Source organism: Aestuariimicrobium kwangyangense DSM 21549 (genome assembly GCF_000421525.1).
GTDB lineage: Bacteria > Actinomycetota > Actinomycetes > Propionibacteriales > Propionibacteriaceae > Aestuariimicrobium > Aestuariimicrobium kwangyangense.
Genome location: NZ_ATXE01000002.1, coordinates 229,320 through 286,109, shown reverse-complemented (window position 1 = coordinate 286,109; position 56,790 = coordinate 229,320). Strand labels below are relative to the sequence as shown.

Sequence of the window (56,790 nt, the reverse complement as noted above, 5' to 3'; positions counted from 1 at the left end):
AGACGATCACACTCCTCGACGGTCGGGGCGAGCAACTTCTCGGTGAAGATGTGCTTGCCCGCGGCGATCGCATCGCCGATCACCTCGCTGTGCGCCGTGGTCGCGGTGGTCACCGTGACCCCGTCGAGGTCATCTCGCGCCAGCAGGTCGTCGAGGGAGGGGACGAACTCGACCCCGAGCTTGTCGGCCATCTCCTGGCCGCGGGTGGCATCGTCGTCCCAGAGCGCCACCAACTCGCTGTCGGGGTGCTCCTGGGCTGCTCGTCCGTACTCCTCTGCGTGCACGTGCCACGCGCTGAGAACGGCGATTCGATGGGGGGACGTCATGGGAAAGACACTCCTGTGTGTGTGGGGATGTCATCGAACCTAGCGGGTTCTGGAGCACGATTCGCCAGACCCTAGAGTTTGAACGTGTCCGTTGCCGAGAGCTCACCGAATCGAGCCGTCGACCGGATCCCGGCGACCTGGTTGGTGGTGACCAGCATCCTCTCGGTGCAGGTGGGCGCGGCGATCGCCAAACATCTGTTCGGCACCATCCCGGCGACCTCGATGGTGTGGTTGCGCCTGGTCTCGTCGGCGGTCGTCCTCCTCGCCCTGGCCCGGCCGCGGCTCACCACCCGCAGTGGCCGTGACTGGGTCGTCGCCCTGCTGTTCGGGGTGATGTTGCTGGGTATGAACTGGAGCATCTACCAGTCCTTCGCACGCATTCCCCTGGGCATGGCGGTGACCCTTGAGTTCCTCGGCCCGCTCACGTTGAGCGTGGTGTTGTCGCGGCGCAGCAGTGACCTGGTGTGGGTGGGGCTCGCCGCCGTGGGCGTGGGCCTGCTCGGATTCACCCCGCACGGCCTGACCTGGGTCGGCGTGGGTTTCGCCCTGGCAGCGGGGGCCTTCTGGGCGGGCTACATCGTGCTGGCCGAACGCACCGGCCGTACCTGGCCCGGTCTGACGGGGCTGGCGGTCGCCAGCCTGGTGGGGGCGGTCGTGCTGGCGGGGCCAGCAATCGCCGAGGGGGGATCCGCCCTGCTCGACCCCGCGGTGATCGGCATCGGGCTGGCCGTGGGACTGCTGAGCTCGGTGATCCCGTACAGCCTGGAACTGATGGCCCTGAGGCGCATGAACCGCCGCGTCTTCAGCGTGCTGATGAGTCTGGAACCAGCCGCCGCCGCCCTGGCCGCCATGGTGCTGCTGAGGGAGTGGCTGGCGCCCCTGCAATGGCTGGCGATCGCCTGCGTCATCGGCGCGAGTGTCGGCGCGACCCGCGCGGCCCGTCCGGCAGCGGTGCCCACGGAGGCCCAACGGCTGACCGACTAGGTTTGATCCATGACCGACAAGATCGCCCTGCTCACCGGTGTGGGACGACGCCGCGGCATCGCCGCAGCCATCGCCCGTGGCCTCGCCGAGGACGGGTGGGACCTGGGCCTGAGCTACTTCTCCGACTACGACCAGCGGGTCAACCAGGAGACGAGTGACGTGGACGCCCTGGCCGAGGAACTGCGCCAACTGGGACGACGGGTGCTGCTGCTCCCCGGTGACCTGTCCGACCCCGCCGCGCCTCACCGGCTCGTCGAGGAACTGAGCGCCGGCATCGGCCCCGTCACCGGGTTGGTGATGAGCCACTGCGAGTCGGTGGACTCGTCGCTGCTGACCACGACGGTCGAGAGCTTCGACCGCCACTACGCCGTCAACGTCCGCGCCACCTGGCTGGTGCTCAAGGCCTTCGCCGAGCAGCAGCCCTGCCCCGGTGGCCCGGTGGTCGCCCTCACCAGCGACCACACGGTGCACAACCTGCCCTACGGGGCGACCAAGGGTGCGCTCGACCGTCTGGTGCTGGCGGCCACCCACGAACTCGCGGACCGGGGCATCTGGTCGAACGTGATCAACCCCGGCCCGATCGACACGGGTTGGATGGACGATGCCATCCGCGAATCAGGGGCCCGACAGACCCCCGCCGGCAGGCTGGGGGAGCCCAGCACCGTCGCCGACCTCGTGCGGTTCCTGTTCTCGGAACGTGGCAGCTGGATCCGCGGACAGTTGCTGCTGTCCAACGGGGGCTTCGCCACCCCTGCGCTCTGAACGAAGATCAGAGCGCTCCGAACGAATGTCCGGGTGCCCTGAACGAATGTCAGGGCGCAGGGGCAGCGACGGCGTGAAGCGCGGTCAGACCCGGCCGAACCTGGCCCTCACCACGCAGTAGGCGGCGAAACAGACGAAGCCGACGGCCATCGCCATCACCAGCACACGGCCGAAGCTGACGGCCAACACCGCCTTGAAGGCCCCGTCAAGACCTCGCGCCTGCCCGGTGTCACCGGTCAACCCGGCCCAGCCGAGCAGGCCTCCGGCGACCACCAGGGCGACACCCTTGGCGACGTAGCCGACCATGCCGAGTCGTTCGGCCGGACGGCCCGGGTTCTCGACCAGGTCCTGCAGGAACTTCCGCTTCCAGCCCTTGTAGACGTGGTAGACACCGACGCCGAGCACGAGCAGGCCGGCGGCGACGACCAGAAGCTTGCCCCCGGGCATCGAGAGCACGGTGCGGGTGGTCTGCTGGGTCTGGCTGCCGGAGTTGGTCTGGTGCGAGGTCAACAGCGACAGGGCCGGCGCGGCCAGGATCAGGTAGGCGACGAACTTGCCCAGCGGCTTGGCCTTCTGCTTCCACTCGGGGGCACGCACCGCCTCGGTGATCTGCCACACGGCGAGCAGGACCAGCCCCACCACCATGGCCACCATCAGCACCTTGCCGGCGGGGTGACTCGCCAGGGCCCGGAAGGCACCCGACTGGTCGGCCTCACCCGAGCGTTTGCCGAGCGCGAGGCTGAAGGCGATCCAGGCAATCAGCAGGTGCACGATGCCGGAGGCGACGTAGCCAGCCCTCGCGCCCCACTCGACGACACGCGACTCGCCCACGTTGGTGGCGTGGCCCTTCACCTCAGCGGAGACGCGCTCACTCTTCCCCGATCCCATCGTCACTCCTTGATCCGGCCCCAGCGAGGGTCGCTGTCTGCCTGCGCAGACAATATGCCTTGTGACGCCACGTCGGGAGGTCTCGTCGCCGAGTGCTTCTGCGTGCATACTTCTGGGGTGACTGTTGCTACCAGGGGCACGACCCCCACCCGTTCCCCGCTCACGTGGCTGGTGGGGCTGCCGCTGTTGGTGGTCTCCTTCCTGCTGGGCCTGATGGCCCCCCGGATCAACCCCCACGACGACGGTGAGTGGCAGGCGCTTGACACGATCAAGACCACCCGGGAGTCGTGGCTCAACCCGGTCAGCAAGGCCGTCGAGGTGTACGTCGGCCCGGCCTGGTCGCCGTGGGTGATCCTGGCCGCCGCAGTGGTGATCTTCCTGTTCCGCCGACGGTTCATCGCCGTGACCTTCGCGCTCGTCACTGGGCTGGCCTGGCTGCCCGGTCACTTCGTGAAGGACCTGGCCCACCGGCCTCGTCCCGACCACCTCGACGCGATGACCAGTTACGCCGACAACATGAGCATGCCCAGCGGGCACACCGGGATCGTCGCGGCCATCACCATCGGGGCCTGCTTGGTGGCCGCCAATGAACACCGCCGGTACCGCTGGATCGTGGTGGTCGGCGTGCTGGCCACCTTGTTCGTCGGGTACTTCCGCATGTACGCCGCCGCGCACTACCCCCTCGACGTCCTCGTCGGTGGTGCGCTCGCCGCTGGCACGGGACTGGCCCTCTGGCGACCGGCCTTGGCCCTGAACCGCCGCGTCAACCGCGGCGGTGGCTTCTGGGCCCTCCCGCCCGGTGTGAACCCCGAGACCGCGCCCGCGTTGCCCAGTCGCGCCGCAGAGCCCGCAGAGTGACCTGAGTCCGAACGAGAGGCAGCCGATGGCGATCCACCCCGCAGACCACCACGACGTGATCCGCGTGGTCGGAGCGCGAGAGAACAATCTCAAGAACGTCTCCGTCGACCTGCCCAAGCGCAGGTTGACGGTGTTCACCGGGGTCTCGGGATCGGGCAAGAGTTCGCTGGTCTTCGAGACCATCGCCGCGGAGTCCCAGCGGATGATCAACGAGACCTACTCCGCGTTCGTCCAGGGCTTCATGCCGACCGTCGATCGTCCCGAGGTCGACTCACTGGAGGGACTGACCACCGCGATCATCGTCGACCAGGAACGCCTCGGCGCCAATGTCCGCTCGACGGTGGGCACCGTCACCGACGCCAACGCCCTGCTGCGCCTGCTCTACAGCCGCATCGCGGAGCCCCACCTGGGCTCGACCACCGCGTACTCGTTCAACACCCCCACCGTGACCGCCCAAGGCGGGGTGACCGTCGAACGCGGCAACCGGACGAAGCGCGAGGTGGCGACCTTCCACCAACTCGGCGGCATGTGCCCGCGCTGCGAAGGGATCGGGAAGGTCTCGGACATCGACCTGGACGAGCTGTACGACTCGTCCAAGTCGCTCAACGAGAACCCCTTCAAGGTGCCCGGCTACTCGATGGACGGCTGGTACGGCCGCATCTTCAAGGGGTCGGGCTACTTCGACCCCGACAAACCGATCTCCCGCTACACCAAGAAGGAGATGCACGACCTGCTCCACCGCGACGCCACCCGCATCAAGGTCGAGGGCATCAACGTCACCTACGAGGGACTGGTGCCCAAGCTGCAGAAGTCGATGCTCTCGAAGGACCCCGAGCAGATGCAGGCGCACGTGCGCGCCTTCGTCGAGCGGGCCGTCACCTTCCAGACCTGCCCCGAGTGCGGCGGTACGCGGTTGGCCGAGCACGCCCGCACCTCACTGATCAAGGGCAAGTCGATCGCCGACCTGTGCGACATGCAGATCACCGACCTGGCTGTCTGGATCGGAGCGGTGGACGACCCCTCCGTGGCGCCGTTGGTGAAGGGATTGCAGGCCCACCTCGACGCGTTCGTGCAGATCGGCCTGGGCTACCTCTCGCTCAACCGGCCGTCGAGCACCTTGTCGGGTGGTGAGGCCCAGCGCACCAAGATGATCCGCCACCTCGGATCGTCGTTGACCGACGTCACCTACGTCTTCGATGAGCCCACCATCGGTCTGCACCCCCACGACATCGAGCACATGAACCAGTTGCTGCTCGACCTGCGCGACAAGGGCAACACCGTGCTGGTGGTCGAGCACAAGCCCGAGACCATCGCGATCGCCGACCATGTCGTCGACCTGGGCCCGCGTGCCGGGCAGGGTGGGGGAGAGGTCGTCTACGAGGGTGACCTCGACGGGTTGAGGTCCGCCGACACCCTGACGGGTCGTCACCTGGCCGACCGGGTCGCGCTCAAGCCCCAGGTGCGTACCCCCAGCGGTCTGATCGAGGTGCGCGGTGCACACGAGAACAACCTGCGCGATGTCGACGTCGACATCCCGACCGGGGTGCTCGTGGTCGTCACCGGCGTCGCCGGATCGGGCAAGAGTTCGCTGGTGCACGGGTCACTGGGCGGTCTGCCGGGGGTGGTCTCGATCGACCAGGGCGCCATCCGGGGCTCCCGGCGTTCGAACCCCGCCACCTACACCGACCTGCTCGAGCCGATCCGCAAGACCTTCGCCAAGCTCAACGGCGTCAAGCCGGCCCTGTTCAGCCCGAACTCCGAGGGTGCCTGCCAGGCCTGCAACGGGGTGGGGCTGATCTTCACCGAGTTGGGCTTCATGGAGACGGTCTCCACCACGTGCGAGGTGTGTGGCGGCCGTCGCTTCCACGCCGACGTGCTGGAGCACACCGTGGCCGGCAAGAACATCGCCGACGTCTTCGAGATGAGCGTCGACGAGGCAGAGTCGTTCTTCGGCCAGGGCGAGGCGAGGACGCCCGCCGCCCACACCATCCTGCTCAGGCTCAAGGACGTCGGGCTGGGGTACCTGACCCTCGGTCAGCCGCTGTCGACGCTGTCGGGAGGCGAACGCCAACGGGTGAAGCTGGCCGTGAACATGGGGTCCGACGCCGCCACGTACATCCTCGACGAGCCCACCAGCGGCTTGCACCTGGCCGACGTCGAGCAATTGCTGACCCTGCTCGACCGGTTGGTCGATGCAGGCCGCACGGTGATCGTGATCGAGCACCACCAGGCCGTGATGGCGCACGCCGACTGGATCATCGACCTGGGCCCGGGGGCGGGCCACGAAGGTGGGCGGGTGGTGTTCGAGGGCACCCCCGCTGACCTGGTCCGCGGGGCGGCCACGCTCACCGGTCGTCACCTGCGCGACTACGTCCGGGACTGACCCCAGCGTCGGCCGACACCCGCCTGTCAGGCCAGGTCGGGGGGCACCCCTTCGGGTGATTGACATCTCGATACCCATGGTATTGAATACCTTGGGTATCGAGGAGTTGAGATGACGACCACCACTGAGACCACGACCACCACCGCCACGGCCACCACTGGCGCGGCCGGCGCCACGACAACCACCGCTGGCACCCCCCGGGTCCGCCCCGAGCGTGTCCAGGTGCGCGAGGCGCTGCTCGACGCGGCGGGTGAGGAGTTCCTGGCGCACGGCTACCAGGGCACCACCGTCAGCCGCATCGCCCAGCGTGCCGGCTTCACCAAGGGAGCCGCCTACTCCAACTTCGGCGGCAAGGCCGAATTGTTGGCGGCCGCCTGCCTGCGCCGGTGGTCGGCCACCACCGAAGGGGTCGTGGGAGACGTCGCCATGCTGGGGGACGACCGCAGTCCCGACGCGATCGGCAGGCGGCTGACACGCGCCGTGATCGAGTCGAGCCAATGGAGCCAGACCCTCGCCGAGGTCGCATCGGTGGCCCGGCACGACCCGGAGACCGCCAGTGCCTACCGCCAGATTCGCGAGGCACAGCTGGAGCAGATGGTCGCCGAGATCGGCCGCCTCGACCTCGGCCTCAGCGGCTCGGTCGAGTCGACCGCACGGCTGCTGCAGGCCACCATGTCGCACCTGGGCTTCGAGCGGGCTGTGGTGCCCGACCGCTGGCCGGACTCAGTGATCGCCAGCACCCTGACGGCGTTGATGCGCGGACTGCTGGCGTGAGCCCGCGGGAGACCGTGCTGCGTGCCCGCGGGGTTCGCGTCAAGGCTCCCGGAGGTACGGTCGTCCCAGCCACCGACCTCGATGCTGCGGCGGGCGAGGTCACCCTCGTCGTGGCACCCAAGGGCAGCGGACGGACGAGCCTCCTGCTGGCCCTGGCGGGTCGCATGTCGGGGACCGAGGGCGACCTACGGATCGGTGAGGTCTCACTGGCCCACGACCGTCGCCACTACCGCCAGCTCGCCTCGGTGGCCCGAGCCGGTGTCTTCGTCGACCTCGAACCGCAGCTGTTGGTGCGCGAGGCGGTCGTCGAGCGAACCCTGACCGACAACCTCAAGACCGTCGCCGGTGAGTGGCGTTTCGCCCAACTGGCGCTCGAGGTGCGCGACGACCCCCTCATCTCGATGCCTGGCGATGCCCTCGTCGACAGCCTCGACGAGGCCTCGACGACCGTGCTCACCGCGATCCTGGCCATGCTGCGCCCCGCCCGGCTCGTCGTCCTCGACGACGTCGACGCTCGGCTCACCGTCGACCAGTGGAGATCGGTGCACGCCGCCCTCACCCGACTCGCCCGGCACGAGAACTGCGCCATCGTGTGCACCTCGTCGACCCCCGCTCCCCAGGAGACCTGATGCCGTTCCCGTTGTCGAGGTTGGCGCGCTTCGAGTTGCGCCGCTTCCGCGGACCGCTGCCCACCATCGCCCTGGTGTTCGTGCTGTGCGTCCCGCTGCTGTACGCCGCCATCTACCTCAGCGCCAACTGGGACCCCTACGGACGCCTCGGCAACCTGCCGGTCGCCGTGGTCAACGAGGACGTACCCACCCAGGTCGAGGTCACCACCGCCTCGGGCGGCCACACCACCACCCACACCGAGACCATCCACGCCGGTGCCGACTTCGTGAAGGAGTTGCAGGCCAAGCGCACCTTCCGATTCATCACCACCGACGCCGCCGAGGCAGAGGACGGGCTGCGCGAGGGGCGCTACTACCTGACCATCCAGGTGCCAGCCGACTTCTCCACCAACCTCGTCAGCGGCCAGACCGACAGCCCCGAACGGGCCCACCTCACCATGCACCGCAACGATGCCAACGGATTCGTCCATCGGCTCGATCACCGACAAGGCCAAGGACTCCGTGACCGAGGCCGTCAACGCCTCGGCCATCGAGAGCTACTTCCGTGCGGTGTTCACCAATCTGCAGACCCTGCGCAGTGGCATGGTCGACGCTCAGCAGGGTGCCGACCGACTCGCCAGCGGTCTTGACCAGGCCAGAACCGGGTCGATGGCGCTGGCCAGTGGTTCCGCCGACGCCCAGTCGGGGGCCGGTCGACTGGCGACGGGCGCCGACTCCCTCAGCTCTGGTCTCGTCCGAGCACACCAGGGGTCGTCCGATCTGGTGACGGGGCTCGACCAACTCCAGACCGGCGCCTCCGAGCTCAGCACGGGCGCCGACCAGGTGGCCGCCGGTACCCAGACGCTGCGCGACACCGTGGTGCCACCGCTGACAACGGTGCGCGACACGTGGCCGCAGGTGCAGGGCGATGTGACCACCCTCGCCTCCGACGCGGCGACGCTCACCTCATCCGTCTCGGGGACCACCTCGTCGGTGGCCTCCGACGTCAACCAGGCGGCATCCCTGCTCACCCAGATCGAGGCGTCCAACCCCGACCTCTCCCAGGACCCGCGCTGGCAGCAATTGCGATCGACCACCTCCAGCGCCCAGACCCGAACGGGCCAGGCGGCCGCGCGCGCGGGACAGATCAACGCCCGCGCCCAGCAGGTGCAGCAGGCCGTCGCCAACTCCGGCACCCTCACCGCGAAGGTCGACCGGGCCATCGCCGACGTGAACGCGCTCAACGACGGCGCCCATCAGGTCGCCTCCGGGGCCGACCAACTGCAGACGGGGATCGGCCGCGCCGATGCAGGCGCCCGCAGCCTCGACCAGGGGTTGTCGACCGCATCCCGGGGTGCCACGGAGCTCGCCACCGGGGCACACAGCCTCCAGACCGGGCTCGCCCAGCTGTCGACCGGAGCGAGCCAGCTCGACACCGGCATCGGTCAGCTCGCCACCGGCGCCCACCAACTCGCCGCCGGCCTCAAGGCGGGCGTCGACCGCATCCCCGTGCTCACCGCCGACCAGGAGAACAAGGCCGTCCAGGTGCTCTCGGCACCCGCGCAGGTCGACATGACCGTCGAGAACCCGGCCCTCTACTACGGACGAGGCCTGGCACCCATGTTCTTCTCGATCGCCATGTGGGTGTTCGGCATCTCGGTCTTCCTGGTGGTGAGGGCGATCACGGGCCGCGCCCTGGCCGGGCGTGCCTCGTCGCTGCGGGTGGCCCTCACCGCCTGGTTGCCGATCGGGGCCATCGCCGTCGCCGGTTCGCTGCTGATGCTCGGGGTGGTCTGGACGACCCTCGACCTGGCACCCGTGCACCCGGTGCTGACGCTTACGGTCACCGTGCTCGGAGCTCTGGCGTGGTCACTGGTGGCTCACCTGATGCGCACCGCGCTGGGCACGCCGGGGTCGAGCCTGCTGCTGGTGCTGCTGATCCTGCAACTGGTGGGGGCACAGGGGCTCTACCCGTCGCAGATCCTGCCGCCCTTCTTCGCGCACCTGAGCCCATTCCTGCCGATGACCTACCTGATCGACGCGTTCCGGGTGGTGATCTCGGGGGGCTGATCTCGCACCTCGCGCGGGACCTCGCGATCCTGACGCTGTTCTCGGTGGTCAACCTCGGCCTGCTCTGGTTGGTGGTCAGTCGCCGCCGCACCCTGCGCATGAAAGACCTGCACCCGCCGCTGATCACTCCCTGAGCGATCCGTAACGCTGCTCCCACAGGTCGCCCGCATGGCTGAGGTCGTGGCCGGCGAAGTCGGGGACGCCCTGCCCCGCCGAGGGGTTGTTGCCGGGGGCGTCGCCCAAGGGGTACGGACGACCGATCGCGTCGGGGAGTGCCGCCGCCGCGCTGTCACCGTTGCCTTCCTGGAAGGCGGTCAGCGGGTCGTCGCTGGCGTAGTAGCGGCGGATCTGGTCGTCGTTCGCCCGGCTGATCAGGGCCGCCGGGTCGTCCCCGTTGCGCTCTGCGACGTAGTTGACGGTGGCCTGGCTGACACCGGCCGCGTCGTAGGTGACGGCCGGCTGGCCCGAGTTGATGGCGGCGATGGCGGCCTGCCGCCCACCCAGGGAGTGGCCGGTGTAGACCACCTGGTCGCCCTGACTGCTGCGTTCGATCGCGTCAGAGATGGCGAGCACCTGCTGGGTCTGGGGTGAGACCGTGGCGCCCCCGATCCCGTCCTCGACCGCATCGGGCTGGAACTGCCCACCAGCAGCGCCCGTGCCGGCGAAGGCCACCACGTAGCCGCCCTCCGGTGTCCTGAACACCTCGGCCTGGAAGCCGTTCGGATCGGTCAGTTGGGCGCGGGTCAGACCGAGCGCCGCCAGATCGGCGTCCGTGGCGCGGGAGTATCCCGGCGGAAGGGGAGCATCGGGTGAACCCATCGCCTGGTTGAGGGCGATCAGGTCACCGTCCATGGCCTGCGGGTCGGCACCTCGTGCCCGGTCACCGTAGCTGCCGCGGGACGGCCCGTCGGAGGCGCTGCCCGGGTCGCTCTGGCCGCGCAGCAGGGCCGCTGCGCGCTGGGAGCGCATGCCGGTGTCGGCGATCTGGCCCAAGGTGGCGGTCATCACGTCGATGTTCTGGCGGACGAACACGGCGATCCTCTGCAGGGCCTGGCCGACCCTGCCCATGGCCCACTGCACGAACCGGTCGAAGGCCACCTTGAGCACCGCTTCGACGCTCTCCTTCGCACCGCTGACCGCACCGTGGAAACCACCGCTGATCATGCCGCCGAAGCCACCCTTGGTGAAACCGTTCACCGCACCCTTGAAACCACCCGAGATGCCTCCGCCGAGCGCGGCGGCGCCGAGCACCCACACCCCGGCGGCCACCACCAGACCCAACGACCGGACGATGGTGAACGCGGTGTTGCACAGTTCCCTGACCAGTTCGGCCGTGAGTTCGATCAGGCCCCGCTTGGCGGAGGCCAACTGTCCGGCCAGCACCAGGTGACGTTCGGCCGCGCTGGTGAGCACGCCCGACACGGCACCGGTGGCTCGTCCGAGGGCGCGGATCCTGGTCGAGAACGAGTCGTAGGCCTGTCCCTGCCAGATCTGGCCGACGGCCGATCCACAGCCACTGGCCTGGGCCTGTTGGGAGGCCACCTGCTGGGAGGCCCTCATCAGGGCACCGACATGGGCCCCGATCTGCGAGGTGTCACCGGTGAGCTGCTCGAAGGTCTCGTGCACCTTGGCCACGGCATCGACGATCCACCCGAAGATGTCGTGGGGCAGTTGGTCGGCGACCCATTGCGCGGTGTCGATCGTCTGGTCGATCACCACGTCGACCACCACGGCCCCGGCACCCTTGAGGTCACCGAAGGGGCTGGCCCCGTGGTTGTCGCCCAGCAGCGCGACGGCGGAGTTGAGCTGCGCGGTGGTGGCCCCGGTCCTCATGGCGGCAGTCCTCGACATGGTGGCGGTGGGCGCGGCGACCGACATCAGTTCAGTCCCCGCACGATGGCGTCTGCGATCAGCTCGACGTGGCCGCTCTCGACCTGTTGGTAGCAGCTGCCGGTGGCCGCCAGGCCATCGGACGTGGAACCGAAGACCTCCGAGAGGGCGAGCACCACGTCGTTGTGCTGGTCGGTGGTGCGCGGTTCGGTGGTCGCGCCGGCGCTGCCGACCAGTTGGCCGTACATGGCCGGGTCGGGGGCAGGGATGCTCAACCCTGCCAGGACAGACTCGGCGTCCTGCAGGGGAGCGTTGGCGCGCACGACGGCGAAGGCGTCGATGCGGAAGTCGGTCGGCATGCGTGAACTCCTCGATCGGGTCGGGTCAGGCAATGGGTCGGGTCAGGGAAGGGGGCGGGTCAGGGGACCGGGGGCGCAAGCCGGGCGCAGGCCTCGGTGTAGGCGGCCATCACGTGCTCACCCAGGTCGGTGAAGCTCTGGTGGTCACGCAGTGCCTCGGTTGAGACGATCGCGTCGATGATCACCTCGACGGCATTCACCGTGAGGGTCACCCCCCGCACGGTGGCCGTCGACGTGACCGGCCCCTCGTCCGGGTCTGCCAGGTGGGAGAGCGCCCGATCCTGGTCGGCTCGGATCTGTGCGGCGACCAGGTCCTGCTCCGGGGCGCGCGGGCCCTCGGGGGCCGGCCCGCCGGGGGTGCCCGGCACCAGGCGCGGGACCTGCACCTCGGGTCGCTCGAACAGGGCCTGGGTGTAGGCCTCACCGAACTGTCGATTCCACCGGTCGGGCGTGGTCGGGGTCGCCGGGAACTCGACAGCCACCAGCTGACCACGCGCGTTCACGGTGACACTGGCACCGTCGTTGGTGATGGTGACGACGGCCGAGGCCGCCTCGTCGAGCCGGGCAGCCTCGTCGAGGAACGCCTGCGCATTCCGCTCGAGCCTGTCGAGCACCTCGTCATCCAGCGGACTCATGGGACGAGCCTAGGTGTGACGTGGTTCACGACCGTGCGAGAGTGGGTCACATGAATGCACCTCAGCGAACCATCGGCCAGTTCCAGGTCTCGGCGATCGGGCTGGGGGCCATGCCCCTGTCGTTCAAGGACCCCCTGCCCAGTGACGAGCAGTCCGACGCCACCATCCACGCCGCCCTCGATGCCAACATCACCCTGATCGACACCGCCGACATCTACGCCCCTTCGTGGGACACGATGGGCCACAACGAGCAACGGGTCGCCCACGCCCTGAAGTCGTGGTCCGGGGACCGGGACTCGATCGTGGTGGCCACCAAGGGCGGCATCACCAGGAGCCAGGGCAATGTGTGGGGACGCAACGGTTCACCGGAGTACCTGCGCCAGGCCGTCGAGAAGTCCCTGCGGAACCTGCAGGTCGACGTCATCGACCTCTACTACTGGCACCGCCCCGACCGTCACCGCCTCTACGCCGACTGCGTGCAGGTCTTCGCCGACCTCAAGGCCGAGGGGAAGATCAAGGAGATCGGCATCTCGAACGCCAACGTCGAAGAGATCGAGATCGCCCTCGAGGTGCTGGGCGAGGGCGGTCTGGCCGCTGTGCAGAACGAGTTCTCACTGCGCTTCAACCACACCTCCCTGAGCGAGTTGCAGTTCTGTTCCGATCACGACATCGCCTTCCTGCCCTGGTCGCCGTTGGGTGGCTCGGGGGGCGCCAAGGAGGTGGGCGGCAAGTACCCGGCCGTGCAGCGGATCGCGCAGGCTCGCGGTGTCAGCCCCCAGCAGGTCGTGCTCGCGTGGCAGTTGTCGCTGAGCGATCGGGTCATCCCGATCCCCGGCGCCTCTCGTCCCGAGTCGATCCTCGACTCCGCGCAGGCGATGACACTCGAACTGTCGGCCGACGAGATCGAGTCGCTGCACCTCTGACCTCGAACCCGCCCGTCGGACGACGTTCGCGCCGTCCGACGGACCCCACCCCTCACTCACGTCACGGGAGCGACCATGAACGTCACTGGACAACTCGGTGCTGTGACTCGCGGCTGGCGCCGCGAGGAGCGCGACGGTGAACTGGTGCTCGTCCAGACCCTCAGCCAGACCTTCCCCAGCCTTCTGGACGAAGTATGGGACGCCGTCACCTCCCCCGACCGGATCGCACGCTGGTTCATGCCGGTCTCCGGAGAGCTGCGGGTGGGTGGTCGCTACCAGTTCGAGGGCAACGCCGGGGGAGAGGTACTGGAGTGCGAGCCTCCCAGCGAGGGCTCGGCCCGGTACCGGGTCACGTGGGAGATGGGCGGGGTCTCGTGGGTCACGGTGCGCCTCGAGTCCGCGGGGGAACAGACCCGCTTCGACCTGGAGCACGTCGCCCGCGAGGACGACGTGCCCGCCGAGATGGCGGCGACCTTCGGGCCGGGTGCCACCGGTGTCGGATGGGAGGGCGGCCTGCTGGGGCTCGCGCTGCACCTGTCGGGCCGGGGCGGGTCGATGACGCCAGCCGAACTGATGGCGTGGGTCGCCACCGATGAGGGCCGCGCGTTCCACCGCGGCGCGGCCGACGCCTGGGGCCGAGCCGCCGTCGCGGCAGGCACCGAGCCCGACCTCGCCCAGCGACAGGCCGACGCGACGTACGCCTTCTACACCGGCACCGGGGGCTGAGCGCGAGCGGCGTCAGCCGATTCCCACCGCGGACGAGGCCCGGGCCACGTGGCTGCGGGCGTGCGCGACGGCCTCGTCCATCGTCGTGTACAGGTGTTCGTGGTGCCGCAGCGAGGCCAGCACGCCGACGCTCTGGAACAACTGCTCGTGGCCTTCCTGCACCCCCTTGATCAGCACCGTGATGCCCCGGCGCTCCAGGGCGCGCACGATCTCGGTCAGCACGCGGGCACCACTGGCATCGATCAGTTCGAGTTGCGACATCCGCAGGATCACGACGCTGACGTGCTCGATGCTCGTCACCGTCTCGAAGACCCGGTCGGACGAGGCGAAGATGAGTGGGCCGTCCAGGCGCAGGGTCGCGATCCGCTCGTCCCCCGGGCGAGGTTGACCGGGCAGGTCCTCGCGACTCACACCGGTGGCCCGGGCCATGTTCCTGATCGCCACGATGCCGATCACGACCACCCCGACCGCGACCGCCACGATCAGGTCGAACGACACGGTGACCACAGCCGTGACGATGAAGCTGATGGCGTCGCCCCTGGTCGATCCCAGGATGGAGCGCACCGTCGCGGCGTGCACCATGCGCACCGCCGTGACCATCAGGATGCCCCCGAGTGCGGCCAGCGGGATCCGGCCCACAGGACCGGCGGCGACGAGCACGATCAGCAGCAGCACGGAGGCGTGGATGATGGCGGCCAGGCGCGATCGTCCGCCCGACCGGACGTTGACGGCGGTGCGTGCGATGGCGCCCGTCGAGGGCATGCCGCCGAACAGTCCGGCGCCGATGGAGGCCACGCCCTGACCGACCAGTTCGCGGTCCGGGTCGTAGGGACCGGTGTCGTCGAGGGACGCAGCGACCCGCGCCGACAACAACGACTCGATCGCGGCCAGCGCGGCCACGGTGAGCGCCGGCGCGACGAGGTGACCCAGGGTCGACGGGTCGATCGTGGGCAGCCCGGGCACCGGCAGCGAGTGCGGCAGGGTGCCGATCACGGCCAGCGGGTTGGGCACGACGGCGGCCAGCCCCGCGACCACCACGATGCCGACCAACGATCCGGGCACGGCCCGGTAGACCCGCGGTGCCACCAGCATGCAGAGCGCGACCACCGCCGCAGCCCCGGCCGCCCACAGCAGGTACGACCAGTCCGCCTGCGCCAAGGACTGGCCGGCGGCGATCAGGGCATTGGAACTGTGTGCGCCGGCAGCGACCCGATGCCCCGAGGTCAGCAGGGGCACCTGCTGCAGGAAGATGATCAGCGCGATGCCGAGGGTGAAGCCCTCGATGACGGGCCACGGGATGAACGAGACGGCCCGGCCCAGCCGCAGCGCGCCCGCGATCAGGGTGAACAGGCCGGCAATGATGCTGACGGTGGCGACGGTACCGGCGCCGTACTGAGCCACGATCGGCAGCAGCACCACGACCATGGCCCCGGTGGGGCCCGACACCTGCACGTTCGAGCCGCCGAAGACGGCGGCCAGCAGCCCCGCCACGATGGCGGTGACCAGACCAGCCTCGGCGCTGACTCCGGAGCTGACCCCGAACCCCAGCGCCAGCGGCAGCGCGACCACGCCGACGGTGATGCCACCGAGAACGTCCCCCCGCCACGTGGTGCGCAGGTCGCGATAATCCGACACGGCGGGCAGGAGTCCGACCACCTGCCTGGCCCAGGCCAGAGGCGACCCGGGGGACGAGTCCGTCGTCGTCATCGGCTGGGGATCTCGGGCAGCGATGCGACCTCGTCCCACTGCAGGCTGGCATCGGCGGCCAGGTCCTTCAGCAGTCTGCGGGCGACGGTGAGCAGTTCGGCGACGGCGGGGGAGAACTGTCGGTAGAACACGTGGCTGCCACGCCGTTCGGAGACGACGAGGCGGTTCTTGCGCAGCACGGCCAGGTGCTGGCTCAGGTGGGAGGCCTCGAGCTGGGTGTGGAGACCGAGTTCGGAGACGGTGTGTTCCTCGTCGTCGGCGAGCAGTTCGAGGATGAGGATGCGGTACGGGTGCGTGAGGCCTTGGAACAGGCCGGCCTTCACCTCGTACAGGGGTCGGGCGGTCCAGGATTGCGGCATGATGAACTCATCATATCGTCAGATGGCGGCGGACCCTCACCTGCCGTCGGTGCGCACGGCCCGGCGTCAGTACCCGATGCTCCAGTCGGCCACGATCCCGCGGACGTACTGGGCCTGCGCCACATGGGCCACCGCATCGTCGATCACGCTGACCAGACGCACCCCTCGGGTCACGGGAGGGTCCCAGCGAGTGTCGACGACGTCGTCCAAGGCGGATTCGTCGATTTCGTCCAGATGGTGCAGCAGGCTGGCGACCGCGTCCGACAGGTAGGCGGGCAGCACCGAGGGGTCGCTCACTCGCAGCGATTCCACGTCGCCGTCGTCGTCACCGAAGCCGGACTCCTGGTCGTCGCGGTGGATGCCCGTGCGCCTCGCCCAGTCGCCGGTGTGCCACACCTGCTCGCGTCCGGTCAGCTCAGCCACCTGGGAGTCGAGTTGTCTGCCGGCATGCCAGATCAACCAGGCGATGCTGTTGCCCTTGCCGTCGGGACGGGCGTGCAGCGCGTCCAGGTCGAGCCCGCGCACGAGGGCGTTGGCGGAGTCGACGGGACGATGGGCGGCGTCGGCCAGAACTGCGAAAGCATCCATGCTCGGAGGCTACCGGGCATCTGGCCGACGCCCACCGATCTCAGTAGAGCTTGCCCCAGTCACGCTGCGGCCACGCGAGCACGGCCATGATCTGCACCATGGCGGCGTTCTCGATCAGCTCGGCCCTGGTCGGGTCGTCGTTGGGGAAGTAGAACAGGCCGGTCTCGGGGTCGCGGCGCTGCTGCCACGCCCACGTCGCGTACTCACCCATCCGAACCGCCGCATCGACGCGCCCGGTGACGGAGGCCAGCAGCAGCAGGTTCTTGAAGTAGATGGAGTTGAAGAACGGCGGTTGCTTCTCCAGCGCACCGCCGGCGTAGAAGGCTTCCGCCGCGTCGGCGATCCGCTGGGCCTCGTCCACGTACTTGCGCTCACCGGTGGCCAGGTACAGCAGCGTGTTGACGCCGATCGGGACGCCCTGGTTGTAACTCCAGATGGTGCGGTCGATGTCGCCCGACAGCTTGATGTTGTCGTGGTAGAGGCCGTCGGCACGCTGCAGGGTGGAGTTCGTCCACTCGTACATGCGCAGCGACCAGTCGAGGTACGACTGCTCGCCGGTCAGCAGGTGCAGGCGAAGACCCAGTTCTGCCCCGGGCATGTTCGAGACGGTGTTGCGGTCGGAGCTCCAGTTCGCCTGGGTCCAGAAGACACCTCCGGGGGAGGGGTGGGTCGGGTCGTCGTCCCACCCGCTGACCACCAGGTCGAAGATGGCCTTCGCCTCGTCGAGATCGGACGAGGCCCCACCCTGCATGAGGTGGCGCTGCACGTCGATCAGGCCGACCCATTCGTTGTCGTCGTAGAAGAAGTCACCGCCCCACCCCCACGGTGGCATCGGGTACGAGGCGTGGCCCGGCAGGCCCGTCGATCCGGACTGGCTCCAGTACCGGGACTGACCGGTGCGGCAGTCGGCCAATGCCTGGTCGAACCGGTGACCGGCACCGGTCATGCCGGTGAGGTCGAGGGCGGCCCCGTGCGCCTGCGAGAAGGGCCACTCGTAGGAGTAGGGGTTGTCGTGCGAGCCCTCGAAGGGGAATCGCTCCCGGAAGAGCTGGCTGCCGTCGTGGGTGGCGAAGTACTTCTGGACGAGGTCCCAGGTCTGCGCTGCCCGCAGCCCCCACACGGGGGAGGGGGTGGTGGCCGGAGGGGCGGGCTTGGCGTGGGCGGTCATGGGTGCGGACAGGCCCATCGCTGCGAGACCGGCGATGCCGGCGGCGCGGCCGAGCGTTCGACGACTGGTGAGCATGGAAGGGCTGGCGGGATTGGAGGGGTTGGGGGGCTTCTGCACGTGAATCTCCCTTGATCGTTCGTGACAGTGAGTTAATCCAAAGCTTGGATTAACGCTCGCGTCAAGCGATTGGGAGGATTTGGTCGGACGAAGTCAGGCCTCGGCGTTGGCGGGGGCACGGGCCAGGACGATGCAACCGCCGATGCAGGCGGCAAGCCCGAGCAGCGCCGGGGCCCACCACCCGGCGCGCACCTGGTCGTGCAACCACAGCAACCCCACGGCCGCGGGCACGACGACCTCCGCGACCCACAACACGGCGGTCACGGTGCCCACCGCGCCGCGCTCAAGGGCGCGGGCGTACATCAGCGCCCCCGCGACACCGGCGACCACGACGAGCCAGGTCAGCCCGTGGCGCAGCGCATCGAGCACACCGTGCTCTCCCAGGTGCTCCGCTCGGGCACCCAGTGCCGAGACAGAGAACAGCAGTCCGGCCACCAGCCCCAACAGCGCTGGGTGGCCCCGGCCATAGGAGACCGCTGCAGCGGCCAGGAGCAGCACGGTCGCCCCCAGCAGGGCCCACGTGAACGCTGGGGGAGGGGAGGCGGGCGCTTCGTCACCGGCGGACGCGGACACCACGACCAGGCCCAGGGTGACCACCGCTATGGCGGCGAGCTGGCCCCGGCTCGGCCGGATGCGCAGGACGGGCACGGCGAGCAGCACCGTGACGGCGAGCGAGGCAGCGAGGACGGCCTGGACGACGAAGAGGGGGAGCCAGGCGAGCGCCACCAGTGACGCCAGCCAGGCCAGCCCGTCACAGGCAAGGCCGACGAGGTACAGGGGTTGCGCCATCACGGACGGCCCGGAGGCTCGTCGGGCCCCGGCGGCTTGGAGCACGCTCGCCACGCCGTAGAGAACCATCCCTGCGATCGCCATCAGGTGTCCGAGAGTCATGCACGCATCCTTGCAGCCGACACCAGCGGCAGGCGCACTCGCGCACCGTTGGGGTGATGCACCCCAGCGATGAAAGCATGGGCGTGGCCTCATGACGACGAGCGAAGTGCCCCCGGCCGGAACTGATGGCCAACCGAAGGCGCTTGGAAGGGAATTGACGTGCACCTCGTCGCCCAGTTCGTGCAGATTCTGCTCGAGCTGCCGATGGACGGTCTGCCTGGCCCGAGACCGACCGCACCACCAGGCTCCGACCGGATCGCCGCCGTGCTCGGCTGGTTGATGTGGTCGGTGGGCGCTCTCTGTGTTCTGATGGCTGTCGCCGGGAGCGCCCGGCTGGCCGCCGCCCATCGCCGCGGTGAGCGCGTGGGATACGGCGCCGTAGGGATCCCGATCATCGGCCTGATCCTCGCGACCCTTGCGGCCTGCATCCTCACCCTTTTCCCCGGCGCCTGAGCGGGTCCGGACGGCTGTTCGAGATGAAGGAGCGAGAGGATCATGCGACGAGGAGTGGACGAGAGATGATCACAAGGGCTGGCTTCGTCGCTGGCGCGTGGCGACTCCTGCGGTGGGCTGCAGTGGCGTGCGCCGCGGGCTGGGCCGGGGCCTTCCTCCTCTGGCTGCCTTGGATGCTCACTGACAGCAAAGCGGCTGCAGACATGGTCCAGCCTGTCCGCAACCGCAACCCGAATGAGTCCATGACCCCCATGGAATACTGGGGTTGGATCCGAGGCTTGTACGCACCCAGTGCGACTGCCTTGGCGATCGCGGGCTTCGTGGTCATCGTCATGATTGGTTGGATACTTCCAAGCACGTGGCGAGCTTGGCGCCGGCCGAAGAGACTAGGTTCGACTGCGCGCGCCGGAGCGCTCTAGGCAGTTGCTCTGTAGGGAGGACTTCGACGGGATGGTGACGCGACCAGTCAGCCGAAGGATGGCCGGCGAGGCAGTCATTGCCCTCGTGATGATCACGGCCCTCGTCCTCGCAGCGAGGCTCGTGATGGAGTGGAGACAGGAGATCCCGAACAGTTTCTTCCCGGTGTTCTGCGGCACAGTAGCGTGCAGCACGTTGACGGCTCTGCTGTCACGCCACGCTTCCAAGTGGAAGCGCCTGACCGCCTCCATCACTGTCGTGGGAGCCTTGGCGGCCCTGCTGATCTATCCGGTTTCTTCCTCCAACTATGAGATCGCCCTCATGGACGATGGTGTCTACGCGCTGGAAGTGAGTGGCTTCATGGACTCCCATCTCGTCCTGGCACAGCGCAACTCCCTCCGGATGACACCGTGCAGTGATCAAGAGAGTCTGGGTACGAGCATCACCACCATCAGACTGCGTCGGATGGGCGGGTCGGCTTACTCCGTCGACTTGTCAACCCCCTTGGGCCCTCGGCACCTCACCATGCACTGCTGATGCCCGCCGCCCAGACCCGCCCTCAAGGCTTCCGGCGAACAGGACCCTGCGCACAAGCCTCGCCTCGACGCCGCACGGATGGTTCTCGCACGCACTCGGTCGGACGGACCAGTTGTCGGAGCAGGCATCGCGCGTGGTGACGTGCGCTTCCGGGTCCTCGGGCTGGGGGTCGGCCGCGCACGACTCCCGGAGGGAGCACGGTCGATAGTCTGGCGTTCCAACTCAGGAGGAGGACCGGATGCAGATCTGGCCAGGATCGCCCTACCCGCTCGGTGCGACCTACGACGGGAGGGGGACGAACTTCGCCCTGTTCAGTGAGGTCGCCGAACGGGTCGAGTTGTGCCTGTTCGATGCGGATCGCAACGAGACCAGGGTGGAGTTGACCGAGGTCGACGCCTACGTCTGGCACGGTTACCTTCCGCAGGTGGGCCCGGGGCAGAGGTACGGCTATCGGGTGCATGGGCCCTTCAACCCCGCCGCTGGGCTGCGCTGCAACCCGAACAAGCTGCTGCTCGACCCGTACGCGAAGGCCACCGAAGGGCAGATCGCCTGGGACCAGTCCCTGTTCGGCTACACCTTCGGCGACGAGAACTCCCGCAACGACGAGGACTCCGCCGCCCGGATGATGCTGGGCGTGGTGGTGAACCCGTTCTTCGACTGGACCGGTGACCGCGTCCTCAACATTCCCTACAACGAGTCGTTGATCTATGAGGCGCATGTCAAGGGCATCACCTGGCTGCATCCCGAGGTTCCGGAGGAACTGCGCGGCACGTACGCGGGGATCGGGCACCCGGCGGTGGTCAAGCACCTGCAGGACCTCGGGGTGACGGCGATCGAGTTGATGCCGGTTCACCAGTTCGTCCACGACGCGCACCTGGTGGAGCGTGGTCTGAAGAACTACTGGGGCTACAACACCTTGGCCTTCTTCGCCCCCCACGCCGAGTACTCCTCGATCAAGGACCCGGGCTCGCAGGTGCAGGAGTTCAAGGGCATGGTCAAGACCCTGCACGCCGCCGGTATCGAGGTGATCCTCGACGTGGTCTACAACCACACGGCGGAGGGCAACCACATGGGCCCAACTCTGAGCTTCAGGGGCATCGACAATCCGGCGTACTACCGCCTGGTCGATGACCAGAAGCAGTACTACATGGACTACACGGGAACCGGGAACTCCCTCAACGTCGGGCACCCCCACTCCTTGCAGCTGATCATGGACTCCCTGCGGTACTGGGTGGTGGACATGCACGTGGACGGGTTCCGCTTCGACCTCGCCTCGGCGCTGGCCCGGGAGTTCTATGACGTGGACCGGCTGGCGGTGTTCTTCGAACTCGTGCAGCAGGACCCGGTGATCAGCCAGGTGAAGCTGATCGCCGAGCCGTGGGACGTGGGCCCTGGTGGGTACCAGGTCGGCAACTTCCCGCCGCAGTGGTCGGAGTGGAACGGCAAGTTCCGCGACGCGATCCGCGACTTCTGGCGCGGCGAGCCGAATCTGGGTGAGTTCGCCGCACGGATCGCGGGCTCGGCCGACCTGTACGAGCACTCCGGACGGCGCCCGGTGGCCAGCGTCAACTTCGTCACCGCCCACGACGGCTTCACCCTTCGCGACCTCGTCTCGTACAACGAGAAGCACAACTACGCCAACGGCGAGGACAACCGTGACGGGGAGAGCCACAACAGGTCCTGGAACCACGGCGTGGAGGGGCCGACCACCGACCCCGACATCCTCGCCGCGCGGGCCCGGCAGCAGCGGAACCTGATCGCGACGCTGCTGCTCAGTCAGGGAGTGCCGATGATCCTCTACGGCGATGAGGTGGGACGCACCAAGGGTGGGAACAACAACACCTACGCGCAGGACTCCGAGATCTCGTGGGTGCACTGGGACGAGGCCGACGCGCCACTGACGCAGTTCACCGCCACCGTCGCGCGACTCCGCGCGGAGCACCCCACCTTCCGGCGCAAGCGCTTCTTCACCGGCGCCGCAGTCGCCAGGGTCGGGAATGAGCAGCGGCTCAACGACATCGTCTGGCTGCACCCGCAGGGTCGTCCGATGGAGGACAGCGACTGGGGAGCCCCGGGCGCCCGGGTGATCGGCATGTACCTCAACGGTCATGGCATCGCCGGCAAGGACGCCATCGGCAACCCGATCATCGACGACCACGCGTTGCTCTACTTCAACGGCCGGCCCGACCCGGTGGCGGTGACACTGCCGCCGGCGGAGTTCGCCGAGGCTTGGGACGTGGCGGCCGACACCGCAGCGGACGACTCACCGGCAGCGCCGCTCAAGGCAGGTTCAAGCCGGGTGCTCGACGGTCACAGCGTGTTGGTCCTGATCCAGCACACGGGTGTGGAGCCGGAACTGCAGGTGTCAGCAGCGGCGTCCGTGGCGATGATGGCAGAGCAGGCGGCGTCTCCGGTCGTGCCTGAGGAAGCACTGGGAGAGTATGTGGGAGTCAGGTAATCCATGGTCATACGAGCAGCCTCCTTCTGGCGTGCGCCGCCGGATCGCTACTCCACCGATGTGCTGCGCACGGACGTGGATACGTGGTCAGGGGCGCCAGCGCGTGCTCATCGCCCCGGGCGGCACTCGGAGACACATCCGGTGGGCAGTGCTCGCTCTGTATCAGTGGCATCGTCGGTTTCCGCCCGGGAACCACAGCGGTAGGGGAGTGGCGTGCTTTTCCGGGTGGGGTCACTTCGTTGGCTGGTGAGCGAGTCGGCGATCATCGTCTGTGCGGTCTTCGCGCCAGGAGGGCTGATTGTTGCAGCTCAGTGGTTCCAGTACATACCCATGCTGGTCAGAGAAAGATCTGTGGACAACATCTTCCTCGTGGCTTCGAATGGTGCTCTGACGCTTCTCATCCTTGCCATCGCCTCGTATCAGGTCGCCAACAGGACCCTCTTCATCCGAGACCAGCACTGGAAGCTACCCCTGGGAAGATGGCGACCGACTCGTGGTGAGCAAGGGCAGTTGACCGTTGATCTTCGACCCGGGATTGAGAGCAGGACGATCCGCCTGGTTCTCCCGGGGGAGTCCGATCGTCGAGTCGGTCGCGTCGAGACGGAATCCTTGGCCATGGCTCGCCGGTGGCAGGACTGCATCCACTCGGCGTGACCGGGCAGTACGCACGTCGGGCACTACTGCCGGCACGCTCTGCGATGTCGCCGATCGACGGATCAGCGAAGACTGTCGGTTACACCAAGACCACGGTCCCCCCAGCTGGAACAATCGTCCACGTGAAGGACAAGCGCGCATGACCGCCTACCGCGATCGCCGACGCGCTCCTGACGACAACGAGACCGGTGAGGAGCCCCGTGCCAAAGGTTGACAGACGCAAGTATTACCGAGCACTGGACAAGTTCATGGCTGACGCGGGACTGGAGAAGATCAAGGAACGCATATGGGCGGTCCCTGGGGCTCGTTGGGTTCTGCGTGGAGTGGCCTTCGAGAGCAAGAGCTCTTGGTTGGGAAGTTTTTCGACTCTCGTCTTTCCGCTGATGACCACAAGCTCCCTCATTGGCCTCAACGTCAGCATGCCCGCCGTGGGCATGGACTCACAGAGCTTCTATGACGTGGACAGGTTGTTGGCAGCAGCAGAAGAGATGTTGCCTCGCATACCCAGCACGGAGGAAGAAGCACTGGACCATGTCACGAGATGGGCTGACTCCACGTTCTTCCCGCAGGGGATGATGTCGGCGGTTCTCCTGAACCGGATGGAGGATGCCACACAGAGGGCGTCGGCTTTTCTCGCGTTGCGGCACCGGTGGCCTTCCGACTGCGCCACGGGGGCAGGGCCCTACCCGACGTTGTCAACCGAGGAATCCACACTGGTTCGTCTGATTGAGACCCGTGACGTGAGCGGTCTGTACCGCTTCATGGACGAGATGGCTGATGCATGGGCAGCAAGCCGAGGCTACGCCCGAGCCGAGTCGGATCCCTTCCCGGTGCCTGGGGCTCCCTAGCGTCCGCGTCGTCCCCTGCGGCGAGAAGCGCTCAATCGACAGCAGCCGTACCGCCTACCGGCAGATAGAAGGGGCAAGGTTCAGCGAAAGCGAAACTCGCCAAGAGACCGTCTACCCTAGCGCGAATGGGAGGACGACCTACCAGACCGAAGGTGGAGCAAGCACCTTCTCATCTACGGGTAACATCCGGGCCGCAGGTGCGGGTGGGATTTCGATCCGTGCCGGAGGAGGTACTCTCGGCGCGACAGTGCGGTAGGGCCATTGCCGGTGACGACCAAAGGATTGCTGTGGGCATGTCATGGATGGGTGCGTCGTTCAAGACGCGCGACGAGTTGGAGGAGTTCGTCAACCTCACGCTTGAGACAGAGGAGTGGCTGGATGACGTCTGGGACGAAATGCTGTGGGAGGACGACTACTATGAGCCGACCGCCGCTGAGGCGGGTTCCCCCGGCGATTCCGACGAGCCCCTGTGCGGCCGAGCCATCGACATCACAGGGTTCGCGTTGTTCGAGCGACTGATTCCTGCCAGCGGCTCGTTGCCACTTGCCCTGTCCGGAGGGGCGGAGATCACCGGCGACGTGCTTGGCCTGGGTGGGTGGAGGCTCCTGGAACCTGACCAAGTGGCGTCGATCGCTCGCGATCTCGAGGAAATGGATCCACAGGTCTTGGTTGACCGAGCAGATCCCAAGGAACTGGCACGGTTGGGCCTGCCTCCCCACGGTGGTCGATGGACCCGACGGCGGGTGGTGGAGATCTTCAACGAGGAATGGTTCACCTTCGTGGACTTCTACCGAGTCGCGGCGGAGCACCGCGCCCATGTGGCTCATCTGCTGGCATGAAGCGACACATCGTTACCGCCGAGGCCGTTTGGACGGCCTTGGACAAGTCCCCGGGACTCACGGGTCAGATCTACCACGACACCACCTTGGTCGCCTCTGGTGTGGCGAGACTCTCAGACCTCATCGTTGAACGCCAGGGTGACCACACGATCACCCTCGCAGCGCCCGGATCACCGACACAAGCAGTCCTTTGCACCAAGCCGGGAATTCGGGCACCGGAGGACGAAGGGGCGGAGGCCGCCGAACACCTCATCCTGGGAATCACCGACCGCGTCCTGGACAGGAACCGGTGGAGCTACTGCCACCTCGAACTTGCCATCTCGGACGCCCACCCCGCACCGAGGGCCGCACTCGACCTGCTCGGCTGGGAGAGATCCAGCCTGCCTTCCTACAGATTGGACGTCCCCTTGTATCGGTTCCCCGATCGTACGGACCTGCACTCTCCCGAACTCGTTGGCAACCGGTGGACGCTGACCACCGATGTCCTCGCCACCGTCAGCGATGCCCTGCTGCTGTCCACCACCGTTCTGGGCTGTCACGCACTGGCCCGCGCCCGCGACCTTGTGAAGCTCCGAGGAGCAGTCGAAAGATGGCGCTGGGCCGCAGTAGGACTCGCGATGCAGCATCCCTCCCCCACGCTCACCCCCGAGTTCCTCGCTCGGTACTTTCCTGACAGCACCACCGACAAGGTGCCGATCAACCGCCAACGGGCCGAGGCCAGGGACACCCTCGTGGCACTCCTGGAACGGCTCGGCCAAAGCCACCAGATAGCGCTGGTCGAACAGGTGTTCGCAGGACCATTCATCCGCTACTAGGACTCCTCGGTGCGAACCGGTCCGCCCACGAGGCGGGTTGGTGCCAGGCGCTGGGGAGAGAGAAGGATGGTTCCATCCCCCCGGGGGTGGAGAGAGGGAGCTTCTGGCGCACTCTGTCATGGCGCTCATCGCGACGGCAGCAGTGAACCTTCACGCGCGCCGCGAACCGTCGTGTGCCAAACCGTTACTTTTGAGGCGTTGACTGGCTTGGGCCTGATGGAGGACTGTCTTCCCATGACGTCACGCAGTCGCGCAGGGCTGGTTGGAGCCACACTGCTGCTCGCCTCCCTCACTGTCGCAGGGGCACTGTCGCTGCCCGCCACGGCCGATCCGACCTCGACTCCGAGCACGGCCGAGGAGAAGAAGATGCTGGAGGCCAACGGTGGGAAGCCGGAGGAGAGCGTCCCACCTCCTGCCGCAAACATCAGGAACGGCGCCGTCAACAAGGTCTTGGAGCTGATCCCGGTCGATCAACAGGCAGGCATTCAACTGCCGGACACGGGACCGGCGCGGATCTTCGTCACCACACCCGGTGCGGACAAGGACCCGATCCTGGCCCGAGCCATTGAGGCCAGCGGCTACGAGATGACCGTTGTCGTTGTGCCGCGCAGTGAGCAGGAAGTCATGAAGGTGAGCGACACGGCTCAGTGGATCGCAAAGGCGCCGGCTGACTGGGCCGACCACATCTCTGCTGTCGGCTTCACCCCGGAGATCAACGGGGTGACCCTTGAGGTCACCGAAGGGTGGAAGGGGACTCAGGAGCAAGCGGAGCAGCTGATTGGCGTGCCGGTCAGGGTCAAGGTCGTCAAGGATTTCGCCCAGGCCGTTAGCGAAAGCTCGGAAGATGGTGCTCATCGGTGACATAGGGGACACGCTCGTCCGGTTGCCTGGCTCACCAGTGAACGTGCTGGACGTATGAGACGGCCGCTTCAAGCTCGAGCCTTTTGATCGGTCAAGGTCTTCTTCACCCTCTATGTCGGGCCGCCACCAACGCCCTCGGCTCCTTGTCGAGCTACTCGGAGCGCTCGTTGAGCCGCGCGCCAACCCTGCCCAACCGGCTAGGGGAGTGGAAGCAGACTCATTCAGAGCGACGGAGTCGTTGTCGGGGCCCTTCAATGTTAACTTTGGCCGTGATCTCTGCCACGCTTCAGGTTTTGTCCCGCGTCCAGAGTGGCCTGGAGAGGCTAGGCCGTGGCGCGACCTTGGAGGCGTTGCAGCCTGGGTTGAGCCCGACTCAGACCAGACAATTTCTCCAAGCGGCGGGGCTGCCCGCTGATGCGCAGACCGAAGCGATTTACTCTTGGCGCGATGGCACCCGAACTTCTGGACTCAGACTGGATGGCCTTCAGATCTTCCCGGGCTTCTACTTCCTCTCGATTGAGGACGCGATTCACAATTACCGTGCGTTTGACAGCGACCCCCGGTGGAGACCGAGCTGGCTTCCCCTGTTCGCCAACGGCGGTGGGGACTTCTACCTAGTTGACTTTGGAGATCCGTCCCGGCCGATGCGTCACTTCCGCATTGAAGAGACCGAACACCCAATTGAGTTCGGCTCACTGTCGGACATGATGATGACTCTGGCAGGAGGCTTCGAGCGAAGCGTCTTCTTCGTTGATGGTCAGGGATTCGAAATGGACGACCTGAAATTCGCAACCCTCGCTGCGGAACTGAATCCCCGAGTTACCTGGTGGACTGACCCGACCCTCGGTGGCTTGGACTAGGCGGCAGATTTGGTCCCGCCAGAGTGCGCACTCGCTGTAGCCGCGAATGTGGGCTCGTTCCTCGTGCTCACGTCGGCCGAGGGACTTCGAAGCCGACGCACAGACGGAGATCCCGCGGCCCACTGGGAGCTGGTGCCCACGAATCGCATACCTGCCCTCTCATCGTAACCACGGCACGGGCGTCACAATCCTGAGGCGGCTCTGCTCTCGTCAGCCCTCCGGCGACAAGGAACTGTGCTCACCAGCGCTCTAGGGAAGGGGACACGCTCGGGGAGCCCCTCTGCGCCGCCCTCTCCCTACCCACAGTCGCGAACGCCTACTAGGCTGGGTTCCGCCCACGAACGTGCCGGCCCACTTGGGCGGTCCGTTGTTTGCGCCGCCAGCCGGGCCGGTGGTGTTGGTGAGGATGGAGCCATATGAAGTTGATCATGCCCGGAGCAACTGTGTTGGCTATGTTCATCTGCACAGGCTGCCTCGCGTATTGGATCGGAATAGTCGCCTACTATCGAGATGTTCCATCGGTAGTGGGGCTCGTGTTTTCTGCAGTCATCTTGACGCCGATCTACATCTCCCTTGTTCGCAAGAGCTTCCTCATTGTTGGTTCGCGGATTCGTACGCCCAGTGGCCCGTGGATCGAGGTGGATTCAGTCCTGAAGGTGGTTCCGTACGGAGACGACCACTTCAAACTCGCTCTTATGGATGGATCAACGGTCTTCTTTACCGTTTATGCTGGCACTCCATGGGGGTATGCAAGCGTCCTCAGGTGCGTGTCAAAGCACTGTCGTGCTCCCATCGAAGACGACATGCGGGAGCCCGTGGATCCAGACAATCCACCCCCTCCTCGACACGCACGATGACTGTGGCCGCTACCGGAACCGGTATTCTCAGGCGATGCTGAGAAGTCGCCCGATTGCAGTGATGCCGGGCCATGGGATCCAAGCCCCAGGCTGTGGCTTCGCTCCACCTGAGATCGACACCCTCCTAGTGTTTGTCGCCGACAGCGGGCCGCGCGGGGATCGTTCTCGATGAAGGCGGATGCCCAGCGCCCTGGGCCATGGCAGCTCTACAGCGGCAACGCCGAGATGGCCATGCCCCGCTCCGAGCGTCACACGCCCGCCATCGCCGAGCAAGCGGTGGACGCCCTCCTCAGCGAGGTTGAGAAGACTGGGCATCTCAAGTCGACCTCACGCCTGTGGGTGACTCCGCGGCATCTCCTGCTCACGATCGAACTCCGCAGCGGCCATGTGGTTCAGGCAGGATCCGCCGCAGGCGGCTTCCTGGTCTGGATGGACACCCTAGGTCCATCCAGAGGAGACCTGGCGGCGGTCGTTGACGCCATCCACGGCATCTGCGGCAACAGATTCTCCGTCGAGCACTCATTCTTCCGGACTGTGATGAGCATCAGCCGTGCGCACGGAGGCGCACCACACAGGCTGGTGGCGTGGGGACACCGCGGACGCGCGTCTTCAGGGGTGGTCCCTCTCGGCGAGGACCGACACAGGGCAGGTTGGTTCACCGGACTGCTGGTTGCGGGTTACGCGGCAAGTTGTGTCGTGATGTTGGTGGCGGGCTTCACCAATCCGCTGCTGCTCACGGCCGGAGCACTGGCCTACGTCTTCCTTGTCGCACTCTCCACGGACACCTGCTCTGACAGGATCACGCCCCTCACGCCCAACGGGGCGTGGCCAAGCACAGTGGTCTCCGAGGCAATGAGGCCGCGAACCCGGCTTGGGCGTGTGGTGGGCTGGCTGTGGTTGTTCGGGCCCCTAGGTTGGCTCGTCTTCGCAGCCCATTCCTTCACCCAGTTCTGAACCGTCCAACGGGATCTACCAAGCGAACCTCGCGGGTCAGGACCACTCCCGACGAACTGCTGTGACGATGGTCCGGATCGGCAGAGTGACCGGCCCTGGATCCTCCGGTCCCGCGTGTGTACGTAACCCCCTCAGTACCTAGCCTGTGCATAGGCAAAACCGGTGACCTCAGATTCCGGTGCGGGGGAGTGGGGAGAGAACGCGATGGCGACGTGGCTTACGTGATCTCAGCGACGATCTGGTGAGAGGACTTCGGATGTTCCAACGTTTCCGCGCCGCCTATGCCCCGCTGCGGGACGACGTGCTGGCGGGCTCGATGTGGCAACACGAACGTCTCGCCACCGTCGCCGGCTACCTGGAGTTCGCTGCGGAGTTCGCCGGCGCGACCTTGGGAGGGGGCCTTTACCGCATCCACGACGAGGCCTCGGGCGCACAGGCGTTGACTCTGATCGCCGAGGCGTTTCCCGAATACGCCACTCGTATCTGCCCATTCGGCTACGACTGGCTTGGGCGACAGTTCGCCGTCGACTCAGACCGGGCCGCGGGTGGGCAGCCCCAAGTCCTCCTGCTCGAGCCGGGAACAGCCGAGGCGCTGGAGATCCCATTGTCGTTCGTCGCGTTCCACGACGAAGAACTCATCGAATACGCAGACGCCGCGTTGGCAACGGGATTCTTTGATTCATGGTCATCGACCAACGGCGACGCCCTGCCCTTGCGCCGCGACCAGTGCGTGGGCTACCGAGTCCCATTGTTCGTCGGCGGCCAAGACGTGGTCGAGAACCTCGAGGTCAGTGACCTGGAGGTCTACTGGGCCATCTGTGGCCAGCTCCGACGTGGGGCCCTGAGGTTGCCGCAGGGGACGGCGATCAACGAGGTCGCGAAGCGTTAGCCGGCGTTGGTGGGCCTGATCGGTAGAATGCTGGTCAAGGAGGATCGTGCTCGTGGGTGACGTAGGGGACACGCACGTCCAGTGGACTGGCTCACTAGATGAGCCCGGCGCATGAGCAGGCTTCTTCGGTGCGTCCTATCGCTGCTGTTGGGGTGCCTGTTGAGCACGACGGCGCTGCACGTGTTCTTGTCGTGGATGGGGGCGGGAGACTCGCCGCTCTACCGCGCAGATCCGTTTCTGTGGCCTCAATGGCGAGGGGTGTTCCACCCGGCGACCTGGCTGCTGTGGCTAGTGGCGCTCGCGCTCAGTGTCTGGTTCTTGGCAAGGGTGAGGTGGCGTCGGAAGCTGCTTGTGCCCGTCACCCTGGTGTGGCTGCTCGCGTTCGTGCCGATGGTTCGAACGGAGCCGTCACCGGGGGCCATGTACTACCAGAACGCAACGGCATACGAGCAAGCAGTCGCACTCACGCGGCAGTCCGGCGAGACCGAAGGCCTCCACGTGCCAATTCCCCCTGGCCTGTCCCACCTGTCCGGCGACGGCACTTTGGACGTCGACAAGGTGGGGTATTTCTTTCCCACACTGACTGACTGGCGCGACGAGGACGCTCAAGGAGTGTGGTACTCGCGAAATGGGTCAGCGCCGCTGGGGGGCGGCATGCGGACTGTGGCATGCAGGTACCCGGTCCATCTTCGAGGGCCATGGTGGTACTGCTCGTGGTGACACCTCACGCGCCCACGGAGGCCTGCATGGTCCCCAGCAAGACCACGACTGGTGTACCAGCCGTCGCCTGCAAGCTCTGTATCACCGCCGTTCTTGGACTCGCACTCGCCACATCGACCATTCACGCGTTGGCTTGGCTCATGAGTCTCCGCGGGGAGTCGCCGCTGTGGTGGGTCGACCCGTTCGTCGAGATCCACTGGCGCGACTCCTGGGATTGGCGCACCACCCTCGCCTGGACGGTCACGGTCTCAGCAGTCATTCTTCGCGCGGCACTCACCCGCAAGCTCGCTTGGAACTCGCTTTCACGTCCCGTCCTTGTCGCCGCCCTCGCCTGGTCGATACTCGTCTTCCCTGTCGTAGTGGGGCTAGAACCGCGTTCCACCCCCGTGTTCTACAGACACGAGTCTGATTATCTTCGCGCGGCACAGTGGGTTGAGGAACATACTGATTCGAGTTCCAGCGAAGGGGATGTGATCCCACTTCCGCCGCGACTCGGTGGTCTCACAGTGGACGATGAGGTACGGGTGGATCGGGCGGGGGTCGTTTTCGCGACCGACAAGAGCTTGCTGGGACGGACCGCGGAGATCTGGTACACAGATTCAGACATTGAGGCTCCGGCTACTGGCGAGGGGTGCCGCTTCATTCGATTGTCCCAGCATTTTTGGCATTGCGGATGGCGCACCAAGTGGCGATGAGCTCCGGTCCTCCGACCCCTGGCGTTGAGATGACCGAATACGTCGAGCTCACCTTGAAGCGCGGCCGCGGCTGGCCGTGGTCCGAGGACCGGCGAAGGGGCTTCACGGCCGTCGAGGGCGGCTGCGTGCCGGGCTGGCAGTTCGACGCGATCTGCCTGGAGTCCTCTCCCAACCGGCGGGTCATCGGCCCCAACGGCGACTTGGGAGAGATCATTCGATGACGATGCCGGAACCCTTTCAGGCGCTTGCCCACTCGCTCGGCAGACTCGCTACGTCCGCCCCCGATCAGATCAAGTACCTCGAGGCGCTGGGTGTTACTGACCTTGTCGATGAGCTTGTCCTCGAGTTCGACGACCTCTATCGACCGCGCGCGAGTCTGGTCGAAGAGGCGTCGCCCGAAGCCGCCGCTGCCTGTCGAGAACTTGACCGCATGCTCTCCAACGACCAGCTCGGCTGGACGTTTGCCGACCTCGAATCCCCCCAATGGCAGGGGATCCGTGCAACTGCTGCGGCCGCACACTCCGCCCTGGCGGATGTCCCAGCGAGAGGATCGCTGTGCTGATCACTCGGCCAATTGCAGTGGCTGCAGGCATCGCAATCCTGGCTTGTGCGTATGGCTGCGCCCCCTCTGACCCTTCCCCCAGCGTCTACGTGCTGCACACCGGCCAAGGCTATGTGGCCAAGAGTGCCTGCGATTTCCCCATCAGTCGAGCAGCGTTCAAGGAGGTACCCAACGACGCAGAAGTGGTCGAGGACGGGCCGCCTTTCGTTCTCGACAGGCGAGCTACAGGGCAACCAGTGGAGGCACTGTTCTTAGCCGAGAGGATGCCCGATGCGCGTCCCGGAACCTACCTCGGGGTATACATCTGGCTGGGTCCAGAACAGGACGACGTTGCCCAGTGGATCGACGTGCCATCCGACTTGCGGGTCGGAGAGGCCGCTTGGGCACAGGGGGTCGACACCGAGGCCGCGGTGCGCTCCATGAAGGGCAAATTCGGCTGTGGGTAACGGCGGCGGATTGGGGGACGCAGCGTTCCGCCGCTTCATGACGGGCTGGTCCGCATGCCCTCTCACAGCCAACGCGTCCCACACCACCTCGGCGCGTGCGACGGCTGCGAACATCTACCAGAACCGAAAACGGGGCACGCAGGTAGCGGAGTTTGAGCGCACCAGGAGCCGTTGGCCCTGACTCCACCCGCCGGGGCCACCAGCACCGAAGATCCGCTCGGCCGCCAACCGACACCCCCAAGGTCGACCCGACACCGCGCATGCAGCGGAGGAGAAGCCCTACACCACCGACTACCAGCGTGATTCAGTGTCGGGTGTCGCCCGCGCGGGCCCGACTCGGTCGGTGGAACCAGAGCGACTGGCGAGATCTTGGCCATCAACTCGCGCACCAGGGCAACCAAGCAGCAAGTGTCGACAACGACTCCCTCGTATACGACACCGGGGAACTCGCCAGCAATATCGATCTCCTCTTCACCGGAGGATGGGGGTGCCGTAGGGCAGTGGCAGGCGGCATCCGCTACTCGGCAGGCCGTGCCGTCTCCGACACTGACTACTCCGCCGAAGGACTTGCCATTCCAGGCTCTTCACAATCCACGGTGTAGTCGGGGTCTGAAGCCCCCGGTCTCGAGGAGGCTGCGCGCGATGTAGTGGGTGAGGTTCCGGAAGCCGAGGGCGCTGCCCCGGAGGTGTTCGAGTCGGCCATTCAGGGCTTCGGTGGGCCCGTTCGACGTGCCGGGTCGGTCGAAGTAGGCGAGGATGTCGGCGGCCCGCTTCCTCAGGGTGCGGCCGAGGGTGATGACCTCGGTCAGAGCGCCGGGGACCCCACTGCCGATCGCGTCGATGACGGCTTGCATGAGGGTCTTGCCCTTGGCCTTGTCGGGTTCTCGGTAGGCGGCGATCATCTGCTGGTAGATGCCCCAGGTGGTCTCGACCTCGACGTGGTCATCGCCGGCGAACAAGGCCTCCAACCGTGTCTTCTGCCTGGGGGTGAGCAGGTCCAGGCCGGTGTGCAGCATCCGTCGTGCCCGGTACAGCGGATCAGCTGCGCGGCCGCGATGACCGTGCAGGTCTTGTTGGATGCGGCGTCGGCACTGGTCGAGCGCATCGCCGGCCAGCCGGACGACGTGGAACGGATCCAGCACGGGGGTGGCGTCGGGGAGTTCTTCGGTGGTGGCGGTCTTGAAGCCGGTGAACCCGTCCATCGCGACCACCTCCACGTTGGCGCGCCACTCCTGCGGGCGGGCGGCGAGCCAGGTCTTGAACGCTTGTTTGGAGCGGCCCTCGACCATGTCCAACAAGCGGGCCGGGCCGGTGTCATCTCTGACCGGAGTGAGGTCGATGACCACGGTCACGTACTTGTCGCCCTTGCGGGTGTGCCGCCACACATGCTCGTCGACGCCGATCACCTGGACGCCGTCGAATCGCTTGGGGTCATCGATCAGGGCGCGTTGGCCCTCGGCCAGGACGGCATCGTTGGCGGTGTTCCACGACACCGCGAGGCCTTCGGCGATCCGGGCGACGGTCAGGTGGGCGACCACGATGCTTTCCAGCGCCCACCGCAACGCTCGCCGGGACAACTTCGCCCGCGGTTCGGCGGCCTTGCTCATGTCCTGGCGCCACACATGACCGCACTCACCACACCGGTAGCGGCGCACCGTAACCACCAGGAGGGTGGGGCGCCACCCGAACGGCTCATGGGCCAGGCGCCGGACCACAGTGCCCCGCGGGATGCCCTCACCGCCACACCGACGGCACCACCGGTCATCATCGACGACCCGGCACGCCAACACCGCCCGAGCAGGGTCGAGGCGCTGGCCGACAACCTCCAGGCCGAGCTCACCGACACGGGCGAACGTGGTCAGGTCAGGACGAACGAAGGTAGCGTGGGGCACGTCGAGGTCTTCCAGATGGGCAGTGTGAGAACTTCCATCTTCGGGAGACCTCGACCCTCAACCGCGGACCGACGCGCCGCCCCAGATCACCCCGCCTCTACACCCTCCACTGTGATGAGCCCGATTGCCTCCGTACTTCGGCCCATTTATGTTCCAAGTCGGACCAGTCCCCCATTCTCTCAGCAACGTTCGGGACGTCTAGTGACGATCGGTTTCGGATCGGCAGCGTGACTGGTCCTGGGATCCGCCTTTCCGGTGTGTCTTTCGGTCCGAAACCCTCGCTGAGTACCTACTCTGTACGAAAGGCATCAACGGCGGGTCCTTTCGGATTCCGGTGTGAGGGAGAGGGAGGATCACGCGATGACGACGTGGGGAGATGCGCGGGTGTCGACGCTGCACCAGGATCCGGCGCCTCAGGTGGAGGCACTACGCCAGGCTGGGGTGTCCGGGGAGCATCTGGTAGGGGAACGGATGTCGGGGGCCACCAAGGACCGGCCCGGCCTGGCGGGTCTCCTCGAACAAGCACGCCCCGGCTGGGACAACGCTGATCCGCCGGTTCGGATCGGGCCATGAGCACGGCCGACATCGCACGGGCGTTCGTGATCCACCTCGGCTCGGGCGCCCCTGAACTTGTAAGGCTTGCGGACGAAGCGTGCGAGCGAGGAATGAGAGTCATCGAGCTCGATCTCCAGGGGCTCGTGGACCGATCGGCCCTGGTCGACTATTTGGCGAAGGCGTTCATGTTTCCCCACGAGATCGTGGGACTTGATGCCGCGGTGGACTTGATCTCAGACCTGGAGTGGTTCGGAAACTCTCGGGGGTACCTCGTGATTGCGCGGGGGGTGGTCGGCACGACGGCCGTCGGTGAAACCTTTGTGTCGATCCTTCCGAACATTGTCGACCGCTGGCGCAGCCAGCGTGTGCCGTTCGTGGTCGCGATCGACGGTGAGGACGAACGACTCCAGTCGGTACTCGCTTCTGCCAACCGCGAGATGGAGCGAGCGGGCAAGCTCGCGTGTGCCCAGCCTGGAACTGGACCGACGGAGGTGGTCCTGCACCGCGGCAACGGGCCAAGGGGGGCGGCCGGATGACAACATTCGTCCGCATCCAAGTTGTGATGTTCGCCCCTTGACGGAGACATCCCAACCCTTCAACCATGGAGCCCAACCTCCTACGCACGATTTGGTCCGATGACCGGCCCGGCTTGTACCGGCTCATGGATGAACGGGCACCAGCGAGTACCAACGAACAACGGTTTGGTGTCGGTTGCACCCGCCCGCGGCCAGACTCGATCGGCGGGACCAAGCAATCCCCACGCAGCTTCACCATCATCGATCTGACCACCTTCGCTGAGCTCGACCCTGACGCCCGGTCCAGATTCACGAGACCCCCGGGGGTACGACCGGTAAGTTGGGCTATGCACCTTCGCTTGTCAGCTACTTCGAAGGATCCATTCCATGTACACTTCTAGCTACACGAGTGCCAGGAGTTGACTCTGCCATGCATATCTCCCGTCGGCGTGCGACCATCGTCAATAAGATTCTTATCGCCGCCTTCATAATTGCCGTCATGATTATCTCCTTACAGTTTCGGCACTATTGGGCCGGCAGGATAGTCACTGCGATTGGCATTGGGGCTGTCCTTGGCTACGTATGGCGTGGAATTGTTGAGCGCAACCAGGACACTCCATCGCCGACACGGCAGAACGACTCCAAGTAATGACCGGGAATGAGCGTTGGGAGTACGCATGAGCGCTTGGCAAATACGGTTAATAGGTGCTCGGCTACAGGGCCCTGTTAAGTAGCGGGGGATCGTGTTTGTCATCGCTTTCGGACTCTGTCTGGGTGCCGGCGTGATTGCTCGGGCCACCACTTACTACGGCGTGCGCACTCAGGATCGCTTTACGGTCCTCGTCCGCTGGTCTGGCGTCATATACGCACTCGCTATGGTTGCGGTGGTGTTCATCCCTGCTGCGGGAGGGGATGGAGAACATCCCCAAGAGTGGGCAACGTGGACGATGTTTACGGTCGGCCTGATCTCGTGCCTCTGGCAGGTGTCCGAGTGGATCCACTGGATCTGTACGTCGCGTCTGAGGCGGGGTCAGGCAGTCGCTGATCTCCACCTCTCCAATGGCTCAAGGCTGAGATGAAATGAATACGTGGTTCCAAGGAAGTCCCCCACGGACTCCAGACGAGTCCTCTCTTGCCAGCCTACTCGCGGAGATCGAGCTGGACCGGTTCGGTGTTTCAGCGGAGCACACAACCACTTTCGGTTCGGAATTGCTGGTGCCATACCTGTATCATGTGCAACTTCCCGGGTTGTCAACCAATTTCATCTCTCTTGAGATCGCGCTATGGCCAATCGGCTCACCCACGAGACTTGCGTGCAATTGGAGTACCGGACATCTGATGGATGACTTCTCCGAGGAAGACAGCGCGCTCTTGGGTGGGGGAGACTACTCTGTGGATCTTTGTTTTGCAGTGGCCAGCGCTTGGCTTGAGGCGCAACTTTCGAGACCAATACGTGTAGAGGTTAAGCGAAGGTTCACCCGCTATTCATTGGGTGATACGGGTCGGTTGCTATACCTACAACGCAGATGACGGGAAGGTTCGGGGGGGACTGCTGCACGCACTCCGGGACCCAGACCGATTTCGTCGACATGGGCACGGGGCAAACTACCACCTCTGGCTACGCCGAACTCATCGGAGGCGACCTCCGCCTCAACACTGCCACCACCACCGCCTGAACCGCACCGGGTCAGTGCCGCCTCCGTCTGCGCCTAGTTGTGGCACCACCAATTTGGCGATGGTGCTGTCGCTGAGCTCATCCAACCGGCGACGTTGGCCATGGGAGCTGCCTTCCTTGGAGCCCCCACTGACCCCAGCTGCCCAGGAAGCAATGAAGAAGAGGGCAGCGGCTCGCACTCATGCTCTCTACTACCTGTTGGCCGTTAACGAACGCCTGACCTAGAGAGGCCAGCATCGAGGGGCATCCCGCTGTAGGAGCGTCCCGCAAGAGAACCGATGAGGACAAACTGGAGAGTGACCCTGCATCCACACACGATGCGGGCATGGCTCAGTCGCTCCAACATCAGTACTCATACCTCCTATGGCTATGTCCGATAAGCGACATTATGTCAGCTCGCGCACACGGAGCACCTGTTGGGTGTCTCCCTCCGAACCCCGCGCACGTCCGCATCCCTGCCCTCAGAAACGCTGACCAACTGACTCGCAGTCGAGTACCCCAGTGCAGGAGTAGCCGCTCGCTGCGCAACCTTGTGGCTCGCGAGCCGTTGTGAAGCTACCCTGCACGGGTGAAAGTTCCACGTCCGCTGGTGACCACGCGCTTCGCACTAGCTACAGCTTGGCGGTGCGCACCCAGGCTGACATTGCTCAGCATCATCGTGCTTGCGGCATCCAGCATTTTGCCGGGGATACAAATCCTACTCATCGCACGGCTCGTCTCGGCACTTTCGGCTGGGACAGGACTCCTCACCCCTACTCTGATGATCGCGATGGTGATGGCCATCAGTGAGCCACTGAGTCAGCTCCTCACTGGAATGGGTTACCAGATCGTTAGCCGATCGAGAGCGACCCTCAGAAGCGAACTTGCCCATACGGTCGCCACCCTGGCGCCATCTCAGCTGCGCAGAACTGACCTGGTTGATCGGATCCAATCGGCTCGAGACTCGATCCCCATGCAGTCCGGCTTCGCCTATCAACACGTACTTCTTGCACTTCAAGGGCTCATCAGTGCGGTGTCAATCTGCCTCGCGGTCTTCACATTCAATATCTTCACTGGCCTCCTCGTACTGACAGCGGCCGTCCCTGGCTACATAGCAGCCACATCCCTCAACAGGGTGCAAGACAAGATGGATCCTGACCTAGCCGCAATCTCAAGGCGGGCGACCTACCTAGAGGCTCTCATCACGCACCCACGAAGCGCCTCAGACCTCAACAGCTTCGGCACCGGCGGACGCGTTGCAGCTTGGGCAAGTCGTCAGTATTGGGCAGTCGCGCGGCACGAACGCGCACTGCTCGCCCCACTCGCCACGGGGCAACTCTGGGCGGGGGCCAGCACCGGGATTCTCGTGGCCGCTGCGCTCGGCGTCATGTGGCTCCAGGGCGCGACCACGGGAGACGCGGCGGGAGCCATGGCCGCCCTCGCAGGGATCAGCGCTGTGCGTTCCGCAGGGTTCTCAACAGCTGAACTCAGCGAGACAGCCCTGAAGGTGAATCGCCTGCAGTCTGTACTGAATCTGAAAGCACACCCATCGACCCAGATGGCGACTACAACCGCACGCTCCATGAACGTCACATCACTCTCCTACACCTACCCCGAAGCGTCGGAACCCGCACTGTGTGACGCCACACTGAGCCTCACAAGGGGACAGATCGTGGCAATTGTGGGTGCGAACGGGGCCGGCAAGACGACACTGGTCAATTGCCTCCTTGGACATCTTCAGCCCAGTGGCGGTTCAGTCGCAATCGACGGTATCGACGCTGCTTCCCTCGAGGAACACGAGCGCTTGGCATTCTTTGGAGTCCTCCAACAGGAGTATCAACGCTACGAATTCACGGCAAGAGCCTGTGTTGGACTGGGGAGAAGCGATGAGCCCTCGTCGCAGGAAGTGGACGCAGCCATGAACCAGGCTCACATTCTTCACCGGTTCTTGGATCTGCCAGATGGCACGGATACACAGCTCGGCGAACAGTGGCCCAACGGGACAGGCCTCTCCGGAGGACAGTGGCAAAGGATAGCTCTCGCGCGCGTCTTCGTGCGCAACGCGCCCATCTGGATCCTTGACGAGCCCACCTCCGCCATCGACGCCGCAACCGAAGTGCGCATATTCGACAGTCTCCTCCGTGACCGCAGCCAGCGAATCACAATCGTGGTGTCCCATCGAGCCTGGACCCTTCGTAACATGGACAAGATCTACTTCATGGACAGCGGCACTATCGCCGAAGAGGGGACCTTCGACGAGCTCGTGGCACGCGGAGGACGATTCACGGAGCTCTTCCGAAGCCAAGTCGAGGATCAACCAGAGTCAGCAGTTGATCGATAGACCATGCTGTGCTGGAGGCGCTTATGTAGGTCGGCGCCCATGCCCGCATCGAGCTTTGATCAAGTACGGACGAGTCGATTAGCTGCTCAAGCAGCCATGCCCTCAGACTCGGTCAACGAATCCAGTTCGCCCACTTGGGCCGTCGACCACATCGTAGGCTGCGGGCTCCCCTGTCGAACTCGTGATGCCAGCGAGGTGCATAGCGGTGTGTCCTCGGGCCCACCCATCGGACAGCCAGCAGCGGCGAGGGACCTGGAACAGGACGCGTCGGTCTGCGTCGAGGCATGCGCTCGCCCTGCAGGTCGCCCGCGCTAGAGTTTTGCGTGTCGAACCCCCCCGAAGACGAGGGCCGACCACGATGACACGAGCACGACGTCGTTGAGTTCGAGACCCGCATCAATCATCCCGAACGGTGAGGCTTTCGCACGACCAAGACCGACGGTGTGACCGGCGACCCCGAGGAGCTGTTGGACCCTTGACTGTTTTCGATCCCGAAGATCTGCCCGCCATTCGATCTTGGAGCTCTCAATTCAGCCAGCCACCGGATGCAGCGGCTTACCTGGCCACCCATCTAGATGTGTCGACAGCTGCCCTCTTCGCTGAGTTGTTGTCCCCTGACTTCACACGGGTGCGCGGATGCGTGATACTGAAGTCACGGTATAGCAGCGACAACTTCGAACAGTGGTGGGCACAGGAGGCTGGCAACGTGCCCGCGGTGGAGGGAGTGATCAACCACGTACACCTCTGGGACATCTTTGAGCCAGTGGGTGAAGTCGAGGAGCATGCCGTGGAATCCGTCGCCAGAAGGATGGCCCGAAGTTGGCTGCTGCATGCGCAATTCCAGTTTCCCGATCAGAAATTCGTCGTCGAGGTATCCCACGAGTACGGCCCCACGGTGGGGCTCTGGACTCAGGCATCCTAGCTGACGTGATCGCCAGAGAGGAGTTCCGCGTACCGCTCGGTCAGCGATATTCCCGTGCCTGATGGCCGCTCAGACTGCGGCCAGGCACCAGTGCAAACGATGTCGGGATCCGGCGACGTAGGGATGCTGTCGCCTGACTTGGCATCGAAGCGACAAGCTCCAAGCGTTGACCCCGACCTACTAGGACAGACAGTACCCAACGTTCACCGACATTTCGGGGTAATTGTGCAATCTGGAAAGAGACTTCCCCGCTCCACTATGTTCGCCGTCATCGCTCTCTTCCTCTGTGGAAGTTGTGGCTTGGGCCTTGGCACCTCGGAGCAACGGGCGGGTGCCCTTGATGTATACCAAAAGATGTATCCCTCCACAACCGAGACCGATGCTGAAGTGGTGATGTTTTCAGATCTGGGTCCGTGCCTCATGGCGAACGTTCAGAGCGGGGACAGAAATACCATTTTTACCTATGAGAAGTCTCGTGACGGGTATGTCCTACTGCGCAAATCGACGGACAGTGACTTCTTCGACTTCGACATCCCCGACTATGAGTTGCGCAGCAAATGTGAGCCGCCGGGCTGAGATCGGGCATGCAAGTTCGCGCAACACTCCGAATACCCCGGGAAGTGCATACGCCCCGCTCGGAGACGTCGAGAGACCCCGGGCATGCGGCTGCCCTTGACCAAGTGGTGGTGTGGGGCGGACCGTTGCCGTATGAAGTCACGGACCCGTGCTCACTTGATGGGAGCGACGCTCCTTGTGGTCTCCCTCACCGTCGCGGGAACACTGTCGCTACCCGCTACAGCCGATCCCACGGTCCCGAGCCCAGACGCGGCCGAGCAGATGAAGAAGGCGGGGGCGAACCGAGGCCAGCCTGAGCAGAACGATCCTCCCCCACCGGAGAACATCCGCGCCGCGGCCGTCCTCAAAGTGCTTGACGTGATCCCCCCGGAGCAGCAAGCGGGGACCAGCGTGCCTGAAGAGGGCCCTCTGCGCCTGTTCGTTGCGCGCCCTGGGGCGGACAAGGACCCAGCCCTCGCACGAGCGATCGCTGCGAGCGGGTACGAGATGACGGTTGTTGTGGTCCCTCTCAGCGAGCAGGAGGTCACCAGGCTGAGCGAGGCATCGAGGTGGATCTCACAAGCCCCGCGGGGGTGGGCCGAGATGATTGCAGCAATCGACTTCAACCCCGGGATCAATGGGGTAACCCTTGACGTGATGTCCGGATGGCCCGGATCCCGGGAACAGGCCGAGAGGTTGATGGGGGTACCGGTCACGATCCAAGTCGTAGAGACCGGGCCGACCTTCACCGTGAGTACGACCGAGGGGAATCCCCTTGTTTGGGGTGGGGCCCGTCGGAGTCACCCTCGGCAGACGAGACCCTAGGAGCCTGCCTGCTGACGCAGGCCGCCGAGCAGCAGATCCAGACCGGCGCGGAACTGCTCGCCATCGTCGTGGGCCGCGAACTCGTCCGCGATGTGGTGCAGGAAGGGGAAGTCGTTCGGGTCCATCGAGCGGATCTCGTTCCGGAAGGTGGCAACGTACGCGTCCCTGTCCACCCGGCCGTCCCGCACCTCGGGCGGCGGGTCCTGGCCGCGGTCGGCTGCGACACCGACGACGTAGGCCAGAATCGCTGACACGGCGTCGAACTGCTGGCGTGGGGTCAGGTGCAGCTGCATGACCTCCCTGCCCATCCTGTCGTACAGCGCCAGGCCGTTGACCTGCGTGCCGGTGTCCCTCAAGAAGTAGGCGCCGAGCCAGGGGCGATTCACCGTCGCCTCGTAGAAGGCGACAGCCAGCTCGCGCAGTTCAGCGATCGGTTCCTCCCCCTCGCCGAGGTGCGCAGTCCGTTCCAGGACGCCACCGAGCACGCTGTCCGCCGCCCGCCCCAGCAACTCGTCCTTGCTCGAGACGTACCAGTAGATGCTGCCAACCCCCGTGCCCAGCCGGCTCGCCAGCGCGCGGAAGGTCAGACCCGGCTCGCCGGCCTCGTCCAGCAGCGCGACCGCCTCTGACACGACCGCCTCGAGCGAGTGAGAACCGCGCGTGCGGCCAGCTGACGCGCGGCCACCGCCGCGTCGAGGGGACTTCTGCGGTGAGGCTTCGGGTGACGCTGTGCTCGCGTCGTCGTCCAGCATGGTTGCACTCTATCGAACTGCGTTCTAGATTGATAGAACGATGTTCTATCAACGAACGCGGTTCCATCTGGAAGGCCTGCCCATGACGACCCTGACCGCTCCTGCCCCCCGGCGCACCTACCTAACACTCCGTGCCGCGTGGATTCCGATGACCGCGCTGTGCCTGGCGTTCTTCGTGGAGATGGTCGACAACACCCTGCTGACGATCGCGCTTCCGACGATCGGACGCGACCTCAGCGCCGGAACCACCACCCTCCAATGGGTCACCGGCGCCTACTCCCTGACATTCGGAGGTCTCCTGCTGACGGTTGGCTCAGTCGCCGACCGCTTCGGCCGCCGCCGTGTGCTCAATATCGGCCTCGCCGGCTTCGGCCTGATCAGCCTGCTCGTGGTGTTCGTCGACACTGCCAGCCACCTGATCGTGCTGCGGGCGGCCCTGGGCATCGCCGCGGCGTGCATGGCCCCCATCACCAACTCCCTTGTCTTCCGCCTGTTCGACGACGAGAAGGTCCGGATGCGCGCGATCACCGTGATGATCGTGGTGGGCATGTCCGGATTCACCCTCGGACCGCTGCTGGGCGGCACCGCCTTGATGCATGTGCGCTGGGAGTGGCTCCTCGTCGTCAACGCTCCCCTGGCGCTGATTGCCGCCATCGGGATCCGCCTCGGTGTCCCCGCCGACGACCCCTCCGGCCTCACCCGGACGCCGCTCGACCTTCCCGGCGCATTCCTGTCCGTCGTCGCCATGGGTCTGGCCATGTACACCCTCACCTCGGGGGTCGACAACGGCTGGACCGACACGATCACCCTCTCCTGTGCGGTGGGGGCTGTCAGTGCTGTCGCGGGGTTCCTCTGGCGTGAACGCACCGCCCCAGTGCCCATGCTCGACCTGTCGCTGTTCGACTCCGGGACCGTGCGCGGTTCGGCCGTGACGCAGGTCGCCAGTTCGGCCGCCATGGCTGGCGTCATGTTCGGCCTGATCATGCACTTCCAGTACGCCCTGGGCTGGAGCCCCTTGGAGGCCGGCCTCGCGAACCTGCCCATGGTCATCGCGATGATCGGGGGCACCCCCGTGTCAGAGAACTTGATCAAGCACTTCGGCCACCGTGTCGCCTGTCTGATCGGGGTCGGGCTCCTCGTGATCGGCCTCGGTGGCCTGGCCTGGGGCGTCGGCAGCGGCTTCGGATACCCACCGATCGCGGCGGCGATGCTCATCTTCTCGCTGGGTCTCCGCACCCTCATGACGACGTGCGCCGTGGCTCTCATGGCGGCCGTGCCCGAGGACCAGACCTCACTCGGTGCTGCGCTCAACGACACCACGCAGGAGGTCGGCACCTCGCTCGGCACCGCCCTGACCGGAACCCTGATCGCGGCCCTCGTGACCACGGCACTGCCCGGCGGTGTCTGGCCCAGCGCCCTGGTGGACGCCTTCTTCCGCGGCGAACGACTCACCTACACCGTCCTGGCTGTCGTCGTCGCCGTCATCGGCTTCCTCGGGGCGCGCTCCCTCACAGACTCACGCCTCGCGGACGAGCAGCACTGAGACTTGGGGCGCCCAACCAGCTCAGATCTCCCCGGCGCCAACGGCCTACGGGCGGCGGCAACGGCGTGCGAGGTTGCGTCCAAGGCTGGCGTAAGAGTCAGGCGTCGTCATCTCGTGGATCACCCGCGTAGTCGTCTCGCTGTGACGGCAGTGGTGGGGCGGCCCCATCGTCTCCGGAACCGGCCCTCCCCCCTGGATCCACCAGACCAGTCTCGGCTCTCGTCAAGGACTCTCGCCGCCGCGGAATGGTCGACATCAAGAAACCTGGTGTCGAGTTCACGTCCATGCTCAGTTCTGCGAAAGCCCAAGACGTCGAGCACAGGGGCCTCAAGGTCTGTCACGACTCGCCGCGCACCGCGCCACGATGCTTGGTGAGCTGCCCCCAAGCAGAGTTCCAGCAGGACCGTGTCCGGGACCCCGGACAAGGTCTGGCAGAAGACGAGTCCGGCGGTCTCAGCATCAATCGCGGCCACCCCTGCGTGGCCCACCCATCTAGAGCCGTGCAGGTCGTCGACGGAGGCCCGCTCCCAACTGATCAGGCTGCCGTCGGCCCGCAGCGACCGCAGCATCGCCGTGTCGAAGCCTTGCTCGTCGAACGTATTCAGGGACGTCCAGCCATTGCCGTCATTCCCCGTGAGCGAGTCGACGCTACTGACGTAGAACCGCGAATCGAAAGGCCAGTCGGGCTCCACCAGCTCGAGCGCATCACCACGGGCTTGCCGGGCGGCTCGGAAGACGAGGCCCGTCCCCAGTTGTTCGTCCAGCCACGTGGCTGCGTCTTCTGCCCACTCGGCTGGGTGTGCGACCACAGCGTCGTCGTCGCGGTATTCACTGTGAGGGCCGAGGGCGTGAGCCAAACGGTGTGGATAGGCCATCCAGCTGAACGTCACCAACACCTGCTGTTCGCGCGCACTGATGTCCAGGACAGTCGCGAAAGCATCTCCCAGTCCACCACCGCCAATACGGCTGCCAACCGGAACGAGAGCACGAAACGCCGCGGCGTGCGCCTCCCCAACAGACCCGGACACGATCACTCCTCCCTCCGAGACAAGGCGTTGGGCGACCTCCCGTCACCCGATTCCATCGGAGGATAACGGGCGGACGCGCGGATTCGTTGGCCGGTGTCGGGACTCCCCCGGCAGCGCCTCATCCGTGGGTTGGTTCGGCCACTGGTCATATCGCGACGACCACGTGGGACGCAAGGTCCTACGCTTCAGGAGCACGTCGGCGGGCACGGCGGGAAAGGTTCCTTCCACCCGTCGAGAGACACACCGCCGCGACGAGGAAGAACCCCAGCATCACGGCAACGTTGGGCTTCTCGATGATTCGAACGCAGCCCACCCCGTTGCAGCCGACACCGTAAAGGTTCTGGCTCACGATGAGCCCCAACACGAGGGCCGCGACTCCGGCAACCAAGAACAGCGACGACGTAACGACGACGAACCATGGACGATCAACAAGCTGCGGTCGGGCCATGGGGCTGGCTCCCCTCATCTGGCTTGGACTGTGAGGACTCCGATTGTGGGTTCCGCCCAGGTATCTGCACCAGTACTGCCCACGTGATGATGGCTTCGTGGATCTCCTGCGTGGCCGCCACTGCGGTCCTGTGATGTTACGTCAGGGCAGTCGCCTTGTCACCAGCCCGGCTAGGAGCTTCAGCAATCTCGATCATCGCGCCGCCCGGCCGGTTGACAAGGGTCCGTCGTTGTCGCCTCCCAAACGCGATGAACCAGCGGCGGTTGGTACCGTTGATCCGGGCTGCAGCGTTGCCCATAGAACACGCTCGCGGTTTGGATGAGGACTCAACGTGAACGATCAGCGGTGGCGCTCCAGGAGATTGACTCGGACCATCGCGATCTGGGGTCCAGGCCTCGCGGGCTGGGGCCTCAACCTTGGCCTGGTCCTGTGGTTCGCTCTCAGCCAGTTCACTGCCAAGCTGCTCCAAGAACCTGTTGGATTTGGCATGACTTTCGCCGCTGCCCTGCTGACTGGTTCGACCAGCACGCGCGGTCCCATTTTCAAATCTGTGGCGCACTCCCGCGTGAATGCTGCTGCGATCATTCTGCAGATCATGGTGGTTTCATTCGTCCTGCCGTATTCAGTCATCTACGGCAGCAACGGAGAACTGAACACCAATATCGTCTTGCTCACCTGCGGAATTGCCGGAGTGGTCGGATCCAGCTGGGGGTTCCGGCTCCACCCTTTCCTTCGGGACGCCAGATCCAGACGCGATCCGGCGCGGCCCCGAGACACGGTGTGAAGGTGTCCGGCGCGGGTGGATCCTCACCACCTGGCGACACGCGTCGAACATCCTGCTCGCTGCAGGGCATGCCGTTGAACCCCACGAATTGGAGGGTTCGCCGTGATGAACCCTGTCACCCGGTCGAACTGGACGCGAGGGGGATGGTGCGATCGATCCGGATGACTGGCACGCCGAGCAGTTCGGCGGCTTGGGCCTCGGTCCAGGTGGCGGAGCGCTCAGCGGAGATCACGATCGCGTTGTCCTTCGAGGAGATCCCGATGCCGACGAACCCTGGACCGAGGACCTTCTCAATCCGGGGCGACCACCGTGACCTTCCCTCCATCACGGTCTCGAGCTGCTGGGTGCTGTACTTCACTGGCACGATCTGGATGGTGAAACCGGCCGACTTGGCATCGCTCACCACGCCCGGGCCGACCTTGGCGACAGCCTCCGTGCCACCTGCTAGGTAGACGACGGCCCCCTTCCCCATTGGGTCGGGGCACTCGCTGCCCGCCTTGAACGTGGCTGGGATGCCTTCCTCGACCTTGACCAGCATCTCGTAGCAGGACCCCAACGCGTTGCTCCAGATCACTTCCGGGTCATCTGGCGACGGTGGGGCTGGCTGGTAGCCGCCCTCGGCCTCGACCTGGGCCAGCTTCCTCGCCTGAGCGGCCGCCAAGTCATCTGCAGGATCAGCCACCGCCGTAGCCCCAGACGCCAGCGCCAATGCAACAGCGAAGGCCCCGCACAGGACCGGAATGCTCCGCCTCATCACTGCCCCCATCGACGCTGACCATGAATGGGTCGGGAAAAACCCACCAGCCCACAACGACAGGTTAGTCCGGGCGTCAATGGGCTCAAATCGAGTGAGGCCGATCTAAGCGGAGGCAGTGATCGCCATTGCAACCGAGACCGCCAGGCTCATCACCAGGAACGCCCGACTCAGCCCGCGCGATCCTCGCCGACCGGTCGCCATGGCGATCCAGCCAGCGACGAACAGACTCGAACCGACAACCAAGAGCGCGAGATGCGACCCCTTGACGGCAGGAAAGCACCACTGAGGAGCACCCTCACCACGGTCGGTGGCGCAGACCCAGCTCAGCGCGACAATCCATGCCGCGATCGCGGCGATCAGTGACACGACCAGAAGTCCGAGGTCGAGGCTTCGGGGCACTGTTCTGACATGCGACGGCATGTGATCCTCCAGACTGGCGTCCACCCCGAGATGACCGGCTGTGGACCTCCCAGTGTTCCAGCACTCGGGCGGGTCGGCTGGACCGCCGTGCGCAACTCCATCCAACGTGGCCACCCCGCTCCCCCACCACCAGCACGCACAATGAACCCATGAGCGACCACGAAGTCATCGTCATCGGTGCCGGCCTGGCAGGCCTTGCCTGCGCGCGACAACTCCGCGACGAGGGACTGCAGCCCCTCGTGCTGGAGGCGTCCGATCGGGTGGGTGGCCGGGTGGCCACCGACCGGGTCGACGGATTCCTCGTCGATCGAGGCTTCCAGGTGCTGAACCCGGCGTATCCGCACCTGCGCCGCACCGGCGTGATGGGCTCCCTGCGGATGCAGTCCTTCCCACGAGCCGTGAGGGTGCGCCGCGCCGACAGGCTGGACGAACTGGCCGACCCCACCCGTCGTCCCTCGGCAGCCCTTCGCGACCTGCGGACCGGACTGGTGAGCCCCCGAGACCTGATGGCCGCCGGCGTCATCCCGCAGTTGGCAGGCTTCGACCGTTCACGTGCCGACGCCTTCGACCGTGCGGGGTTCACCGGTCCCCTCCGTCGACGCGTCGTCGATCCGTTCCTGGCCGGTGTCGTGTGTGAGTCCGACGGGTCCACCTCCGCCCGGTTCACGGCTTGGCTCGCGTCGATGTTCGCGCTCGGTACCCCCGGGCTGCCAGCCGGTGGCATGCAGGCACTGCCCGCGGCGATGGCCGAGGGTCTCGACGTGCGGCCCCACCACAGGGTCGAGCACCTCGATCTCGACGGTGGCGTCGTCTCCACCGACCAGGGTGAGTTCACCGCCTCGTCCGTGGTGGTGGCCGCCGGCCTGACCACCACCTCCGAGCTCACCGGACAGCCCGATGTCGACGCCCACCCGACCACGACCTGGTGGTTCGCCACCGACCGATCCCCCAGCGACACCGCGGCCATCCACGTCGACGGGTTCGGACGAGGACCCATCGTCACCACCAGCGTCGTCAGCCTGGCGGCACCCGACTACGCCCCACCCGGCCAGCACCTGGTCGCCTGCCTCACCCTGTCCGGTGGCGAGTCACCCGATGGCGACGGTGCAGGAACCGACGGGGCAGGAGCCGATGGGGAGCAGTCCGTCCGCGACCACGCAGCCCACATCTACGGCGTCGACACCTCCACCTGGCGCACCCTGGCCACCCACCACATCGCCCAGACGCTGCCGGCCATGCCGCCCGGCACGTTCCCGGGGTCGCGCATCCGCATCGTGGGGCCTGCGGTGCTGTGTGGTGACCAGTTCGGCAACGCCTCGATCGAGGGTGCCATCTCGTCCGGGCGGGCAGCCGCCAACCACGTGCTGCGCCACCGCATCGGACGCTCCTGACTCCCACACTCCACGTCGGGCAGAATGGCCCCATGACAGCGAGAGTCATGGCGGTGCACAGCAGTCCGTCCCATTCGTTCAGCAAGCAGACGCACGACCACGTGACCCTGGTCGAGGGGTTGGGCGTCGAGGGCGATGCCCATTCCGGCGCCACGGTGAAGCACCGATCACGCGTAGCCAAGGCCCCTTCGACCCCGAACCTTCGACAGGTGCACCTGATGCACCAGGAACTGTTCGACACCCTGACCGACTCCGGCCACGAGGTGCACCCCGGTGACCTCGGCGAGAACATCACCACCGTCGGTGTCGACCTGCTCGGTCTCCCGGTGGGCACCCGCCTGGCGATGGGTGGCGCCGTGGTCACCCTGACGGGCCTGCGCAACCCGTGCAGTCAGATCAACGACTTCCAGTCGGGGCTGTTGAAGCAGGTGCTCCGCAACGACGGCGACGGAACCGTCGTCCGCCTCGCAGGAGTGATGGGGGTGGTCTCCCGCGGTGGCCAGGTAGCACCGGGTGACGAGATCACGATCGAATACCCGCCCAAACCGCACCTACCGCTCGCACCCGTGTGACGCTCGGTTGATGACGCCCCTCCCCCATCCGCGCTACACCCGAGCCAAGTCCGACCGCGACCTCGGACGACGCCACACCGTCAACGCGGCTCCCACCTTTGACCGTGCGGCCGTCGGCGCCGCGCTGGAGCGCGAGTACGGCGTCCGGGTGCAGTCGATCGCACCGATCGACGAGGACGCCGACACCAAGCCGCGCGGTTCGTGGCCCGGCCACCACCCGTCCACCCTGGTGGTGCGCCTGGCAGACGGCCGAGCTTGGATCGCGCGGGTGCGCTCCTCGACAGCAGACGGTCTCGTCCTGGTGCAGGGTGACGCCGAGATCCTGAGGTTCCTCGCCACCCACCGCTACCCCGCGGAGCGACTCGCCACCCCCGAGCCGGTCGTCGAGGTCGAGTGCGCCACTGTGCTGCTCACCACGATGATCCCGGGCGGACGACCCACCGACGAGAACGGACGAGCCCTCTCCCCCAGCGTGCAGCGCGAGCTGGGGGCGCTGCTCGGCAGGCTGCACACGCTTCCCGTCGGCGGCATCACCCCGCCCGACGGACCCACCCGACGGGGCGGTGCCGAGGACGGCGATGATGGGCGGCACCGCGGACGACCGGCCCAGGACCTGCTCGCAGCGATGTCGTTCCTGGTCGACGCCGAGGACTCCGTCACCGCCGCCGATCGAGCCGGGTTCGACGTGTTGCGTCACTTGGTCGAACGGGCCGACGACGGTGAGGGTCTCCCCGAGGCGCTCACCCATCCCAACTTCCACACCTGGGCCGTCGTCGGTGAACCCGGTGACCTCCGAGTGGTCGGATGGGCCGGCGCCGCGCTCGGTCCCCGCCTACCGGCCTTGGCATGGCTGCTCACCACCTCGTCCGAGATGGGTGATGAACATGTCGAGGCGGCCGTCGAGGGTTACGCCGAACACGTCACCCTCACCGAGCAGGAGCGGCAACGGCTGGCCGGGGTGATGGCCATCAAGCCCCTGTGGCTCGCCTGTCTCGACTTCCGGCAAGCCGTCCTCGCAGGTGGTCACCCCGACCTCGCGCAGGGCTGGCTCGGTTGGCGACCCGAGCGGGCCGATCGCATGGCCGAACGCGCACTCCGGCTGCTACCCGCCTGAGGTCTCGTCCAGCAACTGCAGCAACTCGTGGGCGGCAAGTTCCACCGACTTGTGGTGCCACTCCGAGGCCCTGAACACGCAGGCGATCAACGCGCTGCGATGCACACGACGGAAGTCGCCGACCGCGAAGGCGAAGCGTCCCTTCGTCTCGTCGGTCGCACCCTCGGTCAGCCCGAGGAACCAGCGGCCGTACTCGTCCCAGGAATGGTGCTCGAGATAGGTGTTCTGACGCTCGGCGTCGGGCTGCACCTCGTCCCAACGACTGTCGAGCACGTACTGCTTCTTGCCGATCAGGTCGCGCACGAACTCGACCGCGTCATGGTTCACGGAATAGGTGGCCATGACCACAGCCAAGCACCAATGCCGCCGATGCACCTGGAACCGACGAACCAGATGACTCCGGCGCTGCCGTCAGCGGGGGTCGTCCACCTCGTGCAGGGCTGCCTTCTCGGGACCACCGAAGGGGTCGTCGCGCAGGCGCTCGTCGTCCTCGTCCCACGCCGGGACACCCAGCACATCAGTCTCGGCCGGTATGGCATCGGGGTCGTCCCCACCGACCATGTCGACTGGCTCATCGCCAGCCTCGTTGTCAGGCGCGCCGTAGGCAGTGCCCTCCTCCGGCTCCTCCTGCAGGATCCGCTGGTCGATCGTCTCTTCCTGACCGGGGTCGTTGGCCGCCAGTTCGGCCCCTCGCGGTTGCCGCTCGGGCGGGCTCCAGGGCTCGTTGTCGGTGTCGGTCGGGTCGTCCAGTGCGGTCTCCGCGAGTTCGCGTTCGCTGCGGTCACGCTCGACCTCGCCGAAGTCGCTTCCCCACTCTGATGATTCATGGCTCATGCCACCCACCCTAGGCAGGTGCCAGCAACTGCACCCGTGTCGTCGAAAACCTGCACGACGGCCGATCCCGCGCTGACCCCTGACGAACCGCGAACGGTGTCCTAGTCTCGACACCAATCCGTCGACACAGGAGGAGCCATGCCCAAGGAATGGTCCGACAAGGACGAACGGCAGTACGAGCACATCAAGGAGTCCGAACAGAAGGAGCAGGGACGCTCCAAGGACCGCGCCGAGGAGATCGCCGCCGCGACCGTGAACAAGCGACGCTCCAAGGAGGGCCGGACCAAGGAACAGAAGGACGACGACTGAGCGCCAGGATCACCACCGTTGTTCGACCAACCCCCGATCTTCGAGGGTTGGTGCAGCCACGGTGGTGATCCTGGCGGGCTCTGGAAGGATTGCACCATGACCAGACGACGCATCCTGATCACCGGCGCCACCGGGGGCATCGGCAAGCTGCTCGCCCAGCGCCTGCGCGGCGACTACGACCTCGTCCTGCAGGGTCGCCACCCCGACGACGACGATCCTGACGACCTGGTGCTGGCCGACCTCACCAACTACGACGACACCCTGAAGCTCATGGACGGCGTCGACACCGTGGTGCACATGGCCGGCTCAGCCTCCCCCGACTCGACCTGGGACGACGTGCTGCAGGCCAACATCATCGGCTTCCGCAACGCCCTCGAGGCGGCTCGGGAGGCTGGGGTGCGCCGGTTCGTGTTCGCCTCGTCGAACCACGCGATGGGCATGTACGACCGGCACGGTGAGTGGCCGGTGCATCCCCACACCCTGCCCCGCGGGGACTCCCTGTACGGGGTCTCGAAGATCTTCGGGGAGGCCTTGGGACGCTTCTACCACGACGAGTACGGCATCGATTTCATCGCGCTGCGCATCGGTTGGAGCAGCCCCGACACCCATGAGACCGACCTCGACCTGCTGCGTGCCATGTGGCTCAGCCCCGACGACACCGAGCAGGTGGTGCGCCGCGCCATCGAGGCGGAGACGCGGTTCGGGCTGTACTACGCCATCTCCGACAACCCGAACCGGCGCTGGGACATGACCAACACGATGCTCGAGTTGGGTTACCGACCGAAGGACTCCTGGACCGACCACTCCGACGCCGAGGAGAACACGGCGGAGCCGACCCCCCAGTCGTGGCCCAAGGGGTGACCCCCGCCGACGTCGCGCACCGGCACGGCGTCGTCCTGGACGACCACCCGCTGCTGCCGGGCTCCATGTCGGGCTCGACTGTCGTCACGGGTGTGCGCGACGGCCAGGCCGTGGTGGTGAAGATCACCGTCCACGACTCCGACGAGGCCACCGGTCGCGCGCGACGCGAGTTCGCTGCCCTGACCGGGCTCGACCTGCCCATCCCGATGCCCCGCGTGCTCGCCAGCGAGGTGACGGCAGAGCACACGGTGGTGGTGATGCGCGCCCACCGGCCGGCCCTGACACCGGAGCACCCCGTCCCGAGCCTGTCCCTGTGGACGTCGCTGGTCGGGCTGCTGGCCCGACTGCACGCGACGCCGATGCCCTTGGACGCGCCCTCGGACTCGCTGTGGCGGTACCAGGGTTGGTCCGGGCTCGACCCGGTCGCCGATCGTCCGGCTCTCGACCTGCTCTGGTCGACCCCCCAGACCCGCTCCAAGCTGCAGCGCGTGCTCGACGACCGCGACGGGTTGGAACTGCTGGCTTCCGCCGGCGAGGAGGAGTTCGTTCACGGTGACTGCCACTGGGGCAATGTCGTCACCGACAACGGCGATCCGCTCCTGGTCGACTGGCAGAGCGCCGGCATCGGACGAGGAACCGATGACCTCGCGTTCCTGCTGACCAGGGCGGCCGCCAACCTCGACGTCGTCCCACGAACGACCGTGATCGCGGACTACGCCGCGCGACGCGGGCTCGACCCGGCCGAGGTGGAGGCACGGGTCACGGCGCGCCAGTTGCTGGTGCTCGCCCTGCAGTACCCGGCGTTCGTGGCGTACCTGCACCCGCGGGCCGTGGAGAGACTGCACACGCTGTTCGTCCAGCTCAGGCATCGCCCACGCTGACGGCGCGGGCCTCGAACTCCGAGTCGATGGGCTCGGCCCCGTGGTGGGGCGCCTGGTCGAGCGCGTGGATCAGGTCACGGGCCGTCCACAGCACCGCCATGGCGAGCAGCACGGCCCCTGCCCCGACGAAGAACGGCACGTGCACCGACCGCTCGCCCAGCCGACCGGCGAGCCACGGTGCGATCGCCCCGCCGATGAACCGGACGAAGCTGTAGGCCGACGACGCCACCCCACGCGGTGCCGGCGAGATCTTCATCACCGTCTCGGTGATCAGGGTGTTGTTGACCCCCAGGGCCGCTCCGGCGAGCACGACCCCGACCACCAGCACCACCTTGTGGTCGGTGAACAGACCCATGACCAGCAGGATCAGCATGAACAGTGCCAGCGCCGAGACCAGTCCCACAGCGGTGCCGACCCAGCGATGCACGAGCGGTGCGAGAAGCACAGACGAGAGCGCCAGCAACAGGCCCCAGCCGAAGAAGACCAGCCCGACGCCATGGGCATCCATGTCGAGGGGGAAGGGGGTGAAGGCGAGCAGGGTGAAGAACCCGAAGTTGTAGAGGAAGGCCGTCAGCCCCACCGTGAGCAGACCACGATGGCCCAAGGCCCGCAGCGGAGCCGTCACCGATGTCTTCTCGCCGGTGGGCGGGGCCGAGGGCAGCACCAGGGCGGTGGCCACCAGGGCGATGGTCATCAACACGCTGACCCCGAAGAACGGGAAGCGCCACGACATGCCACCGAGCACGCCCCCCAGCAGTGGTCCGGCCGCGATGCCCAGCCCGAGGGCCGCCTCGTAGAGGATGATGGCCTGCCCGACCGATCCCTTCGCGGCGGTGACGATGGTGGTCAGGGCCGTCGCGATGAACATGGCATTGCCCAGACCCCACACGGCCCGGAAGGCGACGATGCCCGAGATGGCGTGCTGCATGCCCGCCGCGCCCGCCCCGACGATGATGATCGCCAGCCCCACGAGCAGGGTCGTCTTGGCCCCCAGTCGGCTGGACACCCACCCGGCGAAGAGCATCGCCACGGCCATGACCGCGTTGTACGAGGTGAACAGCAGCGAGACCTGGGAGGGGGTGGCGCTCAGGTCGTCCGCGATGGGTTTGAGGATCGGGTCGACCAGACCGATGCCCATGAAGGCGATCACGCAGGCGAAGGCGACAGCCCACACGGTGCGGGGTTGGTGCACCACGCTGACACGGCTGGTTCGGGCAGTTCCGCTGGTTGGGGCAGTTCCGCTGGTTCGGGCAGTTCCGCTGGTTCGGGCAGTTCGGGCGGTTCGACGCACGAGGTTCAGTCCTTCCGGGACGTGGGGGCTGTCGGGGTGAGCAGGTCGGTCAGCACGGCCAACCCGCGACGCAGGTCGTCGAGTTGGTCGGGCGGCAACTCGTCCAGCAACGGTGCGAGCGTCCGGGCGCGCTGGTGGCGGGTGCGAGCCAGGCTCTGGGCACCCTTGCTGGTCAGACGCAGCAGCGAGGCCCGGGCATCGGTGTCGTCGGCGACGCGCTCGACCAGCCCGGCTTCCTGCAGGCGGTTGACCTGCGCCGTCACCCCCGGCTGGGACGAGTGGTCGGCAGCGGCCAGGGTGGTCACGCGCACCGGCTGCAGGTCGTCGATGTGGCCCAGCAGGCGCGCCTGCGCCGTGGGCAACTCGAAGGTCGAACGAGAACTGGCCCACCGGTTGATGCGGGCCACGGCCCGCAGCACCTCATCGGCGATCTGCTCACTCATGCATCATATTCTTATATAATTGTCGTATGTGTGCAATTCCACACCGGCGCTTGGGCCTGTGGCTACGCTCCAAACCGTGAGCACGGAGCACACGGCTGAGGGCCGTCGCCTCTCGACCTCGGCAGACCAGGACTCGGCCTGGCGCCGCTGGGGGCCGTACCTGTCCGCCCGGCAGTGGGGCACCGTCCGCGAGGACTACTCCCCCGACGGCGACGCCTGGCGCCACTTCCCCTTCGACCACGCCCACCGGCGCGCCTATCGCTGGGGAGAGGACGGCATCGCCGGGCTCACCGACCGCTACGGCTTTGCCAATCTGGCCGTCGCGCTGTGGAACGGCCAGGACGACCGGCTCAAGGAGCGTCCGTTCGGGCTCACCAACCCGCAGGGCAACCACGGTGAGGACGTCAAGGAGTACTACTGGCCGCTCGACGCGCTGCCGACCCACGCGTGGGGGCAGTTCCTCTACCGCTACCCCCAGGCGGCCTATCCGTACTCCGACCTGGTCCAGGAGAACGCCCGCCGCGGCACCGGTGACCGGGAGTACGAACTGAGTGACACCGGCGTGCTGGCCGACAACCGCTTCTTCGACATCACCATCACCCACGCCAAGGCCGAGGCCACCGACATCTGCATGGTCGTCACGGCCACCAACCACGGCCCGGACGCAGCACCGCTGCACCTGGTGCCCCAGTACTGGTTCCGCAACACCTGGGTCTGGGGGCGGGACGACCGCAAGGCCTCGATCAGCGGCGGGGACGAGCACCCGGGCCACACCGAGGTGCGCAGCAGCCACGCGTGGTTGGGCGAGTACCGGCTCGCGGTGCAACACTCCCCCGTCGTCGGGGCGCCCACCGTGCTGTGGTGCGACAACGAGTCCAACGCCCAGGACCTGTGGGGCCAACCCAACCCTTCGCCGCACCCCAAGGACGCGATCAACCGGGCCATCGTCCACGCACAGGCCGATGCCTGTCGGCCCGAACCCCATGGCACGAAAGTGGGGTTCTGGTTCCACTTCCGCACGGTGCCACCGGGTGGGAGCGTCGAGGTGCGGCTGAGGCTCACCCACAGCCAGAGCGACCTGGACGACCCGTTCGGCCCCGGCTTCGACCAGACCCTGGCCGAGCGACGCGCCGAGGCTGACGAGTTCCACGAGGCGGTGATGCCCGAGAACTCGTCCGCGCACGAGCGGCACCTGTGCCGACGGGCCTTCGCCGGACTGTTGTGGGGCAAGCAGATCTACCGCTACTCGGTCGAGGAGTGGCTTGAGGGTGACCCGGCCCAG

At 66.3% G+C, this 56,790-nt stretch carries 56 protein-coding genes (2 of these 56 running past the window's edge); 36 read left to right on the top strand and 20 right to left on the bottom strand.

Annotation, left to right across the window (positions count from 1 at the left end):
• A protein-coding gene (locus H507_RS0107915; protein WP_022910185.1) for a Gfo/Idh/MocA family protein crosses the window boundary here: on the bottom strand, positions 1 to 326 show its start. The gene continues 649 nt to the left of window position 1, outside the view; 326 of the gene's 975 nt are visible here — the first part of the coding sequence; the start codon lies at positions 324 to 326; its stop codon lies beyond the left edge, outside the window.
• Positions 327 to 410: 84 nt separating this feature from the next.
• Here H507_RS0107915 and H507_RS15565 point away from each other — a divergent pair, with 84 nt between their 5' ends.
• Together H507_RS15565 and H507_RS0107905 are read left to right on the top strand one after the other, a co-directional pair.
• Positions 411 to 1,310, top strand: coding sequence for an EamA family transporter (locus H507_RS15565; RefSeq protein WP_022910184.1), 900 nt, complete (start codon positions 411 to 413; stop codon positions 1,308 to 1,310).
• A 9-nt stretch (positions 1,311 to 1,319) separates the two neighbouring features.
• Entirely contained in the window at positions 1,320 to 2,072 is a 753-nt protein-coding gene (locus H507_RS0107905; protein ID WP_022910183.1) for an SDR family oxidoreductase, read from the top strand.
• A gap of 84 nt (positions 2,073 to 2,156) precedes the next feature.
• On the opposite strand, the gene H507_RS0107900 is transcribed toward H507_RS0107905, so the two are convergent.
• Positions 2,157 to 2,960 carry a DUF1206 domain-containing protein gene (locus tag H507_RS0107900; RefSeq protein ID WP_022910182.1) on the bottom strand — a complete coding sequence of 268 codons (804 nt, stop codon included), beginning with the start codon at positions 2,958 to 2,960 and terminating at the stop codon, positions 2,157 to 2,159.
• Positions 2,961 to 3,077: 117 nt separating this feature from the next.
• Between H507_RS0107900 and H507_RS17300 the strand changes: the two genes are divergently transcribed.
• The 6 genes from H507_RS17300 to H507_RS18380 all read left to right on the top strand — a co-directional run bounded on the left by H507_RS17300 (position 3,078) and on the right by H507_RS18380 (position 9,653).
• Complete coding sequence (locus H507_RS17300; RefSeq protein ID WP_169512698.1) at positions 3,078 to 3,818, top strand: phosphatase PAP2 family protein; 741 nt, start codon at positions 3,078 to 3,080, stop codon at positions 3,816 to 3,818.
• A 25-nt stretch (positions 3,819 to 3,843) separates the two neighbouring features.
• On the top strand, positions 3,844 to 6,201 hold the full coding sequence (locus H507_RS0107890) for an ATP-binding cassette domain-containing protein (RefSeq protein ID WP_022910180.1): 2,358 nt from the start codon (positions 3,844 to 3,846) through the stop codon (positions 6,199 to 6,201).
• A gap of 111 nt (positions 6,202 to 6,312) precedes the next feature.
• The gene (locus H507_RS17295) at positions 6,313 to 6,975 is read left to right on the top strand and encodes a TetR/AcrR family transcriptional regulator (protein ID WP_022910179.1); all 663 of its coding nucleotides are present in this window, start codon (positions 6,313 to 6,315) and stop codon (positions 6,973 to 6,975) included.
• Entirely contained in the window at positions 6,972 to 7,604 is a 633-nt protein-coding gene (locus H507_RS15550) for an ATP-binding cassette domain-containing protein (RefSeq protein ID WP_022910178.1), read from the top strand. The genes H507_RS17295 and H507_RS15550 overlap by 4 nt, the downstream gene beginning before the upstream one ends.
• On the top strand, positions 7,604 to 8,233 hold the full coding sequence (locus H507_RS18270; protein WP_157438930.1) for a YhgE/Pip domain-containing protein: 630 nt from the start codon (positions 7,604 to 7,606) through the stop codon (positions 8,231 to 8,233). The genes H507_RS15550 and H507_RS18270 overlap by 1 nt, the downstream gene beginning before the upstream one ends.
• Entirely contained in the window at positions 8,187 to 9,653 is a 1,467-nt protein-coding gene (locus tag H507_RS18380; RefSeq protein ID WP_342662662.1) for a YhgE/Pip family protein, read from the top strand. Before H507_RS18270 ends, H507_RS18380 begins: the two co-directional genes overlap by 47 nt.
• Positions 9,654 to 9,776: 123 nt before the next feature.
• On the opposite strand, the gene H507_RS17290 is transcribed toward H507_RS18380, so the two are convergent.
• Genes H507_RS17290 through H507_RS0107860 form a run of 3 tightly spaced genes read right to left on the bottom strand, consistent with a single transcriptional unit; the run spans position 9,777 to position 12,477 of the window.
• On the bottom strand, positions 9,777 to 11,531 hold the full coding sequence (locus H507_RS17290; protein WP_022910177.1) for a Tle-like phospholipase domain-containing protein: 1,755 nt from the start codon (positions 11,529 to 11,531) through the stop codon (positions 9,777 to 9,779).
• A complete protein-coding gene (locus H507_RS0107865) occupies positions 11,531 to 11,842 on the bottom strand; it encodes a hypothetical protein (protein ID WP_022910176.1) in 312 nt (103 codons plus the stop codon). Before H507_RS0107865 ends, H507_RS17290 begins: the two co-directional genes overlap by 1 nt.
• 59 nt (positions 11,843 to 11,901) lie before the next feature.
• Positions 11,902 to 12,477 carry a hypothetical protein gene (locus H507_RS0107860; protein WP_022910175.1) on the bottom strand — a complete coding sequence of 192 codons (576 nt, stop codon included), beginning with the start codon at positions 12,475 to 12,477 and terminating at the stop codon, positions 11,902 to 11,904.
• A 50-nt stretch (positions 12,478 to 12,527) separates the two neighbouring features.
• On the opposite strand from H507_RS0107860, the gene H507_RS0107855 reads away from it, so the two are divergent.
• Both H507_RS0107855 and H507_RS0107850 read left to right on the top strand, forming a co-directional pair.
• Positions 12,528 to 13,400: an aldo/keto reductase gene (locus H507_RS0107855; RefSeq protein WP_022910174.1), complete on the top strand. Its 873-nt coding sequence runs from the start codon at positions 12,528 to 12,530 to the stop codon at positions 13,398 to 13,400.
• Positions 13,401 to 13,475: 75 nt separating this feature from the next.
• On the top strand, positions 13,476 to 14,126 hold the full coding sequence (locus H507_RS0107850) for an SRPBCC domain-containing protein (protein WP_022910173.1): 651 nt from the start codon (positions 13,476 to 13,478) through the stop codon (positions 14,124 to 14,126).
• 12 nt (positions 14,127 to 14,138) lie between these two features.
• Here H507_RS0107850 and H507_RS0107845 read toward each other — a convergent pair whose 3' ends face one another.
• The 5 genes from H507_RS0107845 to H507_RS15535 form a co-directional block, all read right to left on the bottom strand.
• Entirely contained in the window at positions 14,139 to 15,833 is a 1,695-nt protein-coding gene (locus H507_RS0107845; protein ID WP_022910172.1) for a SulP family inorganic anion transporter, read from the bottom strand.
• Entirely contained in the window at positions 15,830 to 16,192 is a 363-nt protein-coding gene (locus H507_RS0107840) for an ArsR/SmtB family transcription factor (RefSeq protein ID WP_022910171.1), read from the bottom strand. The genes H507_RS0107845 and H507_RS0107840 overlap by 4 nt, the downstream gene beginning before the upstream one ends.
• Before the next feature lie 66 nt (positions 16,193 to 16,258).
• Positions 16,259 to 16,780 (bottom strand): mycothiol transferase, encoded by a 522-nt coding sequence (locus tag H507_RS0107835; protein WP_022910170.1) that lies wholly within the window; start codon positions 16,778 to 16,780, stop codon positions 16,259 to 16,261.
• Positions 16,781 to 16,820: 40 nt separating this feature from the next.
• Complete coding sequence (locus H507_RS0107830) at positions 16,821 to 18,065, bottom strand: glycoside hydrolase family 76 protein (RefSeq protein ID WP_022910169.1); 1,245 nt, start codon at positions 18,063 to 18,065, stop codon at positions 16,821 to 16,823.
• Positions 18,066 to 18,158: 93 nt separating this feature from the next.
• The gene (locus H507_RS15535) at positions 18,159 to 18,956 is read right to left on the bottom strand and encodes a hypothetical protein (protein WP_022910168.1); all 798 of its coding nucleotides are present in this window, start codon (positions 18,954 to 18,956) and stop codon (positions 18,159 to 18,161) included.
• A 159-nt stretch (positions 18,957 to 19,115) separates the two neighbouring features.
• Between H507_RS15535 and H507_RS15530 the strand changes: the two genes are divergently transcribed.
• The 13 genes from H507_RS15530 (at position 19,116) to H507_RS0107750 (ending at position 32,375) form a co-directional block, all read left to right on the top strand.
• A complete protein-coding gene (locus tag H507_RS15530; protein WP_022910167.1) occupies positions 19,116 to 19,409 on the top strand; it encodes a hypothetical protein in 294 nt (97 codons plus the stop codon).
• Between the two features lie 477 nt (positions 19,410 to 19,886).
• Complete coding sequence (locus H507_RS0107815) at positions 19,887 to 20,363, top strand: hypothetical protein (RefSeq protein WP_022910166.1); 477 nt, start codon at positions 19,887 to 19,889, stop codon at positions 20,361 to 20,363.
• A gap of 238 nt (positions 20,364 to 20,601) precedes the next feature.
• Positions 20,602 to 22,821, top strand: coding sequence for a glycogen debranching protein GlgX (gene glgX, locus H507_RS15520; RefSeq protein ID WP_022910165.1), 2,220 nt, complete (start codon positions 20,602 to 20,604; stop codon positions 22,819 to 22,821).
• A gap of 246 nt (positions 22,822 to 23,067) precedes the next feature.
• Positions 23,068 to 23,475, top strand: a complete 408-nt coding sequence (locus tag H507_RS0107805; RefSeq protein ID WP_022910164.1) for a hypothetical protein — start codon at positions 23,068 to 23,070, stop codon at positions 23,473 to 23,475.
• A 200-nt stretch (positions 23,476 to 23,675) separates the two neighbouring features.
• Positions 23,676 to 24,323 (top strand): hypothetical protein, encoded by a 648-nt coding sequence (locus H507_RS0107800; protein WP_157438927.1) that lies wholly within the window; start codon positions 23,676 to 23,678, stop codon positions 24,321 to 24,323.
• Positions 24,324 to 24,475: 152 nt separating this feature from the next.
• The gene (locus H507_RS0107795; protein ID WP_169512697.1) at positions 24,476 to 25,162 is read left to right on the top strand and encodes a DUF1877 family protein; all 687 of its coding nucleotides are present in this window, start codon (positions 24,476 to 24,478) and stop codon (positions 25,160 to 25,162) included.
• Positions 25,159 to 25,977, top strand: a complete 819-nt coding sequence (locus tag H507_RS0107790; protein ID WP_022910161.1) for a hypothetical protein — start codon at positions 25,159 to 25,161, stop codon at positions 25,975 to 25,977. Before H507_RS0107795 ends, H507_RS0107790 begins: the two co-directional genes overlap by 4 nt.
• Positions 25,978 to 26,211: 234 nt before the next feature.
• A complete protein-coding gene (locus H507_RS0107785) occupies positions 26,212 to 26,838 on the top strand; it encodes a hypothetical protein (protein ID WP_157438926.1) in 627 nt (208 codons plus the stop codon).
• A gap of 269 nt (positions 26,839 to 27,107) precedes the next feature.
• Complete coding sequence (locus H507_RS0107780; RefSeq protein WP_040438028.1) at positions 27,108 to 27,698, top strand: SMI1/KNR4 family protein; 591 nt, start codon at positions 27,108 to 27,110, stop codon at positions 27,696 to 27,698.
• 1,025 nt (positions 27,699 to 28,723) lie between these two features.
• Positions 28,724 to 29,509, top strand: coding sequence for a hypothetical protein (locus H507_RS0107775; protein WP_022910158.1), 786 nt, complete (start codon positions 28,724 to 28,726; stop codon positions 29,507 to 29,509).
• Positions 29,510 to 29,765: 256 nt separating this feature from the next.
• Positions 29,766 to 30,398, top strand: coding sequence for a T6SS immunity protein Tdi1 domain-containing protein (locus tag H507_RS15515; protein WP_022910157.1), 633 nt, complete (start codon positions 29,766 to 29,768; stop codon positions 30,396 to 30,398).
• A 1,444-nt stretch (positions 30,399 to 31,842) separates the two neighbouring features.
• A complete protein-coding gene (locus H507_RS0107755) occupies positions 31,843 to 32,034 on the top strand; it encodes a hypothetical protein (protein WP_022910153.1) in 192 nt (63 codons plus the stop codon).
• Entirely contained in the window at positions 32,031 to 32,375 is a 345-nt protein-coding gene (locus tag H507_RS0107750) for a hypothetical protein (protein WP_022910152.1), read from the top strand. Before H507_RS0107755 ends, H507_RS0107750 begins: the two co-directional genes overlap by 4 nt.
• Positions 32,376 to 33,405: 1,030 nt before the next feature.
• Here H507_RS0107750 and H507_RS0107740 read toward each other — a convergent pair.
• Entirely contained in the window at positions 33,406 to 34,713 is a 1,308-nt protein-coding gene (locus tag H507_RS0107740) for an ISL3 family transposase (RefSeq protein WP_022910150.1), read from the bottom strand.
• A gap of 360 nt (positions 34,714 to 35,073) precedes the next feature.
• Here H507_RS0107740 and H507_RS18450 point away from each other — a divergent pair, with 360 nt between their 5' ends.
• The 3 genes from H507_RS18450 (at position 35,074) to H507_RS17285 (ending at position 39,778) form a co-directional block, all read left to right on the top strand.
• Entirely contained in the window at positions 35,074 to 35,286 is a 213-nt protein-coding gene (locus tag H507_RS18450) for a recombinase family protein (protein ID WP_084707715.1), read from the top strand.
• Entirely contained in the window at positions 35,283 to 35,804 is a 522-nt protein-coding gene (locus H507_RS0107735; protein WP_022910149.1) for a barstar family protein, read from the top strand. Before H507_RS18450 ends, H507_RS0107735 begins: the two co-directional genes overlap by 4 nt.
• Before the next feature lie 2,606 nt (positions 35,805 to 38,410).
• Positions 38,411 to 39,778 (top strand): ATP-binding cassette domain-containing protein, encoded by a 1,368-nt coding sequence (locus H507_RS17285; protein ID WP_169512696.1) that lies wholly within the window; start codon positions 38,411 to 38,413, stop codon positions 39,776 to 39,778.
• Positions 39,779 to 40,430: 652 nt separating this feature from the next.
• On the opposite strand, the gene H507_RS17955 is transcribed toward H507_RS17285, so the two are convergent.
• The gene (locus H507_RS17955; protein WP_169512695.1) at positions 40,431 to 40,658 is read right to left on the bottom strand and encodes a hypothetical protein; all 228 of its coding nucleotides are present in this window, start codon (positions 40,656 to 40,658) and stop codon (positions 40,431 to 40,433) included.
• Between the two features lie 300 nt (positions 40,659 to 40,958).
• On the opposite strand from H507_RS17955, the gene H507_RS0107710 reads away from it, so the two are divergent.
• Positions 40,959 to 41,276: a hypothetical protein gene (locus tag H507_RS0107710; protein ID WP_022910145.1), complete on the top strand. Its 318-nt coding sequence runs from the start codon at positions 40,959 to 40,961 to the stop codon at positions 41,274 to 41,276.
• Between the two features lie 800 nt (positions 41,277 to 42,076).
• On the opposite strand, the gene H507_RS15505 is transcribed toward H507_RS0107710, so the two are convergent.
• Positions 42,077 to 42,832 carry a TetR/AcrR family transcriptional regulator gene (locus H507_RS15505; RefSeq protein ID WP_022910143.1) on the bottom strand — a complete coding sequence of 252 codons (756 nt, stop codon included), beginning with the start codon at positions 42,830 to 42,832 and terminating at the stop codon, positions 42,077 to 42,079.
• Between the two features lie 82 nt (positions 42,833 to 42,914).
• On the opposite strand from H507_RS15505, the gene H507_RS0107695 reads away from it, so the two are divergent.
• Positions 42,915 to 44,375, top strand: coding sequence for an MFS transporter (locus H507_RS0107695; RefSeq protein WP_026377941.1), 1,461 nt, complete (start codon positions 42,915 to 42,917; stop codon positions 44,373 to 44,375).
• Positions 44,376 to 44,494: 119 nt separating this feature from the next.
• Here the strand turns inward: H507_RS0107695 and H507_RS0107690 are convergent, their stop codons facing one another.
• A complete protein-coding gene (locus tag H507_RS0107690) occupies positions 44,495 to 45,403 on the bottom strand; it encodes a hypothetical protein (RefSeq protein ID WP_157438924.1) in 909 nt (302 codons plus the stop codon).
• A 779-nt stretch (positions 45,404 to 46,182) separates the two neighbouring features.
• On the opposite strand from H507_RS0107690, the gene H507_RS0107680 reads away from it, so the two are divergent.
• Positions 46,183 to 46,635 carry a hypothetical protein gene (locus H507_RS0107680; RefSeq protein WP_022910139.1) on the top strand — a complete coding sequence of 151 codons (453 nt, stop codon included), beginning with the start codon at positions 46,183 to 46,185 and terminating at the stop codon, positions 46,633 to 46,635.
• A 115-nt stretch (positions 46,636 to 46,750) separates the two neighbouring features.
• Here H507_RS0107680 and H507_RS0107675 read toward each other — a convergent pair whose 3' ends face one another.
• Both H507_RS0107675 and H507_RS0107670 read right to left on the bottom strand, forming a co-directional pair.
• Positions 46,751 to 47,317 (bottom strand): hypothetical protein, encoded by a 567-nt coding sequence (locus tag H507_RS0107675; RefSeq protein WP_026377939.1) that lies wholly within the window; start codon positions 47,315 to 47,317, stop codon positions 46,751 to 46,753.
• A 177-nt stretch (positions 47,318 to 47,494) separates the two neighbouring features.
• Positions 47,495 to 47,758, bottom strand: a complete 264-nt coding sequence (locus H507_RS0107670) for a hypothetical protein (protein WP_157438923.1) — start codon at positions 47,756 to 47,758, stop codon at positions 47,495 to 47,497.
• Positions 47,759 to 47,961: 203 nt separating this feature from the next.
• On the opposite strand from H507_RS0107670, the gene H507_RS0107665 reads away from it, so the two are divergent.
• From H507_RS0107665 to H507_RS15500, 3 genes are read left to right on the top strand one after another with little or no spacing between them, the layout of a single operon-like run.
• Positions 47,962 to 49,203 carry an NAD(P)/FAD-dependent oxidoreductase gene (locus tag H507_RS0107665; RefSeq protein WP_022910136.1) on the top strand — a complete coding sequence of 414 codons (1,242 nt, stop codon included), beginning with the start codon at positions 47,962 to 47,964 and terminating at the stop codon, positions 49,201 to 49,203.
• Positions 49,204 to 49,235: 32 nt separating this feature from the next.
• Positions 49,236 to 49,775: an MOSC domain-containing protein gene (locus H507_RS0107660; RefSeq protein ID WP_026377938.1), complete on the top strand. Its 540-nt coding sequence runs from the start codon at positions 49,236 to 49,238 to the stop codon at positions 49,773 to 49,775.
• A 10-nt stretch (positions 49,776 to 49,785) separates the two neighbouring features.
• A complete protein-coding gene (locus tag H507_RS15500; protein WP_022910134.1) occupies positions 49,786 to 50,889 on the top strand; it encodes a phosphotransferase family protein in 1,104 nt (367 codons plus the stop codon).
• On the opposite strand, the gene H507_RS0107650 is transcribed toward H507_RS15500, so the two are convergent.
• Together H507_RS0107650 and H507_RS15495 are read right to left on the bottom strand one after the other, a co-directional pair.
• Complete coding sequence (locus H507_RS0107650) at positions 50,878 to 51,231, bottom strand: hypothetical protein (protein ID WP_026377937.1); 354 nt, start codon at positions 51,229 to 51,231, stop codon at positions 50,878 to 50,880. The two genes, H507_RS15500 and H507_RS0107650, sit on opposite strands and share 12 nt — an antisense overlap.
• 69 nt (positions 51,232 to 51,300) lie before the next feature.
• Positions 51,301 to 51,723, bottom strand: a complete 423-nt coding sequence (locus H507_RS15495; protein ID WP_022910132.1) for a hypothetical protein — start codon at positions 51,721 to 51,723, stop codon at positions 51,301 to 51,303.
• Between the two features lie 138 nt (positions 51,724 to 51,861).
• On the opposite strand from H507_RS15495, the gene H507_RS17950 reads away from it, so the two are divergent.
• The 3 genes from H507_RS17950 to H507_RS0107630 all read left to right on the top strand — a co-directional run bounded on the left by H507_RS17950 (position 51,862) and on the right by H507_RS0107630 (position 53,774).
• On the top strand, positions 51,862 to 52,032 hold the full coding sequence (locus H507_RS17950; RefSeq protein WP_022910131.1) for a hypothetical protein: 171 nt from the start codon (positions 51,862 to 51,864) through the stop codon (positions 52,030 to 52,032).
• 96 nt (positions 52,033 to 52,128) lie between these two features.
• On the top strand, positions 52,129 to 52,893 hold the full coding sequence (locus H507_RS0107635; RefSeq protein ID WP_026377936.1) for an NAD-dependent epimerase/dehydratase family protein: 765 nt from the start codon (positions 52,129 to 52,131) through the stop codon (positions 52,891 to 52,893).
• Entirely contained in the window at positions 52,878 to 53,774 is an 897-nt protein-coding gene (locus tag H507_RS0107630; protein WP_022910129.1) for an aminoglycoside phosphotransferase family protein, read from the top strand. The genes H507_RS0107635 and H507_RS0107630 overlap by 16 nt, the downstream gene beginning before the upstream one ends.
• Here H507_RS0107630 and H507_RS0107625 read toward each other — a convergent pair.
• Positions 53,755 to 54,969, bottom strand: a complete 1,215-nt coding sequence (locus H507_RS0107625) for an MFS transporter (protein WP_022910128.1) — start codon at positions 54,967 to 54,969, stop codon at positions 53,755 to 53,757. The genes H507_RS0107630 and H507_RS0107625 overlap by 20 nt on opposite strands.
• 101 nt (positions 54,970 to 55,070) lie before the next feature.
• Complete coding sequence (locus H507_RS0107620; protein ID WP_022910127.1) at positions 55,071 to 55,508, bottom strand: MarR family winged helix-turn-helix transcriptional regulator; 438 nt, start codon at positions 55,506 to 55,508, stop codon at positions 55,071 to 55,073.
• Between the two features lie 76 nt (positions 55,509 to 55,584).
• On the opposite strand from H507_RS0107620, the gene H507_RS15485 reads away from it, so the two are divergent.
• A protein-coding gene (locus tag H507_RS15485; protein ID WP_022910126.1) for an MGH1-like glycoside hydrolase domain-containing protein crosses the window boundary here: on the top strand, positions 55,585 to 56,790 show its start. 1,536 nt of this gene lie beyond the right edge of the window; the window shows 1,206 of its 2,742 coding nt (coding positions 1–1,206); the start codon lies at positions 55,585 to 55,587; its stop codon lies off the right edge, out of view.

Excerpts from the sequence above, each read along its gene's own strand:
- H507_RS0107905 (WP_022910183.1), top strand. The coding sequence starts at position 1,320 with ATGACCGACAAGATCGCCCTGCTCACCGGTGTGGGACGACGCCGCGGC.
- H507_RS0107900 (WP_022910182.1), bottom strand. The coding sequence starts at position 2,960 with ATGGGATCGGGGAAGAGTGAGCGCGTCTCCGCTGAGGTGAAGGGCCAC.
- H507_RS0107890 (WP_022910180.1), top strand. The coding sequence starts at position 3,844 with ATGGCGATCCACCCCGCAGACCACCACGACGTGATCCGCGTGGTCGGA.
- H507_RS17295 (WP_022910179.1), top strand. The coding sequence starts at position 6,313 with ATGACGACCACCACTGAGACCACGACCACCACCGCCACGGCCACCACT.
- H507_RS18270 (WP_157438930.1), top strand. The coding sequence starts at position 7,604 with ATGCCGTTCCCGTTGTCGAGGTTGGCGCGCTTCGAGTTGCGCCGCTTC.
- H507_RS18380 (WP_342662662.1), top strand. The coding sequence starts at position 8,187 with ATGGTCGACGCTCAGCAGGGTGCCGACCGACTCGCCAGCGGTCTTGAC.
- H507_RS17290 (WP_022910177.1), bottom strand. The coding sequence starts at position 11,531 with ATGTCGGTCGCCGCGCCCACCGCCACCATGTCGAGGACTGCCGCCATG.
- H507_RS0107865 (WP_022910176.1), bottom strand. The coding sequence starts at position 11,842 with ATGCCGACCGACTTCCGCATCGACGCCTTCGCCGTCGTGCGCGCCAAC.
- H507_RS0107860 (WP_022910175.1), bottom strand. The coding sequence starts at position 12,477 with ATGAGTCCGCTGGATGACGAGGTGCTCGACAGGCTCGAGCGGAATGCG.
- H507_RS0107855 (WP_022910174.1), top strand. The coding sequence starts at position 12,528 with ATGAATGCACCTCAGCGAACCATCGGCCAGTTCCAGGTCTCGGCGATC.
- H507_RS0107850 (WP_022910173.1), top strand. The coding sequence starts at position 13,476 with ATGAACGTCACTGGACAACTCGGTGCTGTGACTCGCGGCTGGCGCCGC.
- H507_RS0107845 (WP_022910172.1), bottom strand. The coding sequence starts at position 15,833 with ATGACGACGACGGACTCGTCCCCCGGGTCGCCTCTGGCCTGGGCCAGG.
- H507_RS0107840 (WP_022910171.1), bottom strand. The coding sequence starts at position 16,192 with ATGCCGCAATCCTGGACCGCCCGACCCCTGTACGAGGTGAAGGCCGGC.
- H507_RS0107835 (WP_022910170.1), bottom strand. The coding sequence starts at position 16,780 with ATGGATGCTTTCGCAGTTCTGGCCGACGCCGCCCATCGTCCCGTCGAC.
- H507_RS15535 (WP_022910168.1), bottom strand. The coding sequence starts at position 18,956 with ATGACTCTCGGACACCTGATGGCGATCGCAGGGATGGTTCTCTACGGC.
- H507_RS0107815 (WP_022910166.1), top strand. The coding sequence starts at position 19,887 with ATGGCCGGCGAGGCAGTCATTGCCCTCGTGATGATCACGGCCCTCGTC.
- glgX (WP_022910165.1), top strand. The coding sequence starts at position 20,602 with ATGCAGATCTGGCCAGGATCGCCCTACCCGCTCGGTGCGACCTACGAC.
- H507_RS0107790 (WP_022910161.1), top strand. The coding sequence starts at position 25,159 with ATGAAGCGACACATCGTTACCGCCGAGGCCGTTTGGACGGCCTTGGAC.
- H507_RS0107785 (WP_157438926.1), top strand. The coding sequence starts at position 26,212 with ATGACGTCACGCAGTCGCGCAGGGCTGGTTGGAGCCACACTGCTGCTC.
- H507_RS0107775 (WP_022910158.1), top strand. The coding sequence starts at position 28,724 with ATGAAGGCGGATGCCCAGCGCCCTGGGCCATGGCAGCTCTACAGCGGC.
- H507_RS15515 (WP_022910157.1), top strand. The coding sequence starts at position 29,766 with ATGTTCCAACGTTTCCGCGCCGCCTATGCCCCGCTGCGGGACGACGTG.
- H507_RS0107755 (WP_022910153.1), top strand. The coding sequence starts at position 31,843 with ATGACCGAATACGTCGAGCTCACCTTGAAGCGCGGCCGCGGCTGGCCG.
- H507_RS0107750 (WP_022910152.1), top strand. The coding sequence starts at position 32,031 with ATGACGATGCCGGAACCCTTTCAGGCGCTTGCCCACTCGCTCGGCAGA.
- H507_RS18450 (WP_084707715.1), top strand. The coding sequence starts at position 35,074 with ATGACGACGTGGGGAGATGCGCGGGTGTCGACGCTGCACCAGGATCCG.
- H507_RS0107735 (WP_022910149.1), top strand. The coding sequence starts at position 35,283 with ATGAGCACGGCCGACATCGCACGGGCGTTCGTGATCCACCTCGGCTCG.
- H507_RS17285 (WP_169512696.1), top strand. The coding sequence starts at position 38,411 with ATGCAGTCCGGCTTCGCCTATCAACACGTACTTCTTGCACTTCAAGGG.
- H507_RS0107710 (WP_022910145.1), top strand. The coding sequence starts at position 40,959 with ATGTTCGCCGTCATCGCTCTCTTCCTCTGTGGAAGTTGTGGCTTGGGC.
- H507_RS15505 (WP_022910143.1), bottom strand. The coding sequence starts at position 42,832 with ATGCTGGACGACGACGCGAGCACAGCGTCACCCGAAGCCTCACCGCAG.
- H507_RS0107695 (WP_026377941.1), top strand. The coding sequence starts at position 42,915 with ATGACGACCCTGACCGCTCCTGCCCCCCGGCGCACCTACCTAACACTC.
- H507_RS0107665 (WP_022910136.1), top strand. The coding sequence starts at position 47,962 with ATGAGCGACCACGAAGTCATCGTCATCGGTGCCGGCCTGGCAGGCCTT.
- H507_RS0107660 (WP_026377938.1), top strand. The coding sequence starts at position 49,236 with ATGACAGCGAGAGTCATGGCGGTGCACAGCAGTCCGTCCCATTCGTTC.
- H507_RS15500 (WP_022910134.1), top strand. The coding sequence starts at position 49,786 with ATGACGCCCCTCCCCCATCCGCGCTACACCCGAGCCAAGTCCGACCGC.
- H507_RS0107650 (WP_026377937.1), bottom strand. The coding sequence starts at position 51,231 with ATGGCCACCTATTCCGTGAACCATGACGCGGTCGAGTTCGTGCGCGAC.
- H507_RS15495 (WP_022910132.1), bottom strand. The coding sequence starts at position 51,723 with ATGAGCCATGAATCATCAGAGTGGGGAAGCGACTTCGGCGAGGTCGAG.
- H507_RS17950 (WP_022910131.1), top strand. The coding sequence starts at position 51,862 with ATGCCCAAGGAATGGTCCGACAAGGACGAACGGCAGTACGAGCACATC.
- H507_RS0107635 (WP_026377936.1), top strand. The coding sequence starts at position 52,129 with ATGACCAGACGACGCATCCTGATCACCGGCGCCACCGGGGGCATCGGC.
- H507_RS0107620 (WP_022910127.1), bottom strand. The coding sequence starts at position 55,508 with ATGAGTGAGCAGATCGCCGATGAGGTGCTGCGGGCCGTGGCCCGCATC.